This is a genomic window from Sporosarcina sp. P25 (genome assembly GCF_002743235.1).
GTDB classification, from domain to species: Bacteria; Bacillota; Bacilli; order Bacillales_A; family Planococcaceae; genus Sporosarcina; species Sporosarcina ureae_B.
This window is the reverse complement of record NZ_PDYV01000004.1, coordinates 1-57,671: the sequence shown is the minus strand read 5'-3', so window position 1 is coordinate 57,671 and position 57,671 is coordinate 1. Positions and strand designations below refer to the sequence as shown.

At 41.0% G+C, this 57,671-nt stretch carries 53 protein-coding genes and 1 other annotated feature (1 of these 54 running past the window's edge); of the genes, 8 read left to right on the top strand and 45 right to left on the bottom strand.

Going from position 1 to position 57,671, the window contains the following annotated elements; all coding sequences use genetic code 11:
- A protein-coding gene (locus tag CSV70_RS05115; protein WP_099628356.1) for a polysaccharide deacetylase family protein crosses the window boundary here: on the bottom strand, positions 1–1,261 show its 5' portion. 116 nt of this gene lie to the left of the window's left edge; only the first 1,261 of its 1,377 coding nucleotides appear in the window; the start codon lies at positions 1,259–1,261; its stop codon lies beyond the left edge, outside the window.
- 404 nt (positions 1,262–1,665) lie between these two features.
- On the opposite strand from CSV70_RS05115, the gene trhO reads away from it, so the two are divergent.
- Entirely contained in the window at positions 1,666–2,640 is a 975-nt protein-coding gene (gene trhO / locus CSV70_RS05110; RefSeq protein WP_085131174.1) for an oxygen-dependent tRNA uridine(34) hydroxylase TrhO, read from the top strand.
- Between the two features lie 94 nt (positions 2,641–2,734).
- Here the strand turns inward: trhO and pstB (CSV70_RS05105) are convergent, their stop codons facing one another.
- The 6 genes from pstB (CSV70_RS05105) to CSV70_RS05080 form a co-directional block, all read right to left on the bottom strand.
- A complete protein-coding gene (pstB, locus tag CSV70_RS05105) occupies positions 2,735–3,511 on the bottom strand; it encodes a phosphate ABC transporter ATP-binding protein PstB (RefSeq protein ID WP_099628355.1) in 777 nt (258 codons plus the stop codon).
- A gap of 11 nt (positions 3,512–3,522) precedes the next feature.
- Positions 3,523–4,323 carry a phosphate ABC transporter ATP-binding protein PstB gene (gene pstB / locus CSV70_RS05100; protein WP_099628414.1) on the bottom strand — a complete coding sequence of 267 codons (801 nt, stop codon included), beginning with the start codon at positions 4,321–4,323 and terminating at the stop codon, positions 3,523–3,525.
- Between the two features lie 42 nt (positions 4,324–4,365).
- Positions 4,366–5,250: a phosphate ABC transporter permease PstA gene (gene pstA, locus CSV70_RS05095; protein ID WP_085131177.1), complete on the bottom strand. Its 885-nt coding sequence runs from the start codon at positions 5,248–5,250 to the stop codon at positions 4,366–4,368.
- Entirely contained in the window at positions 5,250–6,182 is a 933-nt protein-coding gene (gene pstC / locus CSV70_RS05090; protein ID WP_369802573.1) for a phosphate ABC transporter permease subunit PstC, read from the bottom strand. Before pstC ends, pstA begins: the two co-directional genes overlap by 1 nt.
- 40 nt (positions 6,183–6,222) lie before the next feature.
- Positions 6,223–7,119 (bottom strand): phosphate ABC transporter substrate-binding protein PstS family protein, encoded by an 897-nt coding sequence (locus tag CSV70_RS05085; protein WP_085131179.1) that lies wholly within the window; start codon positions 7,117–7,119, stop codon positions 6,223–6,225.
- 238 nt (positions 7,120–7,357) lie between these two features.
- Positions 7,358–8,062 carry a response regulator transcription factor gene (locus CSV70_RS05080; protein WP_085131180.1) on the bottom strand — a complete coding sequence of 235 codons (705 nt, stop codon included), beginning with the start codon at positions 8,060–8,062 and terminating at the stop codon, positions 7,358–7,360.
- 278 nt (positions 8,063–8,340) lie between these two features.
- On the opposite strand from CSV70_RS05080, the gene CSV70_RS05075 reads away from it, so the two are divergent.
- Entirely contained in the window at positions 8,341–9,369 is a 1,029-nt protein-coding gene (locus CSV70_RS05075) for an NADP-dependent oxidoreductase (RefSeq protein ID WP_233191757.1), read from the top strand.
- Between the two features lie 117 nt (positions 9,370–9,486).
- On the opposite strand, the gene CSV70_RS05070 is transcribed toward CSV70_RS05075, so the two are convergent.
- Both CSV70_RS05070 and CSV70_RS05065 read right to left on the bottom strand, forming a co-directional pair.
- Positions 9,487–10,470 carry an NAD(P)/FAD-dependent oxidoreductase gene (locus tag CSV70_RS05070; protein WP_099626798.1) on the bottom strand — a complete coding sequence of 328 codons (984 nt, stop codon included), beginning with the start codon at positions 10,468–10,470 and terminating at the stop codon, positions 9,487–9,489.
- Positions 10,471–10,580: 110 nt separating this feature from the next.
- Entirely contained in the window at positions 10,581–10,868 is a 288-nt protein-coding gene (locus CSV70_RS05065) for a DUF6509 family protein (protein WP_085131182.1), read from the bottom strand.
- 170 nt (positions 10,869–11,038) lie between these two features.
- Between CSV70_RS05065 and CSV70_RS05060 the strand changes: the two genes are divergently transcribed.
- Positions 11,039–12,730, top strand: coding sequence for a M3 family oligoendopeptidase (locus CSV70_RS05060; RefSeq protein ID WP_099628354.1), 1,692 nt, complete (start codon positions 11,039–11,041; stop codon positions 12,728–12,730).
- Between the two features lie 59 nt (positions 12,731–12,789).
- Here CSV70_RS05060 and CSV70_RS05055 read toward each other — a convergent pair whose 3' ends face one another.
- From CSV70_RS05055 to CSV70_RS05035, 5 genes are all read right to left on the bottom strand, one after another.
- Positions 12,790–14,271 carry a GGDEF domain-containing protein gene (locus CSV70_RS05055; protein WP_099628353.1) on the bottom strand — a complete coding sequence of 494 codons (1,482 nt, stop codon included), beginning with the start codon at positions 14,269–14,271 and terminating at the stop codon, positions 12,790–12,792.
- 181 nt (positions 14,272–14,452) lie between these two features.
- Positions 14,453–16,132 (bottom strand): formate--tetrahydrofolate ligase, encoded by a 1,680-nt coding sequence (locus CSV70_RS05050; protein ID WP_099628352.1) that lies wholly within the window; start codon positions 16,130–16,132, stop codon positions 14,453–14,455.
- 34 nt (positions 16,133–16,166) lie between these two features.
- Positions 16,167–17,150, bottom strand: coding sequence for a zinc-binding dehydrogenase (locus CSV70_RS05045; RefSeq protein ID WP_099628351.1), 984 nt, complete (start codon positions 17,148–17,150; stop codon positions 16,167–16,169).
- A 576-nt stretch (positions 17,151–17,726) separates the two neighbouring features.
- The gene (locus CSV70_RS05040) at positions 17,727–18,215 is read right to left on the bottom strand and encodes a helix-turn-helix domain-containing protein (RefSeq protein ID WP_051210452.1); all 489 of its coding nucleotides are present in this window, start codon (positions 18,213–18,215) and stop codon (positions 17,727–17,729) included.
- A 122-nt stretch (positions 18,216–18,337) separates the two neighbouring features.
- Positions 18,338–18,823 carry a dUTP diphosphatase gene (locus CSV70_RS05035; RefSeq protein WP_099628350.1) on the bottom strand — a complete coding sequence of 162 codons (486 nt, stop codon included), beginning with the start codon at positions 18,821–18,823 and terminating at the stop codon, positions 18,338–18,340.
- Positions 18,824–18,916: 93 nt separating this feature from the next.
- On the opposite strand from CSV70_RS05035, the gene CSV70_RS05030 reads away from it, so the two are divergent.
- Entirely contained in the window at positions 18,917–19,297 is a 381-nt protein-coding gene (locus CSV70_RS05030; protein ID WP_099628349.1) for a sigma-w pathway protein ysdB, read from the top strand.
- A gap of 40 nt (positions 19,298–19,337) precedes the next feature.
- Here the strand turns inward: CSV70_RS05030 and CSV70_RS05025 are convergent, their stop codons facing one another.
- From CSV70_RS05025 to citZ, 20 genes are all read right to left on the bottom strand, one after another.
- On the bottom strand, positions 19,338–19,628 hold the full coding sequence (locus CSV70_RS05025) for a DUF1294 domain-containing protein (RefSeq protein WP_099626790.1): 291 nt from the start codon (positions 19,626–19,628) through the stop codon (positions 19,338–19,340).
- Between the two features lie 78 nt (positions 19,629–19,706).
- On the bottom strand, positions 19,707–20,066 hold the full coding sequence (rplT, locus tag CSV70_RS05020; protein ID WP_085131190.1) for a 50S ribosomal protein L20: 360 nt from the start codon (positions 20,064–20,066) through the stop codon (positions 19,707–19,709).
- A gap of 42 nt (positions 20,067–20,108) precedes the next feature.
- Positions 20,109–20,309, bottom strand: coding sequence for a 50S ribosomal protein L35 (gene rpmI, locus CSV70_RS05015; protein WP_085131191.1), 201 nt, complete (start codon positions 20,307–20,309; stop codon positions 20,109–20,111).
- Positions 20,310–20,341: 32 nt separating this feature from the next.
- Positions 20,342–20,848, bottom strand: a complete 507-nt coding sequence (gene infC, locus CSV70_RS05010; RefSeq protein ID WP_143560400.1) for a translation initiation factor IF-3 — start codon at positions 20,846–20,848, stop codon at positions 20,342–20,344.
- A 591-nt stretch (positions 20,849–21,439) separates the two neighbouring features.
- Positions 21,440–23,374, bottom strand: coding sequence for a threonine--tRNA ligase (gene thrS, locus CSV70_RS05005; protein WP_099626788.1), 1,935 nt, complete (start codon positions 23,372–23,374; stop codon positions 21,440–21,442).
- A gap of 46 nt (positions 23,375–23,420) precedes the next feature.
- Positions 23,421–23,652 (bottom strand) — a binding site (T-box leader).
- Between the two features lie 103 nt (positions 23,653–23,755).
- Positions 23,756–24,697 (bottom strand): primosomal protein DnaI, encoded by a 942-nt coding sequence (dnaI, locus tag CSV70_RS05000; protein ID WP_099628348.1) that lies wholly within the window; start codon positions 24,695–24,697, stop codon positions 23,756–23,758.
- A 1-nt stretch (position 24,698) separates the two neighbouring features.
- A complete protein-coding gene (locus CSV70_RS04995) occupies positions 24,699–26,060 on the bottom strand; it encodes a replication initiation and membrane attachment family protein (protein ID WP_099628347.1) in 1,362 nt (453 codons plus the stop codon).
- A 33-nt stretch (positions 26,061–26,093) separates the two neighbouring features.
- A complete protein-coding gene (gene nrdR, locus CSV70_RS04990; protein WP_085131196.1) occupies positions 26,094–26,561 on the bottom strand; it encodes a transcriptional regulator NrdR in 468 nt (155 codons plus the stop codon).
- A 115-nt stretch (positions 26,562–26,676) separates the two neighbouring features.
- The gene (locus CSV70_RS04985) at positions 26,677–27,699 is read right to left on the bottom strand and encodes a glyceraldehyde-3-phosphate dehydrogenase (protein ID WP_085131197.1); all 1,023 of its coding nucleotides are present in this window, start codon (positions 27,697–27,699) and stop codon (positions 26,677–26,679) included.
- Positions 27,700–27,821: 122 nt separating this feature from the next.
- Positions 27,822–28,421 carry a dephospho-CoA kinase gene (gene coaE, locus CSV70_RS04980; protein WP_099628346.1) on the bottom strand — a complete coding sequence of 200 codons (600 nt, stop codon included), beginning with the start codon at positions 28,419–28,421 and terminating at the stop codon, positions 27,822–27,824.
- A gap of 12 nt (positions 28,422–28,433) precedes the next feature.
- A complete protein-coding gene (mutM, locus tag CSV70_RS04975; protein ID WP_099628345.1) occupies positions 28,434–29,306 on the bottom strand; it encodes a bifunctional DNA-formamidopyrimidine glycosylase/DNA-(apurinic or apyrimidinic site) lyase in 873 nt (290 codons plus the stop codon).
- Positions 29,307–29,315: 9 nt separating this feature from the next.
- Entirely contained in the window at positions 29,316–31,940 is a 2,625-nt protein-coding gene (polA, locus tag CSV70_RS04970) for a DNA polymerase I (protein WP_099628412.1), read from the bottom strand.
- Between the two features lie 98 nt (positions 31,941–32,038).
- Positions 32,039–33,064 (bottom strand): protease modulator HflC, encoded by a 1,026-nt coding sequence (gene hflC / locus CSV70_RS04965; RefSeq protein WP_099628344.1) that lies wholly within the window; start codon positions 33,062–33,064, stop codon positions 32,039–32,041.
- Positions 33,061–34,038, bottom strand: a complete 978-nt coding sequence (hflK, locus tag CSV70_RS04960) for an FtsH protease activity modulator HflK (RefSeq protein WP_085131201.1) — start codon at positions 34,036–34,038, stop codon at positions 33,061–33,063. Before hflK ends, hflC begins: the two co-directional genes overlap by 4 nt.
- 69 nt (positions 34,039–34,107) lie before the next feature.
- A complete protein-coding gene (gene pnpS / locus CSV70_RS04955; protein ID WP_099628343.1) occupies positions 34,108–35,523 on the bottom strand; it encodes a two-component system histidine kinase PnpS in 1,416 nt (471 codons plus the stop codon).
- Positions 35,524–36,225, bottom strand: a complete 702-nt coding sequence (locus CSV70_RS04950; protein ID WP_085131203.1) for a response regulator transcription factor — start codon at positions 36,223–36,225, stop codon at positions 35,524–35,526.
- Positions 36,215–36,700: a MaoC/PaaZ C-terminal domain-containing protein gene (locus CSV70_RS04945; protein ID WP_099628342.1), complete on the bottom strand. Its 486-nt coding sequence runs from the start codon at positions 36,698–36,700 to the stop codon at positions 36,215–36,217. The genes CSV70_RS04950 and CSV70_RS04945 overlap by 11 nt, the downstream gene beginning before the upstream one ends.
- A 149-nt stretch (positions 36,701–36,849) precedes the next feature.
- The gene (gene mdh / locus CSV70_RS04940) at positions 36,850–37,788 is read right to left on the bottom strand and encodes a malate dehydrogenase (protein ID WP_085131205.1); all 939 of its coding nucleotides are present in this window, start codon (positions 37,786–37,788) and stop codon (positions 36,850–36,852) included.
- A 69-nt stretch (positions 37,789–37,857) separates the two neighbouring features.
- Positions 37,858–39,126: an NADP-dependent isocitrate dehydrogenase gene (gene icd, locus CSV70_RS04935; RefSeq protein WP_085131206.1), complete on the bottom strand. Its 1,269-nt coding sequence runs from the start codon at positions 39,124–39,126 to the stop codon at positions 37,858–37,860.
- A gap of 71 nt (positions 39,127–39,197) precedes the next feature.
- On the bottom strand, positions 39,198–40,313 hold the full coding sequence (gene citZ / locus CSV70_RS04930; RefSeq protein WP_099626783.1) for a citrate synthase: 1,116 nt from the start codon (positions 40,311–40,313) through the stop codon (positions 39,198–39,200).
- A 183-nt stretch (positions 40,314–40,496) separates the two neighbouring features.
- On the opposite strand from citZ, the gene CSV70_RS04925 reads away from it, so the two are divergent.
- Positions 40,497–41,462, top strand: coding sequence for an AI-2E family transporter (locus tag CSV70_RS04925; RefSeq protein ID WP_085131208.1), 966 nt, complete (start codon positions 40,497–40,499; stop codon positions 41,460–41,462).
- Here CSV70_RS04925 and CSV70_RS04920 read toward each other — a convergent pair.
- The 8 genes from CSV70_RS04920 to CSV70_RS04885 all read right to left on the bottom strand — a co-directional run bounded on the left by CSV70_RS04920 (position 41,455) and on the right by CSV70_RS04885 (position 51,463).
- Positions 41,455–41,838 (bottom strand): FxsA family protein, encoded by a 384-nt coding sequence (locus CSV70_RS04920; protein ID WP_085131209.1) that lies wholly within the window; start codon positions 41,836–41,838, stop codon positions 41,455–41,457. The genes CSV70_RS04925 and CSV70_RS04920 overlap by 8 nt on opposite strands.
- Positions 41,839–41,893: 55 nt before the next feature.
- Positions 41,894–43,654 carry a pyruvate kinase gene (gene pyk, locus CSV70_RS04915; RefSeq protein ID WP_099626782.1) on the bottom strand — a complete coding sequence of 587 codons (1,761 nt, stop codon included), beginning with the start codon at positions 43,652–43,654 and terminating at the stop codon, positions 41,894–41,896.
- Positions 43,655–43,692: 38 nt separating this feature from the next.
- A complete protein-coding gene (gene pfkA / locus CSV70_RS04910; protein WP_085131211.1) occupies positions 43,693–44,652 on the bottom strand; it encodes a 6-phosphofructokinase in 960 nt (319 codons plus the stop codon).
- A gap of 63 nt (positions 44,653–44,715) precedes the next feature.
- Positions 44,716–45,669: an acetyl-CoA carboxylase carboxyl transferase subunit alpha gene (gene accA, locus CSV70_RS04905; RefSeq protein ID WP_085131212.1), complete on the bottom strand. Its 954-nt coding sequence runs from the start codon at positions 45,667–45,669 to the stop codon at positions 44,716–44,718.
- Positions 45,666–46,538: an acetyl-CoA carboxylase, carboxyltransferase subunit beta gene (accD, locus tag CSV70_RS04900; RefSeq protein ID WP_085131213.1), complete on the bottom strand. Its 873-nt coding sequence runs from the start codon at positions 46,536–46,538 to the stop codon at positions 45,666–45,668. Before accD ends, accA begins: the two co-directional genes overlap by 4 nt.
- Positions 46,535–47,197 (bottom strand): FadR/GntR family transcriptional regulator, encoded by a 663-nt coding sequence (locus CSV70_RS04895; RefSeq protein ID WP_085131214.1) that lies wholly within the window; start codon positions 47,195–47,197, stop codon positions 46,535–46,537. The genes accD and CSV70_RS04895 overlap by 4 nt, the downstream gene beginning before the upstream one ends.
- Positions 47,198–47,433: 236 nt before the next feature.
- Positions 47,434–50,502, bottom strand: a complete 3,069-nt coding sequence (locus tag CSV70_RS04890) for a DNA polymerase III subunit alpha (protein ID WP_099628341.1) — start codon at positions 50,500–50,502, stop codon at positions 47,434–47,436.
- Positions 50,503–50,521: 19 nt separating this feature from the next.
- The gene (locus CSV70_RS04885; RefSeq protein WP_099626780.1) at positions 50,522–51,463 is read right to left on the bottom strand and encodes a DHH family phosphoesterase; all 942 of its coding nucleotides are present in this window, start codon (positions 51,461–51,463) and stop codon (positions 50,522–50,524) included.
- A 120-nt stretch (positions 51,464–51,583) separates the two neighbouring features.
- Between CSV70_RS04885 and CSV70_RS04880 the strand changes: the two genes are divergently transcribed.
- Complete coding sequence (locus CSV70_RS04880; RefSeq protein WP_085131217.1) at positions 51,584–51,913, top strand: YtpI family protein; 330 nt, start codon at positions 51,584–51,586, stop codon at positions 51,911–51,913.
- A gap of 10 nt (positions 51,914–51,923) precedes the next feature.
- On the opposite strand, the gene CSV70_RS04875 is transcribed toward CSV70_RS04880, so the two are convergent.
- Entirely contained in the window at positions 51,924–53,231 is a 1,308-nt protein-coding gene (locus tag CSV70_RS04875) for a DRTGG domain-containing protein (protein WP_085133541.1), read from the bottom strand.
- A gap of 124 nt (positions 53,232–53,355) precedes the next feature.
- Entirely contained in the window at positions 53,356–54,033 is a 678-nt protein-coding gene (locus tag CSV70_RS04870; RefSeq protein WP_099679257.1) for a metal-dependent hydrolase, read from the bottom strand.
- Between the two features lie 106 nt (positions 54,034–54,139).
- Here CSV70_RS04870 and CSV70_RS04865 point away from each other — a divergent pair, with 106 nt between their 5' ends.
- Positions 54,140–55,237 carry a M24 family metallopeptidase gene (locus CSV70_RS04865; RefSeq protein ID WP_085131219.1) on the top strand — a complete coding sequence of 366 codons (1,098 nt, stop codon included), beginning with the start codon at positions 54,140–54,142 and terminating at the stop codon, positions 55,235–55,237.
- Between the two features lie 94 nt (positions 55,238–55,331).
- Here CSV70_RS04865 and ald read toward each other — a convergent pair whose 3' ends face one another.
- Positions 55,332–56,453 (bottom strand): alanine dehydrogenase, encoded by a 1,122-nt coding sequence (gene ald, locus CSV70_RS04860; protein WP_099628339.1) that lies wholly within the window; start codon positions 56,451–56,453, stop codon positions 55,332–55,334.
- 242 nt (positions 56,454–56,695) lie between these two features.
- On the opposite strand from ald, the gene CSV70_RS04855 reads away from it, so the two are divergent.
- Entirely contained in the window at positions 56,696–57,151 is a 456-nt protein-coding gene (locus CSV70_RS04855) for a universal stress protein (protein WP_085131221.1), read from the top strand.
- Positions 57,152–57,671 lie beyond the last annotated feature (520 nt).

Genomic DNA, 57,671 nt, shown 5'->3' with positions numbered 1-57,671 from the left:
TACTGCCTGCACGGGCATCTTCTGCAATATGCTCCAATAACAATTCAGGGTCATTGTGCTCCCAGTCCAATGTATCTACATTCCATAAAACAACAGGTAATTTCGTGCTTTCTCGTACTCGATCATCAACAGCACCATATGGGGGTCTGAAAACAGTTGCCGGCTGTCCGGTTATCGCTTCAATGATATCGGATGTACCCTTGACTTCACCTTGAAGTGCAACATCCGTGATCTCTGTCAAGGAAGGATGATTCCATGAGTGGTTACCTATCTCATGGCCAGCTTCAGCTACTTTCTTAGCGACGCCAGGATATGAATGAACTCTATTGCCGAGCATAAAAAATGTAGCTTTTGCATCGTATTTTTCAAGCGTCTCTAAAATTCTTACCGTATAAATTGGATCAGGACCATCATCAAACGTCAGAGCAATCGTCTTTTCCTTTTTAGTATCATCTGTTGCTACTTGGAATTCCTTTGCTAAGAATGGATTCAATTTGCGTAGTGGAATTTCTACTGTTGCCGGTCCAGCTTGTCTCTTTGTAAATTCACCTGTTCCAAAATAAAGAAATAATGAATCATCTGTCAAGGCGAAGTTGCGGTAGTTTACCCACATAGGCTCAGTAGGTCGCCATACACTTTCCTTAATCACATCGCCTTCTAACAAAGGACTATGATGAATTTCGTCACGCACTACACTCGCCATTCGTTTTAGCTTTTCCAAATTATGATCCACAATATCTTCAATCGTTACTTCTTCCCCTGTTTCAGGATTGATATGAAATGTGTGTATCTCCATTTGACTATCTTGATCAGCATAGTACGTAACAGCTCGCATGACAAAAGAATAATTACCCGAAAGATGCTGAAGCGTTTCAAAAGATACATCTAACTTGGACACTTTATTTTCCGTTTGTTGCTCTTCGGCATATCTTGTTTTCAATTCATCTATATAATCTAACACTTGCTGATTAAAGTCATCATATTCTGTTTGGGGATAACGAATGATAAAAGGATACTTTGAGTCTTTAGGTATCTCGGTAAACATTTTAATACCTGGATAAGGCGATATAATCGATTCAACCGACACTTCTTGTTTCGGCGCGGGTATAATTTCATGTGTTACGGGTTTAGTAGAGCTGGTATCTTTAGTTTTCACTACATTCACTATTAATAGTAGCGTAATAGATATTAGGGTAATGATAGTGATAATTAATGCACTATCGATCCATGTTGATCGACGTCTTTTATTTGTTTCGTTCATGAAAAAACTCCTTTACTACACACTCACCAGCTTTACATATACATTACAGTTTACTAGCAATAGAACTACTATACCCTTTACGTTCAAAAAGTATTCTGTACTCCACTCTTATATTTTACAATCTGCTACCTTTAATTTCAATGGACATGTATGAAGGTTTTTCCATCTCCTAGTATACAACAAATCCATGATGATACAAAGGTGTGTATGTAATGATGTGTTGCTTTAAAAAAAGATTTTTACTTGGAATAGCTTTTTGAATCCTTTTCTCGAAAATGAAATTATGCTATACTATTCTGGGCCCGATTCTTGCAAATTCGGGTTCAAGGGACATACAATCCCTTTGTACACACCGATCTCGGCTGTTGTCTATTGCAAAGATCAAACAGAAGGCGGTAATTTACATGGAAAAGAAAGACTATCGAGTATTATTGTTTTATAAGTATGTAACGATCGAGGAGCCTGAAGAGTTTGCGGCTGCACATTTGGAATTCTGTAAGGAAACTGGATTAAAAGGACGTATTCTTGTCGGTGCAGAAGGCATCAACGGTACTTGTTCAGGAACAATTGAACAAACGGATGCGTATATGGAGCATATGAAAGCTGATCCACGTTTTGCTGATGTATGGTTCAAAATTGATGAAACAGATGGCCACGCATTCAAAAAAATGCACGTTCGCTTCCGTCCGGAGATTGTAAATCTCAGCTTACCTGAAGATGTCAATCCGTTAGAGCTTACAGGTGAATATTTGGAACCAGAAGAGTTCTTACAACAAATGCAAGATGAGAACACTATTGTTTTGGATGCTCGTAATGATTATGAGTATGACCTAGGTCATTTCCGTGGTGCGATACGCCCGGATATTGAAAACTTCCGTGATCTTCCTGAATGGGTAGTTGAAAACAAAGAACAACTTGAAGGCAAGAAAATTCTTGCGTATTGTACGGGTGGGATTCGTTGTGAGAAGTTCACTGGCTGGTTGAAACGTGAAGGATTCGAAGATGTAGCACATTTGCACGGCGGTATCGTTTCTTACGGTAAAGACCCTAAAGCAAAAGGACAGTTATGGGACGGTCAATGCTACGTATTCGATGAGCGTATTGCGGTTCCCATCAACCAAGTGGAGCACGTCATCGTGGGACGCGACCATTTTGACGGCACACCTTGTGAACGCTATGTAAACTGTGCAAATCCCGAGTGTAATGCAAAAATTCTATGCTCAGAAGAGAATGAACATTTCTATATGCGCAGTTGTTCAGACGACTGCCGTACACATCCTCGTAATCGTTATTTTGTAGAACACGATATGACAGTGGATGAATATGACGCACGAATGGCAAAAATTGAAGCATCACGTGCTCGTGAAACCATTTCATAATACGTGAACAGCCAGCATCCTTTTATAGGAAGCTGGCTGTTTGTTTGATTATGTACTGATTTGCAAAATTATTTACATATTTTCCTATACCTGCTCATCCAAACTTTCCTGCTATATAATCTTTCGTTTCGGAAAATAGTGGGTTAGTAAATAGTGTCGCTGTCTGTCCATATTCTTTTACTTCACCATTCAAAAAGAAAGCTGTGAAATCAGATATGCGCGCAGCTTGTTGCATATTATGCGTTACGATGATAATCGTATAGTGCTCTTTTAACGTTTGGATCAGTTCTTCCACTTTGGCAGTAGAGATCGGATCTAGGGCTGAAGTAGGTTCATCCATCAATAAAATCTCCGGCTTAGTCGCTAATGTGCGTGCAATGGTTAGCCGTTGCTGTTGTCCGCCCGAAAGACCTGTAGCAGACTGGTCCAAATGATCTTTTACTTCGTCCCATAAAGCAGCAGCGCGCAGATTTTCTTCTACGATTTCATCCAGTACTTTTTTATTCTTTTCTCCATGAATACGAGGTCCATACGCAATGTTTTCATAAATTGAGAACGGAAAGACTGACGCATGTTGAAATACCATTCCTACTTTCTTTCGCAATTCTACTGGATCAATTGAAGGCTCTGTTATATTTTCATTACCGATCCAAATTGCCCCTTCTGTCTTCACTTTGGGAATCAGATCATTCATACGGTTCATTGTCCGCAAAAAAGTTGATTTTCCACATCCCGATGGCCCTATAAGTGCAGTAATTTTCTTTTCTTCAAACTTCAAATTGATATCTTTTAATGCATGATGGGAATTATAATAGAAGTGTAGATTTTCTGTTTGAATGATTGATCGTTCGATGGTCTCCACTACATTCATTTCAATCTCCCCTATCCAATGCGTCCATTAATATAATGTGCGGTTTGTTCATGATGTGGATTAGTAAAAATTTGTTCAGTGGATCCATGCTCAATGACACGCCCCATGTAAAAATACGCTACTTCATCCGAGACACGTGCTGCTTGTTGCATATTATGTGTGACAATCACGATCGTATAATCTTTTTTTAATTGTGATATCAGTTCTTCTATTTTTGCTGTCGATACGGGATCAAGTGCAGATGCAGGTTCATCTAGTAATAACACGCTTGGTTGCATTGCAAGTGCCCTGGCGATACAAAGACGTTGTTGTTGCCCACCTGAAAGGCGCAAAGCTGATGTATGTAATTGATCTTTTACTTCTTCCCACAATGCTGCTTTTTTTAGATTCTCTTCTACAATTCTTTGTAATTCCCTCTTATCCTTTACTCCGTGGCGCATAGGTCCAGCGGCTACATTCTTAAAAATAGATTTGGCAAAAGGGACAGGTCTTTGAAATACCATTCCAATCTGTTTGCGTACTTCATGTATATTTACATTGGATGAATGCAAGTCTATCCCTTCATAATAGATGTTTCCTTCCGTACGACATGAATCGATGTCATCATTCATTCGATTAATAGAACGCAGGAAAGTAGATTTCCCACATCCCGACGGACCGATTAATGCCGTAACGGATTGTTTTGGGAATGATAGACTGACTTGATCAACAGCACAATGTCCACCATAATAGACCGATAAATCGGTAGTTTGCAATACTGAACTGCGTTGAAAATCAGGACTGTCCGCTAATTTAACTCTATTCGTTTTCATTTTGACAGGCTGTAAAGCGACCGATTGCATACATATCCTCCTTTAATTGGCACCCATTTTTTTAAACATCAAGTTACCGATAAAGCGTGATGTGAAATTAAAGAATAAAATCGAGATGATCAATAATGCCGCCGCTCCGTCAGAGATCGCTGCTGCGTCTGGCATAATTCCCTCGCCGTTAATTTTCCAAATGTGAACCGCCATTGTTTCAGCTGGCCTAAATGGATTTAAAGGAGATGTTGGTGACAACGGATTCCAATTGGTGAAATCTATGATCGGTGTGCTCATTCCTGCTGTGTAAATCAAAGCAGCCGCCTCGCCGAATACTCTTCCTGATGCTAAAATGACACCCGTCACAATACCAGGTAGTGCCGCTGGAAGTATGATTGTCGTAATCGTTTCCCATTTTGAAAAACCAAGCGCCCATCCTGCTTCACGTTGTGATTTCGGCACGTTATGAATTGATTGTTCCACAACTCGTACGAGTAAAGGTAGATTGAATAGTGAAAGTGCGAAGGCACCTGACAAAATCGAAAAACCCCAGCCCATATACAAAACGAAAAAGAGGAATCCAAACAATCCAACCACTATAGAAGGTAATGAAGATAGCACTTCAATCAGGACGCGAATACAACGAATGATCCAATGATCTTTTGCATATTCAGCTAAATAAATACCCGCACCAATCGCAATCGGCACTGAAATCATCAGTGTCAAAACGAGTAAATAAAAGGAATTAAATAGTTGAGGTCCCACTCCTCCTCCTTCTTTGAAAATCTGAGGAGGTGACGTGATGAATTGCCAGCTTAGCTGAGGAATACCTTTGACAAAGACAAATCCAAGCAAGCCTGCCAAAACCGTAATGATGATGCCTACAATGACATATAGCCCAGCCGTGGCGAGCCGGTCTTTACTTTTAGCTGACATTACTTACTTTTCCCCTTTCCAATCATTCGTACTGTAATCGTGAAGAATAGCGACATCAGTAAAAGTATGAGCGCGAGTGACCAGAGCGCATTATTTTCAGTTTGTCCCATCACCGTATACCCCATGCCCATTGTTAAAATACTAGTAACTGTGGAGGCTGGTTCGAATAAAGAGTGCGGAATGACAGAAGCATTCCCAATAACCATCTGTACTGCGAGAGCTTCACCGAATGCTCGTGCCATTCCGAAAATAATCGCCATCAGTAAGCCAGGTTTCGCAGTTTTCAATACCACTTTACAAATCATTTGCCATCTTGTGGAACCTAGCGCCAATGATGCTTCACGCAATGAACGTGGCACAGACTGAATAGCGTCCAGTGCTAAACTTGTGACTGTCGGTAAGATCATGACGGATAACACAATAGTGCCCGCTGCAATACCAAATCCGCTACCTGGAAATAGATCGCGTAAAAAAGGTACGACGACACTTAATCCGATAAACCCATAGACGACTGAAGGTATACCTACTAACAACTCGATCACAGGCTGCATAATTCTTTTTCCCGCATTTGGTGCAATCTCGCTCATGAAAATGGCTGCGCCAATTGCAAGCGGTCCGGCAATTAAAGCGGATATTCCTGTAACCGCCAATGAACCGACTATAAATGGCAAAGCTCCAATAATAGGTTTACCCAGGGAATTTACTTCCGCTGGGTTCCAAGTCGTACCAGTTAAAAAGTCTTTAACACTACCATCATTTGTAATGAACGTAGACAAACCTTTTGAAAAAACTAAAAACAGAATGGCTATAGTGATGGCTGCAGTCAAAGCCACTGAAAGGAAGGTAAGCCATTTTCCGAACCGTTCCATTCGCATTTTACTACTTTTTCTATACAATGGATGTTCTGTCTCTTTGACCATCTTCGCCATCATGTACGCTCCTTTCGAGATAGGAGGAATTTATAAGTTTCTATCATTTTCCTTTAACAGTTCCTTCCGCATCACGTTCTACTTGCATTCCCGTTACCGGTAAGTAGTCCATTTCAGGAAGTATAGTTTGCTGCACTTCATCCGAAAGTATATACTCGATCAAGTCCTTTGCAAGACCTGTTGCTTCACCATTAGTATACATATGCTGGTAAGCCCAAATTTCCCACTTATTCGATTCGACATTTTCTTGGTTTGGTGTCACACCATTAACCCGTAGAGCTGTAGTCGTTTCATCGAAGTAAGAAAATGCTAAGTAGCTGATTGCTCCTGGTGTTTCACTGACAATTTTTCGTACCGTACCCGAAGAGTCTTGTTCTTGAGCCTCGAGTGGTTGTTTTCCTTGCAATACTAATGCTTCAAAAGTAGCGCGTGTTCCAGATCCTTTTGCACGGTTGATGACAATAATTTCTTGATCCATCCCGCCAAGTTCTTTCCAGTTTGTGATTTCTCCTGTAAAGATTCCAATCAATTCTTCAGTCGTAACATCTTCTACACCCGTTTCTGGGTGACTTACCGGACCCATTCCAACAACCGCAACTTTATGGTCAACTAAGTTACCCGCGTCCACGCCTTCTTTTTCTTCCGCGAATATATCCGAGTTTCCAATGTCTACTGCACCTTCGCTGATTTTACTTAACCCAGTACCGCTCCCTCCACCTTGGACATTGATAACCGAGCCTGGATTTTTTAACGTATACTGCTGTGCTGCAGCTTCAACTAAAGGTTGTAGTGCACTTGATCCTACTGCCGTGATGGGTTCAGTTTGTTGTTTAGCTTCTCCCTTTTCACTATCACTTGCTTTCGTACTACTACAAGCCGCGACCACCCACGTACAAAGTAAAACAAATGCCAATACGGTTATTCGATTACGTTTCCTCATCATTGCGCCCCCTAGGATATTTCGTTTTAGTAGTGACTTTCTACTGCTTCTTTACTATAAGCAATGAATATTAAAGGCTGATGAAAGAAACGTAAAGGTTGTGTAAAGGTTCTGTATAGATAGATAATTTAGTGGATCTCTGTAATATGAAAGGAATACTAATGCTTAAACATTAATAAAAGGCCAACGACACAACCCTTTATGGTTTGTCTTTAGCCTTCGTATGTATCAAAAATATTCAGTTTGTCACTTCTTCGAATTTATAACCAAATCCTCTGACAGTCTTAATATAGACTGGACTTTTTGTATCCGGTTCAATTTTTTCCCTCAGGTGACTAATATGAACATCTACGATACGAGAATCTCCAGTGTAGTCATAATTCCATATCGCATTTAGCAACTGCTCACGGTGTAGTACTTTACCTGAATGTCGCATTAAGTATAAAAGCAGCTCAAATTCTTTAGGAGTCAATTCCAAGGGGCTTCCATCCAAAAAGGCTTCAATTCGATCTGGATAAACTAGTAAACGTCCATTACTTAGTTCCGTTCCCAGTTCTTTTACTTGTGCAGAATTCTGTAACTCTATTCTGCGCAAGATAGCTTTTACACGCGCAAGTACCTCTCGTGGGCTAAATGGTTTTGTTAAATAATCATCTGCTCCAAGTTCCAGCCCAAGGACTTTATCGAATTCATCCCCTTTCGCTGTCAACATTAAAATGGGTGTATGAATTTTTTCTTGGCGAAGTTTTTTGCATACATCCATGCCATCCATGCCGGGCAGCATAATATCGAGCAATAGTAAATCCGGTTCTTCAGAAAGCGTCATTGCAATGGCTGTATTACCATCTCGGGCTATATACACAGTGTATCCTGCCTGCTCCAAGTTGTATTGCAAAAGAGTAGCTATTGACTGTTCATCTTCCACAACCAAAATCTTTTTCATTTGGTTAGCTCCTTTACCGCTAGATCATTAATTTTTCTGAAAGTCTACGTCTCTACTCTACTTTGACGTCAAGAAAATGTCCACTCAAATCTTTTTTGTTGTAAATACAGTATGAGGTTCATTCAAATTAAATGACTTGGCCTGATACTATATGTACAGCCGAATTTTCATGTCAGTGCAATTAATTGACATCGGTACTTCATGCTAGTAACCTTGTACTTAAGCTTACTTTTAGTTAGTTGATAAGTTGAAATATTGATTACACAGGAGGAATTTTTATGACACTAGCAATGCAAAGAGAAATTCATTTAGCTAACCGACCAAAAGGCTTGCCTACTATGGAAGCTTTCAATTTTGTGGAAAAACCTATGCCTGAGCTGAAAGACCATGAAGTTCTGATTCGTACGCTATATGTATCAGTTGACCCGTACATGCGAGGAAGAATGATAGATGCGAAATCTTATATCCCTCCATTTAAACTGGATGAAGTGATTACTGGAGGAGTCGTTGGTGAAGTAACAAAATCTACTTCCGATTCATTCAAACCAGGAGATTTCGTTGTAGGAAATTTGAATTGGGCAGAATATACGGCAGCTTCCGAGAAAGAAGTACGTAAAGTCGATCCAAATATCGCCCCGATCACTACACATCTAGGCATCCTTGGTATGACAGGGCTCACTGCATACTTCGGTTTACTCGATATCGGTAAACCGCAAGAAGGTGAAACTGTCGTCGTTTCTGGCGCTGCCGGAGCAGTTGGTTCAGTAGTAGGCCAAATCGCCAAAATGAAAGGTGCCAAAGTGATCGGAATTGCAGGTTCTCAAGAAAAAATCGAGTATTTAAAAAATGAACTCGGATTTGATGAGGCTGTCAATTATAAATTAGACAGCTTTAAAGAAGACTTAGCTAAAGTTGCCACTGACGGTGTAGATGTCTACTTTGACAATGTCGGCGGCGAAGTGACGGATGCAGTCTTTACATTACTAAATAAACATGCGCGAATTGCGTTATGCGGTGCTATTTCCTCTTACAATAAAGAACAACAAGACATCGGTCCTCGTCTTCAATCTACAATGATCAAAACAAGCGCTTTGATGAAAGGCTTTACAATAGGAGATTATGCGGCAGACTTCGCTACTGCATCCACTGATTTAGGTAAATGGCTATCAGAAGGCAAGTTGAAGTATGAAGAAACGATTGTCGAAGGCTTTGACAATATTCCAGATGCGTTTCTTGGGTTATTCGATGGAACCAATTTAGGAAAACAACTGGTCAAAGTCGCTGATTATGAAACAACAAAGCACTAAACAGAATGCAATGAAAAAAGGCTATCTCGAGTAATTCCCGGGATAGCCTTTTATATTACTTGCATAGAAAACACCTTGTACAGTGAAAAAATCTCCATACAAGGTGCATAGTTTTTATTAACCGAATACGCTCGTACTGTGCAATGGTTGCACTTTTGCTTTCGGATCGAGGAACGCTTTCGCGTGGCTGATGGCAACCGGCGCTTCGCCCATACCTACTGCAATCAATTTCACTTTGCCATCGTATGTTGTGACGTCACCCGCTGCATATATGCCTTCGATATTCGTCTCCATGCGAGAGTTCACTTTAATCGAATTACGATCCATATCTAAGCCCCAGTCTTTCAAAGGACCGAGTGAGGAAATGTTGCCGTAATTGACTACTACATGATCAAATGTTAGTTCTTTCACGCTGCCGTCTTTTTCCTTTAAAATGACTTTATCTAATGTATCTCCGTCGCCATGTAACTCACTTACAGCATGTGAAGTTAAAACAGTAATACTAGATTCGCGCAATTGATTGACACTGGTTTCATGCGCAGTGAAACGTTCTCTACGGTGAACAAGCGTTACCTCGCTTGCGATATCTTCAAGCATCAATGCCCAGTCTAGTGCAGAGTCTCCCCCGCCACAAACACAGATATTCTGATCTTTAAACATAGACAAGTCCTTAATACCGTAGTGCAATGTTTTGCCTTCAAAAATCGGTTCTTCTTTCAAACCGATTTTACGCGGTTGAAAAGCACCAATTCCCGCAGTTAACAAAATAGTCCGTGTCAAATGCTGTCCTTTGTCAGTTGTTAAAACAAAGTGGTCATCCTTCTTTTCTATGGACAATGCCGCTTCTCCTAAACAAATTTCAGGTTTTGCATAGTGCGCTTGCGTCACTAAGTTTGCCACTAAATCTTTCGCCAAGATTTTAGGGAATCCGCCTACATCATAAATGTATTTATCAGGATATAGCTCGATTAATTGGCCGCCAAGCTGTGGCAAACTATCGATAATTTTGACAGACATCTCACGCATACCCGCGTAGAACGAAGAGAATAATCCAGTTGGGCCTCCGCCGATAATCGTAATATCCACTATTTCATGATTCATTTAAAACACTCCTATAATTAATTCTTTAATGAGAAGCTATTGGGGTGTACCACTTATGTTTCTCTAGTCTATTATCCCCTATACGAAAGAGAAAAACATCTATTTTGTATTCAGATTTCAGGAAAATGTTCTGTGCAGAATTGCTCTGCTGATGCTTGTTCTTCTTCGTCCCACTCCACGTCAAATGGGCTTTCCGTTGCCAATTCATAAAATTGGTACGTAAGCATCTTTCGTTGGCCATCCTTCACAGAATATAGCATACGTAAGCCAGTACCCTCTTCTTTGAACAGTTCATCTTCTTCATCTAGCTTAACTGTCAATAGAAATTCGTAGCGCTGACCGTCGATAATACCTGTTGGATCTACCAGTTCTTGTACTTTACCATTTACTATTTGCATTCAATTTCTCCTTCTTCCCGCTCACTTAGAGTTTACTCTCTCTATCCTACATCATTTCATAAGATTGTGGCAATTTATGAACGTCACTTTCGATAAATAGTTTGCTTTTCTTTACTGGTTGCTAGAAAATGAAGGGATAGTTACATTATATAGAAACGAGGAGGAGTGCAATGCTTACTTTTGAAGAGTATGAGTATACTCGCCCGGATATCGAAAAACTGCAAACAGAATTCAAGACTGCACTTGAACAGTTTAAACAAGCAAACTCATTTGAAGATCAAGCCGCAATAATGGAGCATATAAACATGTTGACGAGTGATTACAGTACAGCAGAAAACATCATGTATATCCGTTCTTCGATTGATACGAATGATAAATTTTATCAAGATGAACGGGATTATTTTGATGAGATTGGTCCTCAATTTCAAGCTTTGCAAAGCGATTATTACCAAGCTGTAATCTCTACGCCTTTTCGAGCACAATTAGAAGATAAATGGGGCCCACAGCTATTTAAGCTTGCGGAAAATGCCATTCGTTCGTATTCAGATGAAGTCTTGCCTCTTTTACAGCAAGAAAACAAATTAGTTTCCGAATACTCCAACCTCGTCGCTTCAGCACAAATCGAGTTTCAAGGTAAAACGCTGACATTGGCACAACTTGGACCATTTAAAGAGTCACTTGATCGCTCGGTTAGAAAAGATGCTATGAATGCCACTGCTGACTTTTACGCGTCAAATGAAGTTCATTTTGATAGAATTTTTGATCGTCTCGTTGCAGTACGTCATGAAATCGCTACAACACTCGGATTTAAAAACTTTACAGAACTAGGATATATTCGTATGGACCGGATCGGCTATGATGTACATATGATGGAACACTTCCGAAATCAGATTCGGACACATGTAGTGCCATTAGCTGAGAAGATTCGAGGTATGCAAAGGCGACGAATAGGGATTTCTGAAATGAAGTTCTATGATGAACCATTGCATTACCCCGAGGGAAACCCTCAACCTAAAGGTTCCCCTGAATGGATTTTGGAAAATGGGCAAAAAATGTATCAAGAGCTATCGCGTGAAACCGGACGTTTTTTTGATTATATGAAACGTAAAAATTTATTGGATTTGGTGGCAAAAAAAGGCAAAGAGGCTGGCGGCTATTGTACATTTATAGATAATTATGATTCTCCGTTCATTTTCTCTAACTTTAATGGAACTTCAGGTGATATTGACGTGTTGACGCATGAAGCAGGCCATGCATTCCAAGTATATTCAAGCCGTTCGATTGGCATCCCCGAATACATTTGGCCAACGACTGAAGCTGCAGAAATTCATTCCATGAGTATGGAGTTTTTCACTTGGTTTTGGATGGATCGCTTTTTTGGTAGCGATGCAGAACGTTATCGTTATGCACATTTACTTGAAAGTGTATTGTTTTTACCATATGGAGTTGCGGTAGATGAGTTTCAGCAACGCATCTATGACCATCCTGACATGACACCAAGTGAACGTAAAGCGGTATGGAAAGATCTTGAAACCATTTATTTACCTAATCGGGATTATGATGGACATCCCTATTTAGAACAAGGTGGTTTTTGGCAGAGACAAGGTCATATCTATGAAGTGCCGTTTTATTACATTGATTATGCTTTGGCACAAATCTGTGCGCTCCAATTTTGGCAACGATCCTTAGATGACTTCGATGGTGCATGGACGGATTATTTGGCACTGTGTCAATTAGGTGGAAGTAAATCATTTTTAGAGCTTGTTGCAACGGCACACTTGAAGTCACCATTTGAAGATGGGACGGTTGAGTCAATCATGGATTTCGTTAGTGATTGGCTAGTTGAACATAAGATCTTTTGATTATAAGCAATACAAAAGGATGTACAGAATGTCGTTTGACGACTTTCTGTACATCCTTTTTAGGACTCAACCGCGTGGTATAAAGAATATTGATCTTTGCCTTTTTTCTTCGAATCGTATAAAGCGAGATCGGCTTTATGATAAAGTGTATGAATAGTATCTGTCTTTTCCGCTATTGCAATTCCAATACTGATAGATAAATGAATATGATCATTTTCCAAATAGCTGAATGACTCTCTCATTGCTTCAAGCATACTGTTCGCCCGTTCTGTGACTTCATCGATAGTCATGCGTGAAAACAGAACCACAAACTCATCACCGCCGATTCGAGCGGCCAACTGATCTTTTCCGCTTTCTTTATCAATAATTTTTGCGGCTCGGACTAATAATTTATCGCCTTCTCCATGCCCTAAAGAATCATTTACGGATTTGAAATTATCTAAATCAATAATCATGAACTGTAATGGACCTCTTTTTTGATGAAGCCATTTTACTGCGGCATCTTCAAATGCCGCCCTGTTCTTTAATCCTGTCAATACATCATGGAATGCAAGATGAACAGGTTTTGCGATCATTTTAGCAAGAACAATGGACAAGATAATTGTGATGATAGAGATCGCTACCGTTTGGAATAGAAATTGATTACGGTACGAAGTTAGAACTCTTGAAAAAGGCACATCATGATACGCAATTTCGACTACCCTATTAGTAGATAATCCAGGTACTGTATCCGCTTTATATGGTATGTATCTATAGGTTATGAGTTTGCCTTCTTCTTTAACAGTTGTTTCTTTAATTTCAAAGTTTTTATAGGATGCTTCGAAAACCGCTCTTCTGGAAGGATTGATTTTCTCTTCTTTGCCTATCTCTCGCTCCCCTAACAATAAACCTAAATAATTATATACATTCACTGACTTAATCTGTTCGTTTTCACTTTCTAATCTACTCATCGTATCTAAAAAGTTGAATTCCTTAAAGACCAGTTTGTCTTCCAGGTAATACCCCAACTCAATTATGTAATTCTTATCCGGCGTTGGCATATAACTGAATTTCTTAAATTCTCCTGTTTCCTGTTGAATATCAAGTGCATCGTGAGAAAATATGCCAAGTTCCCTTCGTTCCGTTAATAAAGAGCTGAATCTCGCGCAACATTCATTAAAATTCAATCCTATATCGGGTGTATAACTGCTTGCAATCACTTCGTTGTTTTTATCAATAATAAAGATATCCATACCGCTTTCTGCTCTCAAAGCTTGAAAATCCCATTTTAAAAAATTAGGTTGTTTTTCGTATTTTTCGAGTAAGCTGTATGAGTATTCTTTCATGTTTTCTGCGCGTTCAATATCTAGTAGATTATATACTTTATCGATTGTGACAAGACTTGTTATGATTTCATCTTCCGCCATTTGAATTTGTATTTCTAAACCCATTTCCACGTTCTTTTTCAGTCGAATATAATCTGCTATGACAATAATCAATGACAAAAGCAACGTGAAAGAAATCAGGATACCCGTTAACTTTATACGAAAATTCTTATCCACTTCATGGCACCCCTTCACGCTTTCATCCAGTAAAACATCTGACAATAGTATAGCATAGATCTAGGCCATTAGAACCGTACGATATGATATTTTTTACTTTACTTACTTTTTTTACTTTATTTATAAAAAAGCAAAAAGCCGTATAGGCTCTTTGCTTTTCATTTCACAACTATAGTAAAAATCACATTAACCCTTTCGCATTACCAGCCGAATCGACATCCATATTGAGCGCTGCTGGTTTTTTTGGTAAACCAGGCATCGTCATAATATCGCCTGTCAAACAAACTAAGAATCCAGCACCAAGTTTCGGTAAAATATTGCGGATGGTGATCGTAAAGTCTGTTGGACGTCCTAACTTTTTGGGATCATCAGAAAACGAGTACTGCGTCTTCGCCATACAGACTGGCAACAGATCCCAGCCATTCTTTTTGATTTCCGCTAAATCTTTCTTTGCCTGATCGGTAAATAAAACGCCTGTGCCACCATATACTTTTTGAACAATCGCTGTGAGTTTTTCTTCTACTGATTGCTCTACTTCATAAATTGGCGCGAAATTATTTGGCTCTTCCATCACTTTTAAGACTTCTTTCGCCAATGCTTCTCCGCCTGCTCCACCGTCTTGCCATACATCCGTTAAAGCCATTTTTACGTCATGGTCCTGACACCACTTCTGGACTATCTGCAATTCACTATCAGAGTCCCCTACAAAATGATTAAGCGCGACGACAGGTTGCACGCCGAACGATAGAATCGTCTCAATATGCTTTTCCAAATTAACTAAACCTTTTTCTACAGCTTGACTATTCTCCGCTTTTAATTCCTGCTTCGCTACTCCGCCATGCATTTTAAGCGCACGAATCGTTGTCACAAGAACGACTGCATCCGGCTGGAATTTACCGATGCGCGCTTTAATATCCATAAACTTTTCTGCACCTAAATCTGATCCAAACCCTGCTTCTGTCACGACATAGTCAGCCAGATTACGCGCTGTATTTGTTGCGATCAACGAGTTACAGCCATGCGCAATATTTGCAAATGGTCCACCGTGAATTAGAGCGGGTGTGCCTTCGATCGTTTGAACGAGATTTGGTTTGAATGCATCTTTAAGCAGAAGCGTCAACGCACCCTCTACGCCTAAATCACGCACAGTCACAGCTTCTTTTTCATACGTATAGCCAATCACAATTTCGGACAAGCGCTCTTTCAAGTCTTGTAAGCTAGTCGCCAGACAGAATACAGCCATAATTTCGGACGCTACTGTAATATCAAAACCGTCTTCCCGTGGCACGCCTTGTGATGGCCCACCTAACCCAATCGTCACATGACGAAGCGCACGGTCATTCATATCCATGACGCGTTTCCATGTAATACGACGAGGATCGATGTGTAACATATTTCCCTGGTGCAAATGGTTATCAATCATCGCGCTCAACGCATTATTAACCGTTGTAATGGCATGAAGGTCTCCAGTGAAGTGCAAATTGATGTCTTCCATAGGCAGTACTTGAGAGAAGCCGCCACCCGTCGCTCCACCTTTGACACCCATTACCGGCCCTAACGACGGTTCACGCAATGCAATCATTGTTTTCTTACCTAAACGGGAAAGTGCATCACCAAGACCTACTGTCACTGTCGATTTCCCTTCTCCTGCTGGTGTTGGACTCGTAGCAGTTACAAGTACGACTTTCGCTTGTGAAGTATTTTTTGGAATGAGGTCTACATTGATCTTCGCTTTGTATTTACCATATCGCTCTAACGCATCCAATGGAATTCCTGCTTTGTCTGCTATGTTTTCAATTGGTTGCATAGTTGCTTTTGATGCGATTTCCAAATCTGTCAGAGTCTTAACTTCTTTCGTCACTACTTCCACTGCCTCTCTATACCGGTTATGTTGTTTATTTCGAAATAGCTAAAACGATTTTACCAAATTGTACACTGTCATCCAGCATAGTAAATGCCTCACTTGTTTTTTCAAGAGGAATCACTGAATCAATAACAGGATGGAGTTGATGCTCTTCAACTAACGCTAACATATCCCGTAATTCTTCCCGACTTCCCATCGTAGTGCCTAGTAACGAATACTGACCATAAAAGAAATCACGTAAGTTCAGTTCGACGGTATCTTCTGTAGTGGCACCAAATACTACGATCCGACCGCCTTTTTTAAGAATTTCAAGAGAACGATTGAATGTTGCCCTTCCCACACTCTCAATCACAAGATCCACACGTTCATCTTTTAGTTCTGTAGGCCAATCGCTATTCGTATCGATTGCTATATCCGCACCGATGTTCATTGCGTGATTTCTTTTCTCTTCACTTCTAGACGTCACGATAACACGCGCTCCCATTTTCTTTGCAAATTGAATCATATAGGTCGCGACTCCACTTCCTGCTCCAGGAATAAAGACGGTTTGCCCTTCTTCTATTTGGCCCCTCGTCACTAGTGCCCGATAACCTGTAAGTCCCGCTAGAGCGATAACTGCAGATTCATTCCATGTGAGATGTGTCGGCTTTTTCTCTAACTGTTCTGAGGATATGCAAATCTTCTCAGCAAATGTACCATGATTCGGCATACCTAGAATATCAAATTCAGCTGGAGGCGCGTCGCTTTCTTCGAACCAGCGAAGGGAAGGATTAATTATGACTTCGTCGCCTATGTTCCAACCAGTTACACCTTCTCCGATTGATTCAATCGTGCCTGCGCCGTCTGACCCTAGTACCAGTGGTTCTTTAGCGTCTCCACGTCGTTTGGGTATAGCCGTATCACGTCGATTTAATCCTGCTGTTTTCAATGCGACAATTACTTCACCGTTTCCAGCTGAGGGATCGGCGATATCTGTATAGTGCAGCTCACCATTTTCATGAACGAATGCTTTCAATCAACTCATCCTCCTTAGGTTTATCTACGATTCTATCATAACGTATTTCATTCTATTTTCCTACATTTCATGCTATTTGATTATTCATTATTTTGTATTAGAGGAAGTCACTGACATGGTGTTGGGTAGGGGATTTCCGTTCCGAGCGGACGCTTTCCTGCGGGAGTCGCCGCTCGGAACGGAAATCCCTGCACAGTAAATAGTAGTTACTTTTTGTTAAGCATTAAAGTCAGGATAGTAAATAGTACTGATCTGGATCTACACTTAAGCCAAGAATAAGTTCAAAGACTACAACAATAACCACTCTACTGCCAGTAAATGATCTACATCTATTTATGCAGGATTCAATCGGAAGTTAGGGTGACTCAGGGAGGATCAAGCCCGACAGGTGAGACATTCAGAAGGAGCTTTCGACTTGGCGAGCTCACCGCACGGTCCGTGGGAAAGCGTCCGCCGACTGGAGCTTCCATCCCCCTCGTACTCTCAAACTTATTCATTATACTTACCCTATTTAGATTTTAAGCTTCAGATTATACAAAAATAACCCTAGAAGTATAATCACTTCTAGGGCCATTTTTATAGTGTGCGTCTTTTATATTTAGCTAATTCAAGTAATTCTAGTACATCTTTCTTAGGAAGACGGATCGCTAACTCCATTAGTTCTTTCTCAGCCGATCGACGTCCTTTTCCGCTTCGGTACTTCTCTTTATTCACTGCGTCGATTTCTGCATATAGCTCATCAATTTCTGTTGGCCATTTACCAGAGGATTCGACATTCATCGTTTCACGAAGACGATCATAAAGTGATTCTACTGTATTACCTGTCGCTTTGAAATACGGAGTAAATGTTACTTCACCCATAATCAGCTCGTCGGTAGAAACAGAAAAACGCTCGGAAATTTTAGCGATCCATGCAGCAGATGGTGCGTTCTTACCACGCTCCCAATCTTTAATTCGACTAGCTGATGTGCCAATTGCCGCTCCAAATGCCATCATCGATAGTCCTCGACGTTCTCTCAGTGCCTTTAAACGCAATCCAAAATCATCCTTACTCCATTCGTTCAACGAAATACCCCCTGTATGACCTGTATTGTATTAATTTTATTATCAAAACAGTCTTTTTGTCAATTTATTTATTTATGAAATTTTTACTAAAGTTAAAATTGCGATGAAGCCACTGATACCAATTAGTAGCCGCTTCTTTGACGTGCGTAGTTTTCTTCATTTTTATCAATATATGCTTGAATAATTTGATCTTCAGTAAAACCGAGCGTATTCGCAAGTGCTCCGTAATTCACCCAGATCTCTTTATAATCTTCAAATGTTAATGAATCCAAGAATGTATAAATAGATTGACCCGTTTGAATAAACTGTTGTGTAAGATTTTGCTCTTTAACATCACGTGTTGGCCATTCTTCCAATCCGTCAAAGTTTTTTTCAATTCCTAAAGATAATAAGAAGTGGATAGAATCCACATACTCTTCTAAAATGACATGATCTGCTGAAGGACCTTTTGTGCTCCAGAATTTAAAACAACGTGTTTCGTTAGCCAACTCGGAAAGTTCGACTAATAATGCCAAACCTCTTTCAGTAAATGTTTCCTTCGTTTGATGATTTTTTTGAATATATGTATCGAGCGCTCTTTGCATTTCAAATAGTTGATGTAATTTCAATTAAATTCCCTCCACCATTTCGCTATAAAGTGAAACCTTTTCCCCTACTCATCCGTATAGTACAGTACTATATCGTTTGCAGGAGCTGATTTCATGGTTTTATTGATCCGCGTCTTCATTATAGCATTGGTTATTTATTTATTTTATGCCGGCATTCGCTATTTGACAGATGCTAAGCGAAAGCTGGACGAAGCGTATGAAAAAGAACACTATTATTTTTATGATGACGTGAAAAATATCCGTAAAAATTTCTTTATTACGTATAAAGGTGCGATGTTTGAAGGTGAGAAATATCTAGGCACCACAACTGATTCCTTTGATGTAGTTTCCATTTTCATTTGGGTGAAAAATGAAGCGAATTTACAAGGTATGACGAAAGAAGATTTTCTTTTTCTCGAATCTGAAGTTCGGACGAATTATCCTCATGCTGAAATCAACTGGAAGAACCCAATTGAACAATTAATGAAATCTTGATGAAACGGAAATAGCCGAAAAAGCTATTTCCTTTTTTATATTAAAATGTAATAGCTGTTGGTACTTTTACACCATATACCGCTAGTAATAGCACGATGTCGATCATCATCAAAAGTAGAAATCCAATACGGAAATGGGTCTTTCTTGTTTTGTGATGAAAGAATTGCATACCAAAGTACGCACCCACTCCACCACCAAGCAGTGCCAATAACCATAAATTTCTTTCAGGCACACGTTGCTGTTTCTTTTTAGCTTGTCGTTTATCGTATCCCATTGCCCCAAATGCCCAGAGTGATAGGATGACCATATAAATCAATAGAGTTTGTGCCATTTCAGCCATTCCTCCATACGAAAAAATCCACTTTCATTTCCATATAAGAATGAAAACGAAAGTGGATTTTGGTTCATCTTATTTTGCTACAGATTTTTTTGCTGTCTCTGCAAGTTGTGCAAATGCTGATGCATCTGTCACTGCAAGTTCTGCAAGCATCTTACGGTTAACATCGATGCCAGCTACTTTCAAGCCGTGCATTAATGTGCTGTATGAAATACCATTCACACGAGCAGCCGCGTTGATACGTGTAATCCATAGTCTACGGAAGTCACGTTTTTTGTTACGACGATCACGGTAAGCATAGTTATAAGATTTCATTACCTGTTGGTTTGCTACCTTATAAAGTCTATGTTTTGAACCGAAATAACCTTTTGCTAATTTCAATACTTTTTTATGACGCTTGCGCGTTACTGTTCCACCTTTTACGCGTGGCATAGTGCATTACCTCCTGCTTATCCTATAAGTGTGTGTTCGATCTTACTTCATGTTTGTTAGCATTTCGCGAATACGCTTGTAATCGCCTGAAGAAACTAGTGAAGACTTACGTAAGTGACGCTTAGCCTTCGTAGATTTGTTAGCAAATAGGTGACTTGTGTAAGCACGGCCACGTTTTAATTTACCAGATCCAGTTCTTTTGAAACGTTTCGCGGAACCGCGGTGAGTTTTCATTTTTGGCATGTTCTGTTCCTCCTAAATTGTTCGTGTTACTGTTACTGTTTCTCGGCAAGTGGGGCAAGTATTAAGAACATGCTCCGACCTTCCATTTTGGGTTTAACTTCAACAGTTGCTACTTCTTTGCAAGCTTCTGCAAAGCGATCAAGTACTCGTTGGCCAATTTCTTTATGCGTAATCGCACGACCGCGGAAACGAATCGAAGCTTTCACCTTATCCCCATTTTCAAGGAACTTGATTCCGTTACGAAGTTTCGTTTGGAAATCATGCTCATCAATTGTAGGGCTAAGTCGAACTTCTTTTACGTTGATGATCTTTTGGTTCTTACGTACTTCACGCTCTTTCTTTTGCTGTTCGAACTTGAACTTTCCATGGTCCATAACACGAGCTACTGGGGGCTTCGCTTGTGGAGCAACAAGAACTAAGTCCAGGTTTGCTTGAGCAGCAATTTCTAAAGCTTCATTACGTGTTTTGATACCGAGTTGTTCGCCGTTGTGATCGATTAATCGCAACTCACGTGCTCTGATACCATCATTTACGTACATGTCTTTGCTAATAGTAATCCACCTCCGAATATTGTCTCGTGAATACACGTTTTGGTATATCGGAAATTCCGATTTAAAGTCCCATAGGTCTATCCATTTTACAAAATAAAAAAAGTAGACAAATATGATTTGTCTACCCGCGTAAGTATACTATGCTCGTACGCATAGTTATAAACTTATTGTGCTAACCTGGCAACAACTTCATTGCGTCGATCAGGTGAGAAGCGGGTAGCCTCTTCTTATACCACAAACTGTATTCAGTTAACCTTATTAATAATAACATCTTTAGTATCAAGTGTCAATAACTCTGCAAATCTCATTGTCGGATGCACAGGTTATGTTTGAATTAATTCAACTTTTAAAGTATAGCGTATTATAAATGGGATTGCAACTACTTTTTTCAGCATTTTTGAAAAGCCAAATGAAAACAGCTTTAAATCCACTTTGACGCATGTTTTTGGCTTCTCCCATGAAACTAGCCAGGAAGATCTTCCTGGCTGTCTCTTTGCTACGCTGACTGTTTGTATGAAGCCTTTAGAAGTGGGAAGACTCGATTTTAAAAAACGGATCTACGTTACTTACTTCTTTCTATTAGTCTTTCTTCACGTCTTTTTTAATTAACTCAAGGAACGCGTCGAATGACATGCTTTCAGAATTTTGTTCACCGTATTTACGAACATTGACTTCGCCGGCTTCCATTTCACGATCTCCTAGAACAAGCATATAAGGAACCTTTTGTACTTGTGCTTCACGGATCTTATAACCAATCTTCTCGTCTCGGCTGTCCACATCTACTCGGAACCCAGCCATTATCAGTTTCTCTTTTACGTCCTCTGCATAATCAAAGTGAACGTCGGGTGATACTGGGATAAGTTCTACCTGAATTGGTGCTAACCATGTTGGGAAAGCTCCTTTGTATTCTTCAATTAAGAAGGCAACAAATCGTTCCATTGTTGACACAACGCCTCTATGGATTACGACTGGACGATGTTGCTTGCCGTCTTCTCCGATATACGTAAGGTCGAAGCGCTCAGGTAATAAGAAGTCCAGTTGTGCAGTGGAAAGTGTTTCTTCCATTCCAATCGCTGTTTTTACTTGTACATCCAATTTTGGACCGTAGAATGCTGCCTCGCCTTCTTCTTCTGTATACGGAAGCCCCATCTCATCCATCGCTTCTTTTAACATAGCTTGTGCGCGTTCCCACATTTCATCGTCATCAAAGTATTTCGTTGTATCTTCAGGATCGCGATATGATAGACGGAATGAATAATCTTTAATATTGAAGTCTTTGTACACTTCGATGATCAACATGACGACACGTTTAAACTCTTCTTTAATCTGATCAGGCCGCACGAAGATATGCGCATCGTTCAATGTCATTCCACGTACGCGCTGAAGACCGGAAAGCGCTCCGGACATTTCATAGCGGTGCATAGTGCCGAGTTCTGCCAAACGAAGAGGCAAGTTACGGTACGAATGAATCCCATTTTTGTAAATCATCATGTGATGAGGGCAGTTCATTGGACGTAAAACCAGATCTTCGTTGTCCATGCTCATTGTTGGGAACATGCCATCTTGATAGTGATCCCAGTGACCTGACGTTTTGTAGAGCTCTACACTTCCAAGTACCGGAGTATAGACGTGCTGATAGCCTAGTCTTTCTTCTTTATCCACAATATAACGCTCTACTACGCGTCGAATTGTAGCGCCTTTTGGCAACCAGAGTGGAAGACCTTGTCCAACTTTTTGTGAATTCGTAAAGAGATTCAGTTCTTTACCGATTTTACGGTGATCTCGTTCTTTCGCTTCTTCGAGCATACGCAAGTGTTCTTTTAGCTCGTCTTTTTTGAAGAAAGCTGTTCCGTAAATACGTTGAAGCATTTTGTTATCAGAGTTCCCTCTCCAATAAGCGCCGGCAATGCTTAACAATTTAAATTCTTTTAGTTTACCTGTAGACGGGACGTGGATACCACGGCATAAGTCGAAAAATTCACCTTGTTCATAGATTGACACTTGTTGATCTTCAGGAATCGCTTCAAGAAGTTCCAATTTGTATTCATCGTCAATTTCTTTAAAGCGCTTTTCGGCTTCTGCACGCGATACATCGTGACGAATGATCGGCAAGTTTTCGCCAATGATGCGTTTCATTTCTTTTTCTAATTCAGGTAGATCTTCTGCTGTGATGGGTGTAGGTGAATCGATATCATAATAGAACCCATTTTCGATAGTAGGACCTATTCCAAGTTTCGCATCCGGGAATTTGCGTTTGACGGCTTGTGCTAAAAGGTGAGCCGTACTATGGCGCAGAATTTCCAATGCTTCATCTGAAGTTGGAGTAATGATACTAATATCTCCATCTGCATGGATTGGTGATTTCAAATCGATCAGCTGATCTCCGATTTTCCCTGCCAATGCGCTTTTACGCAATCCAGGACTGATGGAGCCTGCAATTTCTTCTGTAGTAACACCGTCTTCAAATTCTTTTACTGCTCCATCTGGAAATGTTAAATGAATATTTTCTGGCATGTGTATGACTCCCTTTCTTTTTTTGAACGCAAAAAAGCCTCATCCCTAAAGGGACGAGGCTTGAGCTCGTGGTTCCACCCTTCTTCCTTCCATTCGCAAAAACGCGAAAAGACCGAAGCTTTCGATCGGCTAACGGGCCGTTACCGTCATCAGCTACTCAATTTCACTGATGCTGCTCGGAGGTGGTAAATTTATCTTCTGCCTACAAGGGTTTCAGCCATGCCCCTGTTCTCTGGAAAGGTGAAAAAATAAATTATTGTCCTCTTCGATGCATTGTAATATGTTATGAATGTTGAACTGTGTAATAGTATAGAAAAGTCTGAGCGTAATTGCAAGTATAATTTAGTAATTCTTTCAACAAAACCATTTTATAATGAAAGATTAATCTCGCCAGTTCTCCCCGCCCAGTTTGAATGGCTGGCTGACCATGCGGATTCTCTCCATAATTCGTGCAGCTTTAATCGGCTCTTTTTCCCCGCGCTGACTCGTTGTCAGATGATGTTCTAATTCATTATAATCAAAATTGGATGTGAAGAATACAGGTAACTTTTCCGCCATACGGTACTGCAAAATCGTGCCTAGCACTTCATCGCGTGTCCACGTTGACATCGTTTCTGCTCCTATATCATCCAGCATCAAGACAGGAGCCCTTTTTACAAACTCAATTTTTTCGTCCAATGTTTGGTTTTGGATAGATTGCTTCATTTCACGCAGAAACTCCGGCACATATACTACAACAGTCTGTATACGTCTAGTTGCCAGTTCATTCGCCAACGCACCTAAAATGAATGATTTTCCAATACCGAAGTTACCGAATAAATAGAAGCCTCTTTCAGGGACTTTACCGGTAGATTCAATTTGATTCAAGAAGTCTTTCGCGGCGCGCATTACGATCACGCGACTATCTTCAGAGAGGAAGTTCACGTCAGACAGGCGCGCTTCCATCACTTCTTTAGGCATGTACATACTGTTCACCATTTTCGAGATGTTTCTACGTTCATCTTCCAACTGCTTAGTTGGACAGACTACGTAATCAATATCAATAAGGCGCTGTGAGATGACTAATTTCGGCTCAAAGCCTTTCATGACATTAATACATCCATCGAGATTCGGACAGCGCTCACATGCGTGAGAAGCCGTTGTGAATTCATATAATTTACCTAGACTGCGGTTGACCACTTCTGTATTGACTTCATCGGAATGATCGCTAATAAATTTTTGTACAGCCGGGTCTTCCATCACTTCCGTTCGAAGCTCGTCGTATTTCTGGGCTAATGAAGGAGCATTCACTACGCGTTTCATCGCATCCCCAATTCGTTCCATGTTATTTCACCTCTGATTCTTGAATCCCCAATTCTTTCAATAACTTCTGGCGTTCTTCTTCCACATTGAAGTCATCAGGCTTTTCGGATTTCTTATTCTTTTTATCGCGCTTGGAAAACCATTCTGGAACTTTTTCTTCCCGGGTTGGCTTTCGACTTCTCGGTGTCGACTGCTTCCCTTCTTTAAGCCATTTCATGTATTGATCATGTTCTTCCCTTGATAACTTCAAAGCTGTTTTAGCATCATTTACTTGTTTATTCGCCCAATGGGAAGCAATGCGTTCCACAAAACTACTAGTGATTTTTCCATCATTACGTAGCATGACATATTGTAGCAAGACATTGACGACACCCACTGGGAATTTATGCAGATTGATTAATCGTTCAGCAAGCTGAATATCTACAAGGAATGGTTCTTTTTTACTTACTTTACGTAACATCTCTTTTGGTGGTGTATGTTCCAAATAAAATAGCAATTCTTCGTCACGACTCATATTTTCTTTAGGCTCTTCGTCGACTACCGGTTGTGTAAACACCGACTGTAATTTTGGTGGTTGCTTTGATGTATTCATCTTATAAAACTCCGCAGCCGCCTTACGAACTTTTTCTTCTGTCAGCTGATGGTTTTCGTCCATTGCAATCATCACGACTTTTTGCATATCAAGCGGACTGAGTGAATACAAGAAAGCTAGCATCGCGATCATTTCTTGAGAAATAGAGCGCAAAGAAGCTTTAGGAATCATTTGATCGGATAGTCCGTTATAAAATAAATCAAAATTAAAATTCAATACGTAAAACGGTATGCCAGGAGGCTCACTTTTCCCTTGAAATTGCATACCTGCAGTCAATTCCATCGCCTGATCGCCTCTTGCTGGTTTATAGACATCTAAAAACGTCCGTGATATATCTTGATACTCATCTTTTGCAATAGGTTTCTCTAAAAACCGGTCACGCAACTGACGATAGGGCTGCTCTCCGATTTTACTGAATAAAAATGTAGACAAAAGCGGATCGTTGAAGAAAGAAGATGCATCGAGCGGCGGTAATAGCTCGTATAGGAAAGACCGCTTATCTATTTCTTGTTTTTTCTTATACGTACGTAATAATCCAATAGCTTCCAATGAAATCCTCGCTTCAAAAATGGATTGAAGTGGGAAAGAAGACATATTCATCAAATAATAGTGGGTATGTTCTTGCGGTTCCTTGCTTTCCGCATCTGTCCAAAGAGTCATAAACAGACTGATCGCCTCGGGACCGATAAGTGGCTGATAAAATAGCGTTAGCATCTGCCGATCATACGCAGAAAAAGGATGTGCTAACTTTACTTCGAAGGAATCGACAGGCTGCAACTCGGTATAAAGCATTTAAACAATCGCCTCCCCTTCTAGATCAACAACTTACTCTTGTTCATCTTTCCTGTTTTGCAATTGTTGCAACTCGTCTATAAAGATGGTGATGTCTTTGTAGTGGCGGTAGACAGACGCAAATCGTACATATGCCACTTCATCCACATCCACTAATCGTTCCATCACCATTTCTCCTACTTGTTCGGAATCTATTTCGACATTTCCTGAGCTTCTTAGTTCTTTTTCGATAGAAGCCACGATATCTTTTAATTGTTCGATCGGTACCGCACGTTTTTCACAAGCACGAATTAATCCTCTCAGCAACTTTTCACTGCTGAATTCTTCTCGCGTCTTATCTTTCTTTACGACAACTAACGGAGAATGCTCTACTTTTTCAAAAGTCGTGAAACGAAAACTACATTTTTCGCATTCACGTCTTCGTCGAATGGAGCGGTTTTCTTCCGCAGGCCGTGAATCTATTACACGTGTACCGTTGTAGTGACAAGCTGGACATAACATAGTTAGTTCCTCCGCATTTCATTAGTACTTTTCATTATAACAGAAACTATCCATACAACAACAAACGGACACAGAAAAGCACTTCATCCCATAAGATGAAGTGCCAATTCGTTCATTAAGAAGTTACTTTGTCCGTTAATGCAGAAGCGACTTTTTTCGCCAATTGCACAACACGTGCTGAATAACCCCATTCATTATCATACCAAGCAAGCACTTTGATTTTACGATCGCCCATGACGATAGTAGAAAGGCCGTCAAGTGTTGCGGATTCTGTTGTCGTATTGAAATCGATCGATACAAGAGGCTCTGTAGTAAAGCGAAGAATGCCTTTCATCGGGCCTTCTGCTGCTTTACGGAACGCGTTGTTCACTTCTTCAACCGTTACATCTTTTTCTACGTCCACTACCAAGTCCACAAGGGATACATTCGGTGTCGGAATACGCAATGCCAAACCATGAATCTTTCCTTCAAGCTCAGGGAGTACAAGAGACAAAGCTTTTGCAGCACCTGTTGAAGTAGGAATGATGGACTCTCCGCAAGAACGCGCGCGACGCAAGTCTTTATGGGGATTGTCCAGGTTCTTCTGATCATTCGTATATGCATGGACAGTTGTCATTAAGCCATTTACAATACCGAATTCATCATTCAATACTTTTGCAACTGGCGCTAAACAATTTGTCGTACAACTAGCATTAGAAATTACACTTTGTTTAGTAACGTCTAATTTGTCGTCATTCACGCCGATCACAACGGTTACGTCTTCATTTTTACCTGGTGCTGTTAAAATTACTTTCTTTGCACCGGATTCCAAATGAAGTGCTGCTTTGTCACGTGAGTTGAATACACCTGTTGATTCTATAACGATATCTACACCAAGTTCTTTCCAAGGTAATTTCGAAGGGTCACGCTCAGAAATTAACTGTACACGTTTGCCGTCGATAATGATCGCGTTTTCTTCCGCTACGATTTCACCATCGAAAACTCCGTGTGTTGAGTCATATTTCAAGAGATGTGCAATCGTTTCAGCTGGATATGTCGCATTGACAGCAACTAGATTCACATCATCTTCTTTAATAATCTGGCGGAATACCATCCGTCCAATACGGCCGAGTCCGTTAATTGCAATTTTTGTAGTCATTAAAGGGATCCTCCTGCATGTATGTTATACTTTATATCTTTAATCGTTCATTAGTATAACACATTTTATCATTATGCCAACACTATTACACAATAAATTTACAAATTAATTCCCTCTATCATTTATCTCGGCACAGCTTGCCAGTTTTCAAGGATTGCATCCAACTGCTTTTCGGTTTCTTCCAATGTATCGTTGTTATAAATAACCGCGTCAGCGCCCTGTTCTTTGATATTCAGATCTAACTGGGACGCGATTCTGGCAGCCGCTTCTTGTTCTGTCCATTCATTGCGAGCCATCAGTCTCTGCTTTTGAATTTGCTTCGTGACCGACACGACGACGATCTTCTCCACATACTCCTGAAGTTTACTTTCAAAAAGTAATGGGATGTCCATAATGACGGTTTGATAGCCTTGTGTAACGTAGTCTTCTCTCTGACTGATCATTCGTCCTCTAATTGCAGGATGCATCAATTCATTTAACTGTCGCCGTTTCACTTCATCGCCAAAAATAATGGCGCCAAGCTGTTCGCGATTTAGTGTACCATCTTCACGTACTACTTCTTCACCGAATGTCTGTTGAATTTTATCAAGTAATGGGCTGCCTGGCTCAACAACTTCCCTCGCGATTACATCCGCATCGACAATAGGGTAACCTTTTTCACGCAACATGTTGGCTACCGTACTTTTCCCGCTTGCAATACTTCCCGTCAATCCGATAATCATGTGCACCACTCCTTATTTTTGGCATGCTGGACAATAGACAGATGTTCTGCCTGCAATCTGCTTACTTTTAGTCGGTGTATCGCATGCTACACATGTTTTTTTACCGTACATATGCAGTCGATCCTGCATCGTTCCCGCGTTGCCGTTCACTGAACGATAATCAGATATTGTACTGCCTCCTGCGTCGATACTTTCTTGCAAAACACGTACAATCTCATCAAACAATAAAATTTTACGCTTCTTGCTAATTCGTTCTGCTGTACGACCCGGATGTATTTTCATATGAAACAGTGCTTCTGTAGCGTAAATATTGCCGCATCCTGAAATGACTTTTCCATCCATGATCACTTCTTTGATAGGTTTTCTTTTATACTTCGGAGTTTCTGCCATCGATAAAAAATGGTCTAGCGCTTCATCGGAAAAAGGTTCGGGTGCCATTTCTAATAAAGGGGGAAAATCTCCTTCCGCCTGTAGTAGACGCATTTCGCCGAATCTTCGTATATCCGAGTAGACGAGTAATCCGCCATCTTCCATTTCTAAAAAGACATGTGCATGTTTCCGAAACTTCTCTTCTGTAATTTCATCAGGAGAGTTTACGACAAACCATGCACCCGTCATGCCAAGATGGCTGACGAGTAAGTATGGTTCATTTCCTTTCAATAAATGAAAATAAATATATTTACTGCGACGTACAATTTTCTCGATTTGCATGTGCTCCATACCGTGAAGAAAGTCGTCCACAGATTTTCCTTTAATAATCGTTTCTTTTCCAGCAGTTTTAGAAATAACCACGGTATCCGATACAGAAAGTCGTTTAACCGTCCGCCCTTCCACGAGCGGTGCAAGATCGCGCACCACTCCTTCTACTTCCGGTAATTCTGGCATATATATCACTCACTTTGTTTCGTACCAAGACTTGCCATAATTCCAATCGACTTTCAACGGAACGTCGAGTTGAATCGTTTGTTCCATGACTTCCGGCACGATTTCTTTTAATTTCTCCAGCTCTTCCATTGGCGCTTCAAAGATCAATTCATCATGCACTTGTAGTAACATACGCGCTTGCATATTTTCTTTTTCAAGTCTGGCATCCATATCGATCATCGCTTGTTTAATGATGTCTGCCGCCGTTCCTTGAATCGGTGTATTCATCGCTGTACGTTCCGCGAAACCTCGCAAGTTGAAATTCGAACTCGTGATATCCGGCAAATAACGTCTACGTTTTAATAGTGTCGTGACATAGCCTTTTAGCTTGGCATCCGTAATACTGTCATCCATATACTGTTTGACGCCTGGGAAGCTTGCTAAATACGTATCGATGAATGTCGCTGCTTCTTTCCGGTTAATATTTAAACTCTGTGATAATCCATAATCACTGATGCCGTAGACGATACCAAAGTTGACAGCTTTTGCTGCGCGTCGCATATTGCTATCGACGTCCTCTTCCTTGACACCAAACACGTCCATTGCCGTTTTAGTATGAATGTCCGCACCTTGGCGGAATGCTTCAATTAATTTTTCATCTTGCGAAATATGTGCAAGTACACGCAACTCAATCTGTGAATAGTCGGCCGCAAACATAATCCATTCTGTTTCAGATGGAACGAAAGCTGCGCGTATTTTGCGCCCTTCTTCCAAACGAATCGGGATATTTTGCAAGTTCGGATTGATCGAGCTCAATCTCCCAGTCTGTGTTAAAGCCTGCTGGAATCTTGTATGAATCTTTCCATCTTCATGAATTTCTTTTGTCAGCCCTTCAATATAGGTTGAGTTTAATTTACCGAGCTGTCTGTATAGTAAAATATGTTGAATGATTTCATGTTCGCTTTCGAGCTTCTCTAGCACATCCGCAGCTGTCGAGTAGCCCGTCTTCGTTTTCTTGATAGGCGTCAAACCGATTTTTTCAAATAAAATGACACCAAGCTGTTTAGGCGAATTAATATTGAATTTCTCGCCAGCCATTTCATAAATCGTCTTCTCAATTATCGCCAGACGTTCAGATAATTGCTCACCAATCGTTCTCAGCACACCTACGTCCGTTTTCACACCCGTTACTTCCATTTTCCCAAGTATCTTCGCTAACGGTAATTCCAGGTCATGGAATAAATCTTGCTGTTCATTGTCCGCTAATTGTTTTGTGACGACTGGATATAACTCCCACACCGCATGCGCTTTTCTCGCAGTATGGTTGGCAAGTTGTTCCAATTGCGGCACAGTTCGTTTAGCCCCTTTACCGTAGACCACTTCATCACTTTCCACACCATGATAGCCAAACGACCGTGCAATTTCGGAGACTTCATTTGTCGAGAAGGAGGGATTGACGATGTACGCCGCCAGCATGAGATCGAATTCTGCACCATTTAGTTCCATTCCAAGTCGTGCAATCGCTGCATACGCTGATTTAGAATCCGAAACATATTTACATGTTGTCTGGTCTGCCATCCAGTTTCTAAAGAGATCAGATGAAGTCGCTAATTCAGTAGAAATGAAATACGTATCGGTGTCATTCGATAAACCAATACCTAAAATATCTTGAGATAAATAATTATCCCCATCGATCTCGACGTGCAAAGACATCGTGTCCGTCAGCATTTCTGAAGTAATCTCTTCCACGGTATGAACATTGATTTCTTCAAGTGGTTGAACCTCGACCAATACATCCATCTTTTCAAGCAATGATTTAAATTGTAATTCTTTATATAGTTGTATAACTTCTTCTTCATTTCGTCCGATAAAATCCATATCATCCAATGACACCGTAATCGGTGCGTGAACTTCAATCGTCGCGAGTTCTTTACTCATGAATGCTTGGTCTTTATTATTCACGAGGTTCTCTTTCATTTTCTTAGCGGTGATTTGCTCTATCGATTCATAGACATTTTCTACAGAGCCGTATTCCTTCAACAATTTGATGGCAGTTTTTTCGCCAATCCCAGGTACGCCTGGAATATTATCGGACGCGTCGCCCATCAAACCTTTCATGTCGATGATCTGCAATGGTGCAAGTCCATATTTTTCCTCGATATGCGCGGGTGTGTATTTTTCAAGATCGGTGATGCCTTTTCTTGTAATACATACCGTCGTCTGATCATTCGCCAGTTGCGTTAAATCTTTATCTCCTGAAATGATAACGACTTCCGCTTCTGCATCACTGCACTCTCTGCTTAATGTTCCGATAATGTCATCCGCTTCATATAAATCAAGTTCATACTGCGTGATGCCGAAAGCTTCAATTAGTTTACGAATATACGGGAACTGTTCCGAAAGCTCGGGTGGTGTTTTTTGACGTCCACCTTTGTATTCTGTATACGTACTATGACGGAATGTGGTTTTACCTGCATCCCATGCTACGATTACGTGCGTTGGTTTTTCATTCGCTAAGATGGTCTCTAACATCATCGTAAAGCCGTATACCGCGTTGGTATGCACACCTTTTTCATTCGTTAATAAAGGTAAAGCAAAAAATGCACGATAGGCTAAGCTATTTCCATCCAATAAGACGACTTTCTTTTTCGTCAAAATCCATCCCACTCCTTCATGTTCGTCACTATAAAAAAACGTCATTTTCATCTAGTTTACCACGTTTGGCAACTCGAATGAAAATGACGCACTTATAATTACTCGATATTGCCGGTTAATAGCTTGGCATATGGAGAATCTGCTGGAAGGATGATCATCGTTTCGTCATTCACGACTTTCGTATAGGACTGAAGTGTTCTATACAGTTTGTAGAATTCAGGATCTTTTGCATATACATCGTTGTAGATTTTTGCAGCTTCGGCTTCACCTTGCGCAGTGACGATCGCTGCTTCTTTTTTCGCTTTCGCCAACATTTCCTGAACTTCACGATCTGTTTCCGCTTCAATCTTCTGCTTCGCTGCATCACCCTCTGAAAGATACGATTGTGCAGTCGAATCACGCTCTGAAATCATTCGTGTATAAATAGATTGTTCGTTTTCTTCAGGTAAATCAATACGTTTCATCCGGACATCTACCACTTTGATACCATAATTCCCATCGTCCAAAAACTTATTGACTTTGGCCGTCACATCATCATTCAAGCTTCCGCGAGAAGAATCTTCATCATTGACAACATTGACGTAATCGAGACGTCCCATTTCATTACGGACTACAGAATAAATGAATTCTTCCATTCTAGCTTCCGCATTGACAATATTACGCGCGTTGGAAATCATTTTAGCGGGATCTGTAATATGCCATATTGCATAGTTATCAATGATGATCCGTTTCTTGTCTTTTGTATTGATTTCCGCTTCTGACACGTTAGACGTCATTCGATTTTTCGGCAACGTACTGACACTTTGAATGAATGGTATTTTCATATTCATACCAGGCTTTTCGATAATTCGTGTAATCTCACCGAACTGACGGACGACTCGGTACTCATTTTCTTTGACGATAAATAAGTTGGATAACAGAATGACAAGAATCGCAAAAACTACTGTTAGCGAGATAATGAGTTTTGTGTACTTTTTCATATCTAACGCTTTTTTCGGTCGCATCTGCGTCACTTTAGGATCTGATTCCGGTGCCGATTTCTGTGCAGTTCTTTTTTGATCGGTTTCCCCCATCTTCTTGAGGGCCTCTTCTATCTTCTTGAAAGGGTTTTGTTCGTTACTCATGAAGCTTTCCCTCCTTTTTCAGCTGACTTATCCTTTTCTTCCGTTACTGGCGGCTGATCTTTTTGCAGCTGTTGGAGCGGTAAATACTTCATCGTTTCTCCGCTGTCGTTCATGATATAAAGATTTGCTTTAGGTAACACTTGCTCTAGTGTCTCAATGATCAAGCGCTCGCGAGTGATATCTTTACTTTTTGCATATTCATTATACAAATCACTGAATACCGCTACGTCACCACGCGCTTGTTCGATACGTGCCGTCTTTTTTCCTTGCGCTTGGGATTTGATTGCGTCACGTTCACCAATCGCTTCTTTTGTCCTTTGGTTTTCGTACTTTTTCGCTTCGTTAATTTTCGTGTTTTTCGTTTCACGCGCATCTGTTACAGCAGTAAATGCTGCACGGACTTCTGCGTTTGGTAATTCCACGTCTTGCAACTTCACGCCTTGTACTGCTATACCAATATCATATTTTTCTACTAAACTAGTTAATAATTCACGGGTCTTTGCTTCGATTTCCGCTTTTCCATCCGTTAGTGCCGCATCGATTGTGGAACTACCGATGACTGAACGAATAGAGGCAGATGCCGCATCCCTCAAGATTTCAATAGGGTCTTCTGCATTGAATAGATACTTCTTCGGATCCACAATCCGCCACTGCACTGTCAGATCGGTCAGAACGATGTATTCATCCCCTGTAATCATCTTCGTTTCCTTATCCACGATTTCACCTGACTTGTCTTGCTTGTAACCGAAATGAATACTGTACGTTTCCTTTGATACGATTTCTGTCTTCTGAATCGGCCAAGGCAATTTAAAATGTAGACCTGATTCCGTCACAGGTGCGCCAGCTTGACCGAATGAAATGACGACAGCTTGTTCAGATTCGTCTACTGTGTACCACGTAGTAAAGACGATCAATAAAAGTAATAACCCGGTGATAAACAAACCTAGAGTCACCAGAATTCTTTTTGTGCTCATTTCTGTTCCCCCTTTTCTATGTATGACTACTGTACGGAACAGTAGTCGAGTAAGTTTCATTTTTCTATACTACATTTGTTCATCGGTAGGTAGTTGAACACGGAAAACAGTGCCGACACCCACTTCACTGTCCACTGTGACAGTCCCTTGATGCGCTTCAGCGATGTGTTTCACAATCGCAAGACCAAGTCCTGTACCACCTGATTCCCTGCTTCTCGCACGATCTACGCGGTAAAAACGTTCAAATAGACGCGGCAGCTCTGAAGGCATGATGCCAATCCCTTGATCGCGGACTGTGATTAACACATTTTCTTCTATTTCTTCTACAGAAACTGTTACAATCGTTTTCTCTTGCGAGTAAGCGATGGCATTATTCAATAAGTTCACCATGACTTGCACTAAACGATCATGATCTGCAGGGATGATGAATTGGTCTGGCATATGCAAATCAATTCGCATATCTTTTTCCTGCACTTTTGCTTGAACGATTTTGACGGATTGCTCCACTACTTCTACCACATCAACAGGGGTTCGCGTAATTTCAAAACTGCCACGTTCCATGCTGGACAATCGCAATAAATCTTCAATCAATAATTGCAGACGATTACTTTCTTTATACATAATCTCTAGGAAATCTCGCTTCATCACAGGATCTTCCACTACACCGTCAAGCAACATTTCTGAAAAACCTTTAATCGACGTAACAGGTGTTTTTAATTCATGGGACACATTCGCCACGAAATCTTTACGTACTTGCTCTAGACGAACCAGCTCTGTCACGTCATGCATGATAATAACGATTCCAAGCCAGTTACCATTTTCACCGATGACAGGTGCTCCGTATACTTCTAAATAACAAACGCCTTCTTTAAGTAAAACTTTGGATTGAAATGAACGTACTTCCTCCGTTAAAAATATCGTTTCTATTTCTCTTTCAATATCTGATGGCAAACCAATATCTTTAAATGTTTTTCCCATTAACTCTTCACCATTGCGATGGAATGTTTCTTCAAACACACGGTTGACTAAGTTGACTGCCCCTTGTCTACCAAACATCAATAGACTGCTACCAATGCTACTGACTAATGTATTTAAACGCTCTTGTTCCATTGCGCGTAGTGCAGCGTTTCCTTGTAATTTCTGCGCGACTTCATTGATGGAACTCATCAGTTGGTGATTGGTTGCAGTGTCTTCATTATGCGCTCGTACCAAATAATTGCCTTGCGCTAATTGATGGATAACACCTGTAAAGTGATCAATTGGCCGGACATATTGCTGAAGGATTTTTGCCATAACAAACATCGTAATAACAAATACTAAAACGAGTGTAAACAGTAAGTAGACCCAATAGGTTTGTTGTATAGTCGCGTCCACATTTTCTCCAAACAAATGAAAAAATTGTCCTAAGATAATTCCTAGCACAATTAATAAAATGGATAAAATGATGGCTGATGCAGTTAAAATTCTTGTGTAATAATACTTCATCTAGTTTTGCTCCCCGAACTTGTAACCGACGCCTCTCATCGTTTTAATATAGCGCGGTTTCCTCGTATTTTCTTCGATTTTATCGCGCAGATGGCTAACATGTACATCCACAATTCTAGAATCTCCCGCAAACTCGTAATTCCAGACCGCTTGTAACAACTGATCTCGAGAGAACACCCGATTCGGATGCTTCATGAAATAAACAAGCAACTCAAATTCTTTCGGTGTGAATTCTAGCGGCTTTTCATCCAAATACACTTCCAAGCGTTCCGGATACACTGTCAGCTGCCCTGCAACCAATTTCTTTTCCTTCATAGGGTTGCGCTCACCTGTACGCCTAAGAACTGCACGAACTCTTGCCGCCACTTCACGAGGACTAAAAGGCTTGGTCATATAATCATCGGCACCCATTTCTAGCCCTACGATTTTATCCATCTCTTCTCCTTTAGCAGTCAACATGATGATCGGCGTTTCAATATTCTCTTTTCTCAGCATACGGCAAACTTCTATTCCGTCTATTTTAGGCAACATTAAATCTAGAAGAATCAAATCAGGGTGTTCATCTAATACTTTTTCCACGGCTTCTTCTCCATCATTCGCGAGTACGGTTATATAACCCGCTTGTTGCAATGTGAATTCAAGTAGTTTTTGTATTGACTGTTCATCTTCCACAATCAAAATCTTTTGCTGTTTAATTCCCATCCGCGGATTCCTTTGTTTGCATGAGTTTGGCAGGAAGCTTTTGTGGAGCGATGACCACTACTTCTCCACTCATAATTCGTTCGCCTTCTTGATCGGTTGCATCTACTTGGATGGTTACTTGGTTTGACTGCACTTCAAGTTTTGTAACTTCGAGAACGAATTCAACTATCGAGTAATGATAGACTGGTTTAGGAAAATGTAGTTGTTGATTGATTATATGTGCTCCTGGTCCCGGCATATGTTTCGAAATAGCGGCTGTCACGATACCCGTCAACATAATGGGTGGAACGATCGGCTGTCCGTATATCGTCTCCGCTGCATAATCATGTTGTAAATATAACGGATTGGCATCGTTCGTCAATCCTAGGTATAGCATCAAATCTTTATCTTCTATTTTCTCGGTCAAGTGTAACCTCTCGCCTATTTCTAACTCTGCTATATCTTTCCCTATCAATTTCCGTCTACTTTTCAACAAACAAACCCCTCCTATATTTCTAAAGTCATCCATAAAAAAGCTGAAAATTACTTCAATAATTAAATTATAACAATCCACCCATGAAAAATCGAGTTAACAAGAAAAAAGATCGGACCGCTAGATAGCTGTCCGATCTTCAACCTATAAATTTACGCTAGAACACTCATGACTGTACGTACAGAATCAGCGGACTTTTGAAGCGCCATTTTCTCATCGTCAGTTAATTCAAGTTCTATGATCTTTTCAATACCGTCCGCGCCTAACACCGTAGGAACACCTAAATAAATACCATTCATTCCGTATTCGCCTTCTAGAAATGCAATAGATGGTAATACACGTTTTTGGTCTTTCAAAATCGCTTCTGTCATTTCCACCAATGCAGCAGCCGGCGCATAATATGCGGAACCATTGCCTAATAGATTGACGATTTCAGCGCCACCTTTACGTGTACGTTCTACAATTTCTTCCAGACGACCTGTAGAGATCAAGTTTTCTAGAGGTACACCGCCAGCAGTCGAATAACGAACTAGAGGCACCATATCGTCTCCATGGCCACCTAAAACGAATCCGGTTACATCTTTCACTGATAGATTCAATTCTTGTGCGACAAACGTCCGGAAACGAGCTGTATCCAGTACACCCGATTGACCGATTACACGTTCTTTAGGGAATCCGGATGCTTTGTATACAGTATACGTCATGGCATCCACTGGATTCGTTAGAACGATAATCTTCGTATCAGGAGAATACTTTACAATTTCAGCTGTTACTGACTTCATGACTTTTTGATTTGTCTGTACTAAGTCGTCACGGCTCATTCCAGGTTTACGCGCAATACCCGCAGTAATGACCACTACATCCGAATCTTTTGTATCCTCGTAATTGGATGTACCGATGATGTTGGCATCAAACCCTTGAACCGGACCAGCTTCCAACATGTCCAATGCTTTGCCTTTCGTTGGATTTTCCATTGCTGGAATATCCACGATGACGACATCACATAATTCTTTTTGAGCTAAAAGGAATGCAGTTGTTGCTCCAGTAAAACCAGATCCGATAACCGATACTTTTTTACGCTTCAATGACATGTAAAACTCTCCTTTTTCAGAACAAGATAGTAGAAAGAGGGGGATTCTCATCCCCCTCTTTTGTCATGCTTATAGGTTTTTGATTAGTGCGTCAGCAAATCCAGAAGTGCTTACTTCTTCTGCATTGTCCATTAGACGTGCGAAGTCGTATGTCACTACTTTAGATGCGATAGACTTTTCGATAGAAGCAGTGATTAGATCAGCCGCCTCGTTCCAACCAATATGTTGAAGCATCATAACACCTGAAAGCAATACAGATGAAGGGTTAACTTTATCCAATCCTGCATATTTCGGTGCTGTACCATGAGTTGCTTCAAAGATCGCATGTCCAGACTCGTAGTTAATGTTCGCTCCTGGTGCGATTCCGATTCCGCCTACTTGTGCAGCAAGCGCGTCAGAAACGTAGTCACCGTTCAAGTTCATTGTAGCTACTACGTCAAACTCTTTTGGACGTGTTAGGATTTGTTGCAAGAAGATATCAGCAATTGCATCTTTTACGATGATTTTGCCTGCAGCTTCTGCATCAGATTGTGCTTTATTAGCAGCATCTGTTCCGTCAGCGTCTTTAATACGGTCATATTCTCTCCATGTGAATACTTTGTCGCCGAATTCTTCTTCAGCCAACTCGTATGCCCAGTTCGCGAATGCGCCTTCTGTGAACTTCATGATGTTTCCTTTGTGTACAATCGTCAAAGATTTACGACCTTCTTCAATCGTATAGTTCAATGCTGAACGAACAAGACGCTTTGTACCTTCTTCAGAAATTGGTTTGATACCAAGTCCGGAAGTTTCAGGGAAACGAATATTTTTAACACCTAACTCGGTTTGAAGGAAGTTAATTAATTTTTTCACTTCGTCAGAACCTTCTTGGTACTCAATACCTGCATAGATGTCCTCTGTGTTTTCACGGAAAATAACCATGTCACAATCCTCAGGACGTTTCACGGGTGATGGTACTCCTTGGAAATAACGAACCGGACGCAAGCAAGTGTATAGATCAAGTTCTTGACGTAGTGCTACGTTCAATGAACGGAATCCTCCACCGATTGGTGTAGTAAGTGGTCCTTTAATCGCAATTAGATATTCTTTAATTGTGTCAAGAGTTTCTTTTGGAAGCCAGTCACCAGTTTCGTTGAATGCCTTTTCTCCTGCAAGAACTTCTAACCAATTAATCTTCTTTTTTCCGTCATAAGCTTTTTCAACAGCTGCTTCAATAACACGTGAAGCTGCATGCCAAATATCCGGACCTGTGCCGTCACCTATAATGAAAGGAATCGTTGCGTGATCTGGGACGTTTAAAACACCGTTAGTTACTGTAATCTTTCCTTCGTTAGCCATTATTGATATCCTCCTGAGTTCAAAATCAGTGGGCCGGTATACGAGATACCGCCCCACGAATTTACTATTTTTTATCGTTCATTGATTGGAACATACTTTTGCATGCCTGGTCCAACGTACTCTGCACGTGGGCGGATCAAGCGGTTGTTTTCGTATTGCTCCAGGATATGTGCAATCCATCCTGAAAAACGAGAAACAGCAAAAATAGGTGTGAAAATATCATGATCGATGTCTAATGAATGATATACCGAAGCCGAGTAGAAATCAACATTTGGAGGCAATTTCTTTTCTCCAGTGACAATTGCTTCGATCTTTTCCGACATATTGTACCACTTTTCCTCACCGCGAAGAGTAGTCAATCGCTTAGACATTTCACGTAAATGCTTCGCACGTGGATCACCTTGACGGTATACACGGTGTCCGAAGCCCATGATTTTTTCTTTGTTAGCTAGCTTTTCACGAATATATGGCTCGACCTTATCTTCATCGCCGATTTCCATTAGCATATTCATAACCGCTTCGTTTGCACCGCCATGTAATGGACCTTTAAGAGCCCCGATTGCAGCAGTAACGCCGGAATACATATCAGATAGAGTAGCTACACATACGCGCGCTGTGAACGTGGATGCGTTCAGTTCGTGGTCTGCATGTAGTACAAGTGCTTTATTGAATGCTTCTTCAGCGATATCAGCAGGCTCTTCCCCAGAAAGCATGTAAAGGAAGTTTGCCGCATAGCTTAAACCTTTTTTAGGTGCTACTGGCTCTTGTCCTTTTCTGATACGTGCGAATGCAGTAACTACCGTTGCAACTTTAGCCTGAAGCTTAACTGCTTTATTGTAGTTTTCTTCTGGTGACATATCTTCCGCTTTTTCATCGTATAATCCTAGAAGTGAGACGGCTGTACGAAGTGCTGCCATTGGATGCACTTTGTCGATTGGATACGTTTTGAAGTGATCTAGAACCCCTTGTGGAACTTCTGCGTTATCTTCTAACTGCTGTTTCAATTCAGCTAGTTCCTTTTCGTTTGGCAAACGTTTGTGCCAAAGTAAATAAACTACTTCTTCAAAACTAGCATTTTCTGCTAAATCATCAATGCCATATCCTACGTATGTAAGAGTGTCATCGATAATGGAACTGATTTGAGTTTGTGCTGCCACGATACCTTCCAAACCTTTTGTTGCTGTCATGATATTCGCTCCTTCTTCCCAGTTTGGTCATCTCCTGAAGCGGAGTGCAGAACGATGACCATCTGCTAAATTATATTTTTATCTAAAACGCTTACAAAGACCATTATAAGCAACTTTAACGGTTTTGTGAATGGTTAAGATGTTTTTTATTTATTATTACCCGAAAGGAATGGACAAATCCGCATGATTTCCGTCGACTCCAAGCGTTTCCAAACCTATGTCCGTCAATGGTTACCGGCTGTATTAATCGTCATTTCTCTCATCGTGATTCCACCCGTAGGATTTGCGATAGTTTTCGCTTTCTTCACTGCTCCGCTCATGAATTCTTTAATTGCCCTTACAAAACTGCCGGCTTTTTTAGCTGCTTTACTCATAATGGGGGTGCTTGCCTCTTTAGTATACACCTTCCTATTCCTATCAATCAATGGATTGATTTCTGTCATTTGGACGATGGAAGATCAATTAGGGGTAATTATCGAAATGATGGATAGTCAAGGATGGAACCTACACGCGGCGGCAGAACAATTTATCCAATTAAGTCATGAAGCGATGGAAGGAATCATTAGTTTACTACAAAGAATGTTCCAGCAGATTTTTAGTACTTTTTTATTTATTATCGCGTACTTCTTCGCATTACGAGAAAGTGCTACCAATCGTTTTTGGTTTTTAGTGTACTTTCCTAAAAACTTCAGACAGGTAGCACGTAGGATTTTCGATAGGTCAAGCCGTTTGATGGGACATTTCTTTTCCGTTCAGATCCGATTATTTTTCATGACGTTTATTCTAATGGCCGCCGGTTTTTGGCTGTTGGATTTCGAGTCCTTCTTAACTAAAGCATTTCTGATTTCATTGGTCGATAGTATTCCATTCCTTGGGATCGGTCTGGTGTTTTTACCGATGATTGCCTTTTCCTTCTATATTGATGACATGCATTCGGCTATTGGCTTATTAGTTCTGTACATCATTTTATTAGTGTGTAGGCAAATGATTGAATCCATTCTTTGGGCACATGCATTTAAATTACGCACTGTCCATTCATTTGTCATTACCGCTTGTGCTGTTTATTTATTCGGATTATACGGTATCATGTTTTTACCATTCTTCTTATTTATCGCGTTGAAAGTTAAAGAACATCCTACATTTACATAACACGGATTTGACCGTTGCGTATTTTATTGTAGATCCACTTGACGATAAATGGGTACAGTATTTTGCGCGGGCCACTGAACAATAATACGAATCCAATAATGTCCGTAATAAAACCAGGTATTAGCAATAATAAACCACCTAGTAAAATACACACACTGTCTACTAATGCTTTACCTGGAGTTTCTCTATTGGCCATACGGACTTGTAAATCGCGCCATGCACGAAGCCCTTGTTTCTTTGCTAAATAAGCGCCACCAACTCCCGTTACGACAATAATCAAAATCGTAGGCAGGATACCGAGTGTTTTGCCTGAAACCATTAATAAAGCCAGCTCAGTTGTCGGTACAATAATAAATAATGCTACTAACCATTTCATATAGTGACCTCCAAAAAAGACCGCTTTCTCTTAACGAGAAGCGGTCTGTATATTTTTACAATACTTTTGCGTGACCGTTGTAGATGACGCCACTCGCTGCGTCCATTGTGATGTCACTGCCATTTTTAATAACAGATGTAATATTTTCCACACCTACGATAACAGGTATACCAAGACTCAAACCAACTACCGCGGCATGACTAGTCAAACCGCCCGTTTCTGTAATGATACCTGCACATCGTTCGAGCGCCGCAAACATATCACGGTCTGTAGAATGCGTAACCATGATGTCGCCTTCTTTAATTTGTGTCAATGCTTCTTGTGAATTCTTGATGATTTTCGCTTTACCGAAAGCAACGGTTTTGCCGATGCCTTGTCCACGACCAATTAAATCACCAATCACATGTAATTTCATCAAGTTCGTTGTACCCGCTTCACCAACCGGTACCCCCGCTGTGATTATGACTACATCCCCATGCGTTACATATTGGTTTTTTACACTCTCTTCGACTGATTCCTGAAGGATCCCGTCAATGTCGAGCGCTTTCTTTCCAATGATTGGATACACTCCCCAAACTAGTGTTAGTTTATTGGAAATAACTTCAGAACGTGTAACCGCAATAATGGGAACACCAGGACGGTATTTCGCGATCATCGTCGCGGTATGACCACTTTCAGTTGGTGCTAAAATCGCTTTTACATTCAAGTTTAGTGCTGTATAAGCCGCTGCTTGTCCAATTGCCTCTGTCAGATTCCCTTCTTTTTCTCTCGTTCTTGTGGAAACGACAGAATGGAAGTCCATGGATTCTTCAGTAGATAAAGCAATTTTGCACATTACTTTTACAGATTCGACCGGATATAATCCAGCCGCCGTTTCACCCGAAAGCATGATAGCATCTGAACCGTCCAAAATGGCATTGGCAACATCGCTTGCCTCCGCACGTGTAGGACGTGGGTTTCTTTGCATAGAATCCAACATTTGAGTGGCGGTAATAACCGGCTTACCATATTGGTTGCATTTACGAATCATCATTTTTTGTACTAAAGGAACTTCTTCAGCTGGAATTTCTACTCCTAGATCTCCACGAGCAACCATCAGACCATCAGATAATTGCAGGATTGCATCGAGGTTGTCGACACCTTCCTGGTTTTCAATCTTCGGTACGATATGGATATGTCCACCATTATTATTTTCAAGTAGTTCACGGATTTGAATGACGTCAGATGCACGACGTACAAACGAAGCCGCGATAAAATCGACGCCTTGTTCAATACCGAACAAGATATCTTCTTTGTCTTTATCCGTAATTCCCGGTAATTGAACGGAAACATTCGGAACGTTGACACCTTTATTATCTTTTAAAGGACCGGCGTTGATCACTTTTGTGTGGATCAAACCTTTTTCCGTATCTTTGCCTGTTACTTCAAGTTCAATTAACCCATCATCTAAAAGGACAAACGAACCACGGTCGACATCATGAATTAACTTTTCGTACGTAACAGAAAATGTTTCAGCAGTACCGAGTACTTCTTGCATCGAAATGTCTACTGCTTGTCCACGTACCAATTCGATTTGACCATCTTTCATTTTATGCGTCCGAATTTCAGGACCTTTAGTGTCAAGTAAAATTCCTACTACTTTTTCTTTTTCAGCTGCCGCTTTGCGGATTCTTTCGATACGTACTTTATGCTCTTCTTGGGTGCCATGGGAGAAGTTCAGGCGTGCTACGTTCATCCCTGCGTCAATCAGCTTTAAAAGTCCATCATATGATTCACTTGCCGGGCCGATTGTACACACAATTTTTGTCTTTCTCACTACTTATCGCTCCTCTGCGTCATGTCGACTCTGACTAATTAGATAGATAATGTTTCTGCCAAATCCACTAATGACAAGTCCAACTTTTCTCGTTTAATAAAGACTTCTTCTAAATTATAGTCTACCACTTTATGATTTCTCATACCAACAGCAGAACTTTTCTTTCCTGACAATAATATTTCAACAGCTCTTGCGCCGTATTGACTGGCTATTACTCGATCACGTGCCGATGGCGAGCCACCCCGTTGTATATGTCCTAAAATGGATACACGAGTTTCGACGCCCGCTTCTTTTTTCAAGATTTCTGCCAGTTGCGTAGCGGACATCATACCTTCAGCTAGTACGATAATACTGTGTTTTTTACCGCGATCTGTACTGTTCTTGAGGCGATTAACAATCGAGTGTACGTCAAATGGCTTCTCAGGTAGGATAATCGATTCTGCCCCTCCACCAAGACCTGCCCATAATGCTAAATCACCTGCGTCACGGCCCATTACTTCAATAATAAAAGAACGTTCATGCGATGTGGCAGTATCTCGGATTTTATCGATTGCTTCGACTACAGTATTCAATGCCGTATCAAACCCGATCGTGAATTCTGTACCGGTAATATCGTTATCAATTGTAGCAGGTACACACGCGCAAGGAACACCCAATTTAACGAGTTCATTGGCCCCCTTGAATGACCCATCTCCACCAATGACAACTAATCCCTCAATCGCGTGAAGCTTGATTTGCTCCAACGCTTTGGCACGACCTTCTTCCGTCATGAACTCCGGACATCTTGCAGATCGCAATATCGTTCCGCCACGCTGAATGATATCTCCGACTGAACCCAGTTGAAATTGTTCGATTTTACCGTCAATCAATCCTTGATAGCCATTGAATACACCGGAAACTTCTACTCCTTCAAAAAGGGCTTTCCTGACCACGGAACGAATTGCCGCATTCATTCCTGGCGCGTCGCCACCACTCGTTAAGACCGCAATTTTTTTCATGTCGATCCCATCCTTTAATCATGACTTGTATGTACGAGCAAAAGATGCGGTTGCCCGCATCTTTTATTCCGAAAAGACGCCAATATTCCGGAATTTATTGTATCGATTATCTATCAATTCATCTGCTGTCAATTCGCATAATGTCTTCAATGATCTTCGTAGCGTAGAACGGATTTCTAAAGACTGTTTGTTTGCATCTCGATGTGCTCCGCCAAGTACTTCGGGAATGATCTCATCAATAATATTCATCTCTTTCAAATCGGGTGCAGTGATTTTCATCGCTTCCGCCGCTTGTTTAGCAAGTGAAGGATCTTTCCACAAAATAGACGCTGCACCTTCAGGTGAAATAACAGAGTACGTGGAGTTTTCGAGCATATGGATATGGTTTGCTACACCTAGAGCGAGCGCACCTCCACTACCTCCCTCTCCAATAACGATGGAGATTACAGGGACTTTCAAACCAGCCATTTCAACCAAGTTACGTGCAATTGCTTCACTCTGTCCACGTTCTTCTGCCGCTTTACCAGGATATGCACCTTTTGTATCGATGAAACAAATAATAGGACGATGGAATTTTTCTGCTTGCTTCATTAGGCGAAGCGCTTTGCGATATCCTTCAGGATGTGGCATACCAAAGTTTCTTTTAACATTTTCTTTGGTGTCTTTTCCACGCTGATGTCCAATGATGGTTATAGGCATTTCTTCAAATGAAGCGATTCCACCGATTATGGCTTCATCATCTCCAAAGTTGCGATCTCCATGAAATTCGATAAAATCTTCGAACAAACGAGTAATATAATCCATTGTCGTCGGTCTTTCAGGGTGTCGCGCAACTTGTACACGATCCCAAGGCTCCATACTTTCATAGATATCTGTTTCCAATTTAGCTAGACGATTTTTCAAATTGACGATTTCAGAGGAAAGATCTACGTCATTAACTGCAGTATACTCTTCTAGTTCATTAATTTTTTCACGTAGTTTTACGATAGGTTCTTCAAATGCAAGTGTCTTACTCATACAAGTACAGCCCCCTTTCGTGCGTGAAGCTTCAAGATTTTACTCATTTCTTCTGGCATATCATTACGATGGACTACTGCGTCTAATTGTCCGTGACTCAATAAGAACTCGGCTGTCTGGAAATCTTCAGGCAGTTTTTCACGTACGGTTTGTTCAATTACCCGACGCCCTGCAAATCCGATCAAAGCTTTTGGCTCGGCTAAGTTAATATCACCAACTGAGGCAAAACTCGCAGATACGCCACCTGTTGTTGGGTACGTCATGATGGAAATATACAATAAACCTTTATTTGCATGTCTTTCAAGCGCAACACTTACTTTAGCCATCTGCATCAGACTGATTACGCCTTCTTGCATACGGGCGCCGCCACTTGCGGAAAAGATCATCATTGGAATCCCTAATTCAGTAGCTTTCTCTACAGCTCTAGTGATTTTTTCGCCAACAACCGATCCCATTGATCCCATACGGAAATGTGCATCCATGACCGCAACAGCTACTTGTGTACCTTGAATTTTTCCGACACCCGTTAGCACAGCTTCATTTAAACCTGTTGCTTTTGCATCGGCTTCTACTTTTTCTGTGTAAGAAGGGAAATCTAGCGGATTCTCTGTTTTCAAATGATCGTCCATTGATTCAAAGCTACCCTCATCAAATAAGTGATCGATCCGTTCTTGTGCCGTCATCTTATAATGATGCTGGCAAGAAGGGCAAACTTTACCATTCTTCAACAAGTCTTTTGTCAAAATCACGTGCTTGCACTCCGGACATTTCGTCATAATTCCTTCTGGCACATCTGCTTTACTCTTGGCAGAAGGCATTGTATGTTGGTCAACTTTTGGTTTCTTTTTGAATAATTCTTTGATACTCATTCTATTTCCCTTCTTTCTCCCTCAACTTGATTCATCCATTTTTCATAACAAATTAAGGCTTTTTCCTTATTACCTGCCATCATTTCATCCAGCAGTTCATGCACTATAGCTATTTCCTCATCAGCCTCAATAGCTATATCAAAAGAAACACCGCTATACTGTTTCAGTAAAAACCAAATTTTCAAGGAGAGTCGATTTTCAGTAGCGACAATGGTTTCGCGCACCATATCTTCACGCAAAAACACGGATTCTCCTTCTCTCAACTTACTTTGCATACCTACCCAAACAGGCAGCATGCGCAGTTCTTCATTTTCTGTGACCGTTGTAATAGCGGCCCGCTCATGGATCATCCTAGTTTCAACTACATCTTGGATGGACCGTGCTTGCTGCATAATAAACGTCGAGAGAACTTCCACTAATTGATGTTTTTTGAAATCGGATAGGAACGTCCCTTCACCACGCCTCGTCTCAATGAGGCCTAGCAATTCCATACTTCTTAACGCCTCGCGTACTGCTGTTCTACTTACTTGTAGCTTTTCTGCTAGGTGACGTTCAGATGGTAACCTATCGCCATATTCGATTTTTTGTTCGCTAATCAGTGATTGCAGTTCTCCGATAATATCCAAAAAACGCTTGGATGATGATTGTGAATTTTGCATGAGGAGAACTCCTTTTTCATACCTTCAACAGAGTGGTCTGACCACCCTGCATACAAGCATACAAAAAAGTCGGCACCACGTAAAGCAATTTCGTGAAATTACAAGTGTTTTTATTTCGTCATTTTTCTTACCGACTGAACGCTCGCTTAGTAAAAAGTCGAAGTATGGTCAATCGTGACGTGGATTGCGTCATGATTGACCAGAGTGGACTGTACTAGTATTTTCTTAACGTTTTTTTATTCTCCCGAAAGATTGAGCGGCAATACTTGTTCTACTATAAGTTGTACGGATTGATTTCGGAAATCAATGCTTCCTGAAATTTGAACAAATGCTCCCTCTTTTAAGTGGACGCTAATCTGCGTGTATTGTTTCGGAAATATAGTACAAGAAATTTCATCAGTCTCATCTTGTAACGTAAGAAATGCCATCGCTTCACCTTTTTTGGTACGAATCCTCCTGATCGACAAAATAATTCCCATACACTGCACTTTGGTTCCTTGCTGTAAAGAAAATAGAGAAGATATGGTCGCTATTTGACTGGGTGTATTTCGCTTCAATTGTTCAACAGGATGCTCAGACAAATAAAAACCTAAAGTATCATGTTCAAAACCGAGCATAGTCATTTGATCCATTGTGCCGCCCGGTGTATATTTCGGTTGCGAATTAAATTGAAACTGATCGCTTAATGCATCATCTCCTATGAAGAGCGCATGGGAATGTGCAGCATCTATTGAAGCGAGGAGCACTGAACGCTTCTGCTTAAAATCGTCAAGTGCACCTGCTTTAATTAATGGAATTATAGCTTTTTCTGTGAAATGATCAGCTCCAAGCGAGATCGCCATGTCAAACATGGAAGACCAGCTCCCCTTTTCACGCGCTGCAGCTAATTGCTGGTAAAAAGCGAACGTGACTCCTTTTATAGCGCCTAAGCCAAGACGAACCGCATGTCCTTCGACTGTATGTGAATAGCGGCTTTTCGTGACAGACGGAGGTAGTATCGGAATACCTTTTGCTTTCATTTCACGAATTACTTCTGTCATTTTATCTTTACTTCCAGTTAAAGAAGATAAAAAAGCTGCATAAAAATACGTCGGTTCATTTGCTTTGAAAAATGCCAGCCGATAGGAAATCAATGAATAAGCCACCGCATGGCTTTTGGGAAATCCGTAATCCGCGAATTTAACGATCAAATTATAGACATTGTTTGCCTTCACTTGATCAAATCCTTTTTTACGCGCTCCCGCAGTAAAGTGCTGTCTTTCTTCTTCCAATACTTGCTGATTCTTCTTACTGATTGCGCGTCTCAGAAGATCGGCTTCCGCCATGGTGAAGCCTGCAATATCCACAGCGATTTTCATGATTTGTTCTTGATAAATAATAATCCCGAATGTTTCAGCTAGAATCGGTTCGACCTCGGGTATGTCATATACAGTCGGTTCGTGTCCATTTTTCCGACGGCTATAAAGTGGTATAAACTCCATAGGACCCGGACGATACAAGGCGTTGACTGAGTATATATCTTTAAAGTTATCTGGCTGTATCGTTCGCAAGGCGCGGCGCATGCCAGGTGATTCAAACTGGAAGATGCCTGTTGTATCCCCTGCTTTGAATAATGTATATGTCGCTTGATCATGGAGTGGTATCTGTTCGAAGTCAATAACCTGCTTTTTATTATATTGAATCATGGCACGGATTCTATCGAGTAGAGTTAAGTTCCGCAACCCAAGGAAGTCCATTTTCAGTAAACCGACTTCTTCTACGTCCTTCATCGCCCATTGCGTCAGGAACACTTCGTCAGATCCCATTTGCAGTGGAACGTAATGAACAAGTGGTTTCGCGGCAAGAACAACACCAGCAGCATGAGTGGATGCATTTCTCGGTAAATCTTCTAAACGTTCTGCTGCTTGTTGCCACATTTCTCTTCGTGGCTCCACTTGAATCCAGTCACGTAATTTCTTGGACTGCCTGATCGTCTCTTTAAACGATTGTCCACTATTCAATTCATTGGACATGAAACGAACTTCTTCAGGTGTAAAATCCAATACTCTGGCCACATTTCGTGCAACGGCTTTCGTTGAAAGTGTACCGAAAGTGATAATCTGTGCGACATATTGTTTGCCGTACGTATCCGCCACATAATTTACGACTTCCGTTCTGCGATGATCTGCGAAATCGATATCTATATCGGGCATGGTCACTCGTTCCGGATTCAAGAAGCGTTCGAATAACAATCCGTATTTAATAGGATCTACTTCTGTGATACCAAGTGCAAATGCAACTAAAGAGCCAGCTGAAGATCCACGTCCCGGACCAACCAAAATTCCTTCCGTTTTTGCGTAACGTACATAGTCTTCTACAATTAGGAAATAATCTGTAAAGCCCATTTGTTCGATAATCATTAATTCATAACGCAGTCGTTCTTCATATTCTGAAGATAGTGTCTGAAAACGTTGTTGCAATCCTAACCGACAATGTTCTTCCAGCAAATCAATGGGTAGTGTGCCTTCTACCACAGGAAACTTTGGAAGTAAAAAATCTTCTTTCTGGATCGCTACATCACAGGAATTCATAATGTGTTCCGTTGTCTGTAACCATTCTGGATACTCTTTGAACCAATTAGAAAGTTCTTGTTGTTCAGGCAAAAATGCTTGTCGATAACGATTAGGCGGTTTTTTTGAATCATTTAATTTATAGCCTTTACGAATGGCTGTTGCGACTTCATAAGCTGGAAAATCTTCTTTATGTAGAAAGCGTGTTTCGTGACAAGCAGCTATTGACAACTGACTTTCTTCACTCAACTGAATGATCGCTTCTTCATCAGTATGTGCTCTTCCACCCGGTCGGCTAATTCCAATAAATGTTGACGCGCTAGAAACGTTCTCCGTCAGGTTCTGCAGTACGTGTAGATTACGCGCGTTCGCCCATGATGAGTCCGTCATCGCACAGATGATGATGCATCCTTCCCTATAGGCTTGGAGCCAATTCAGCGGTAAGTTTTCTTCTTGACGTGTCGAAATAGCGCTGCTCATTTTCATTAGATTGGAAAAACCTATTTCGTTTTGTGCATATATGTATACAAGCACTTCATGATCTTCGATTTCTAACATAACGGATAAGCCAATTATCGGTCGGATGCCGTATTTAGTTAACATTTTACTAAACGATCGAACACCGTATAATTTGCTATTGACGATAGCAGCAGAAGAAGCCCCTCTTTTTTGCAAAAGAGGAGCCAGTTCATCTAACTTTACGATTCCACGCAATAGATCTGCGCCAGTTATAATTTGCGGATACATCAGGTTCATTTCAATCCCTCAGCTCTGCTTAATAGTTTCTGCAAAGTTCTTGCAGTTTAACGATGATTTCATCTACTTCTGTCCATGAATATGCGGAAGCGCCTGACGCTAATGGATGACCGCCACCATTGTGCTGCATCGCTAATGTATTGATAACAGGACCTTTCGAACGTATGCGGACACGGATTTGGTTCTGTTCTTCAATAAAGATGATCCACGCGCAAATTCCTTTCACTTCTCCAAGTGACCCAACTAGCTGAGACGTCTCCGATACAGTTACATCGAACTGCTTCAAGATTTCTTGAGTTAATTTAATATAAGCCGCGCCATTTTCATCAATCGTAAAGTTTTGGTAGATATATCCTTGCAAATGCAAGATTTTACGGTCCATCTCATACATGCCCGCGAACAATTTCGTTCGATCAAAAGGTTGCTTGATTAACGAGCTAGCTACTTCAAAAGTCTTTTCAGTTGTGCTCGGGAACATAAAACGGCCTGTATCCCCAACAATTCCTGCGAATAAAAAGCGTGCCGCTTCCGGGGAGATTTCCCACCCGTATGATGCTTGCCCTTCTTCATATAATGTATAAATCATTTCTGAACAAGAACTTGCTTCTGTATTCACCCAACGCTCATCGCCGTACGGGTCTTCATTCGGGTGATGATCGATTTTCAATAACCATGCACCTTTGTCATAAGATGATCCATCAATTCGACCCGTGTTCGCCGTATCCGTAACGATGACAAGCGCACCTTCGTAGTCTGATTCTGTCACGGTATTCGGTTCACCTAAATAACTCAACAGCTCATCATGCATACCGGCTGCGAGTACTTGCTTTTGCGGATAATTCTTTTCAATAAGTGCTTTCAACCCCATTTGTGACCCGTATGCATCTGGATCAGGTCGGACGTGACGATGAATGATAATTTTTTCGTATTTCTCAATTGTGTCAATGATTTGTCGTTTCATCTATATTCCCCCAGGTTTCTGTACAAGTATTCGCATTTCCCATTAAAAGCCGCTACAATATATAATGAACCTTAACGCGTAGGTAGAAGGTTATTTTGTATGTAATGGAGGCTTTTTTTGATGGAAATGGTTAATTTTATTTTTGTTTTTGGTATCGTCGCTTGCGGCGTATTCTATTTCGTTTTCAAAACACGCCAATTCCGCACGAACCATATGTTTCCCATCCGTAAAAAGATGTATGCAAGTTTGGCAGGCACAGCACTTGGCGGCCTATTGATCTTCTTTGGAATCAATCAATTGCTCATTTTTGATGGCACACTAACCTATATCGTGTCAGCTATATTCATTTTATTCGGCGGATATGTTGCCATATTTAACTTTAACGCCCAGAAACATTATAAGCAGTTTGTTGCGGAAGAACGTAATCTAAACAAAGCTGATGTCAATTGACATCAGTTTTTTATTTCTCAAAGAGCTGGAAAGTCCCCATAGCCTTCGCTACAATACCATCGTTTGATGTTAATTCGATTTCCAGTTTGATGAATCGTCGACTTGAATGAATAATTTTTGGCTCTACTGTTACCGTTGCGCCCAGCTGAACTTGTTTGATGAAATAAATTGTCACATTCTCGGGCACGCTTTCGCCACGTTTTTGAAGCTTAATCGTACGGCTGCCTGCTTCTGTCAAGATCGTCAGCATCGCTCCGTAAGATAATGAACCAAATTGATTGGTCATCTGCGGCACAACGGAAAACTCTATTTTTTCAGGCGAATTGGCAATGGCTTTCATTTGATTCTTGACGATGTCGTCAATTGTTTCCCCTTGTTGCGGTTGACGTTGTGTCATTTGCAATGCCTTCAAGACATCTTGACGACTGATGATTCCTTCAAGAACGCCAGCATCATTCACGACAGGCATTAAATCAATACCTTCCCAAATCATACTGTGTCCTGCTGACGCAACACTCATTTTCCCATTTACAGTAATCGGTTCAGGTGTCATCACTTTCCCAATCGTTTCTTCGTCTGGGTTGCTGACGACATCGCGCGAAGTAATAATCCCGACTAATGTTCCGTCGGATTTTACAACAGGGTAGGCTGAGTGCGATGTTTGGTGATTCACTTCGTAAAATTGATCGACTGAATCCTCAGGCGATAATGTCACCGTACTGGCAAGTGGTGTCAAAATATCCTCCACTAACAAAATCTCTTTTTCAATCAACTGATCATAAATCGCTCGGTTCAGCATAGTCGCAACTGTGAACGTATCATAACTTGTGGAAATAACCGGCAAATTCATTTCGTCTGCCAGTTGCTTCACTTCATCCGTCGCATCGAAGCCCCCCGTTACGAGGACAGCTGCCCCTGCTTTAATCGCAATTTCATGCGCTTTCAAACGGTTTCCTACAATCAACAGACTGCCCGCATCGATATAGCGAATCATATCCTCGAGCTGCATGGCTCCTACTACAAATTTCGTTAATGTTTTATGTAATCCATCACGGCCACCCAGCACAACACCGTCTACGATGTTGATGACTTCTGCAAATGTTAGACGTTCAATGTTTTCTTTTTTCTTTTTTTCAATTCGGATTGTACCTACACGTTCAATTGTATTGACCAGTTTCTGGTTTTCCGCTTCTTTTATTGCACGGTAAGCGGTTCCATCACTGACTTCTAATACTTTCGCAACTTGGCGAACGGAGATCTTTTCTCCCACTGCCAAGCTTTCGATATAACGCAAAATCTGCTCGTGTTTAGTTGACATGATTTCACCTTTTTCTTCGACCTGATGTAAGGTTTCGGCTTTTTGATAATCATACCATAAATTCATCCAAAAAACGGTCTAAGACACGAACAATGCGCCTTAGACCGTAATTATTTTTTATGTTTTACAGTTCGATGAATTCCCCGGGTTCCATTATTTTCACTTCATGATTCTTGACGAGTGATTTGAAATCTTCAGGATCTACTTCAATTGGCGGGAATGTATTGAAGTGGACCGGAACGGTTAGCTTCGGTTTTAGCAATTCGACTGCTTTTGCAGCATCTTTAGGACCCATTGTGAAGTTATCGCCAATAGGTAAGAATGCCACATCAATTCCTTCTTCCCCATACAGTTTCATATCACTAAACAGTGAAGTATCTCCTGCATGATAGATGACTTGATCTTCTATCGTCAATAGTAAACCAGCGGGCATACCTGTATAAATAATTTCATTGTCTTCCGTTGTATAGGAAGAGCTATGGAATGCCTGTGTATATTTCACAGTGCCGAAATCAAACTCTTTTGCTCCGCCGATGTTCATTCCATGCGTATTCAATCCTTGGAGTCCAAGGTATACGGCCAACTCATTCGGGGCCACGACTAAGATATCTTCTCTTTTGGCAATATCCAGCGTGTCGCCTACATGGTCATTATGTCCGTGTGTCAATAAAATCACGTCAGGCTTTTCATCATCCGCTTGTAGATCCGTTAATTTATTACCTGTAATGAAAGGATCGATTAAAATCGTCTTTCCTTTTGTCTCAATTTTTACGATCGAATGACCATGGTATGAGATTTTCACAACGATCACACTCCTCTTTCTAATGAACTACTCTATCTATACCTTCTACAAAACAGCTTAAAACCCTCTTTTTTGTTATACTAACCATTACAGAGGAGGTTTTATTTTGACGAACATTCAAAAAGTACAAAATTTCTTAGAGAAACATGATATTGAAGCAGCACTCATAACGAACCCGGATAATATATTTTATCTGACTGATTTCCGTAGCGATCCTCATGAACGCTTACTAGGTGTAGTCGTTTTTAAAGAAGCGGATCCATTTGTACTTTGTCCTGCGATGGAAGTTCCGGATGTAAAAGCAATCGGTTGGCAGTATGACGCTATCGGCTATAAGGATACGGATAATGCGTTCGAATTTTTAGAGCAAGCCATCAATGAACGAATCTCCACATTCTCGTTACTCGCAATCGAAAAAGAACATGTAACGGTTGATCGTTACGAAATTTTGCAAGAGCGTTTTCCAACTCTACAGTTTGCCAAGTTAGATGATGAACTAGCCAATAATCGTCTAATCAAAGATGATGTGGAACTTCAACACTTACGTAAAGCAGCTGAATTGGCAGATTATGCGATAGAAGTAGGTTGCAATGAAATCGCGGAAGGTAAAACCGAGCTGGAAATAGTCCAAGCTGTAGAGCAAGCCGTGAAACAAAAAGGTGCAGAGAAGATGTCATTTGATACAATTATCGTTTCGGGCACGAAAACTGCTTCTCCGCATGGTATTCCAGGCGAGAAAAGAATTGAAAAAGGTGATTTCATCTTATTTGACTTAGGCGTTGTGTATAAAGGATACTGCTCTGACATCACGCGTACGATTGCATTTGGCGAGCCTACAGAGGAGAAGCGTAAGATTTATGAGACGGTCAAGAAAGCACAGCAAGCAGCGATTGACGTAGTACGTCCGGGTACATTGGCTAGAGAAGTCGATCTTGCCGCTCGATCCATAATTGAAGAAGCGGGTTATGGTGAGTTATTCCCGCATCGGATTGGCCATGGTCTTGGTATTTCTGTCCATGAGTTCCCTTCTTTAACGGGTACGAATGATATGCCACTTCAGGAAGGCATGGTATTTACAATTGAACCGGGTATTTATGATCCGACCATCACAGGCGTACGGATTGAAGATGATTTGTATGTGACAAACGATGGCGTCGAAGTGTTAACAAAGTTCCCTAAGGATTTGCTAGTTGTCGGGGAGTAAAAAGGGAAAAGAAAAAACTGAAGACAGATTCCCATTCAGGGAGTTGTCTTCAGTATTAGGTTGCTACATTATGTAGTGGCCTATTTTCAATCGTTTAAATAGTTTCTAGTACATCTTCAACATTCACGTATTCCAGTTCTTGTGCTTCTGCTACTGCCTGGTACGTAATGTGCCCAGCTAGTGTGTTGATCCCTTTGCGCAGCGCTTCGTTGTCTGCACATGCCTTTTTGACACCTTTGTTAGCTATTTGAAGAGCATAAGGGATCGTGACGTTTGTCAGTGCCATGGTAGATGTTTGTGGAACTGCACCTGGCATGTTCGCTACTGCGTAATGAATGACACCATGTTTTGTGTATGTTGGCTCATCGTGCGTAGTGACACGGTCAGATGTTTCAAAAATTCCACCTTGATCAATGGCGATATCAATCACTACAGAGCCTGGGCTCATGGATTTCACCATTTCTTCTGTTACGAGAGTTGGCGCTTTTGCACCTGGAATCAGAACACAACCGATTACCAAGTCTGCGTCTTTTACTGCTTTAGCGATGTTAAATGGATTGGATACTAATGTTTGAATATGCTCTCCGAAGATTTCATCTAGCTGACGTACACGCTCAACCGACAAATCCAAGATCGTTACATGCGCACCAATCCCGATTGCAACACGCGCAGCATTCGTACCTGCTTGTCCGCCACCAATGATCGTGATTTTCCCACGCGATACACCTGGTACTCCAGCAAGCAAAATCCCTTTGCCGCCTTTTGTCTTTTCCAAATACTGTGCACCGATTTGCGTTGCCATCCGGCCTGCCACTTCACTCATTGGTGCTAGTAGAGGCAACCCACCACTAGGTAATTGAACTGTTTCATAAGCTATTGCTGTTACTTTTTTGTCGAGTAATGCTTGTGTTAGTTTTAACTCGGGTGCTAAATGAAGATACGTAAATAGAATTAATCCTTCACGGAAATACTGATATTCGGATTCTGCGGGTTCTTTAACTTTCAGTACCATATCCGCTTCCCACGCTTCAGCCGCTGTGTCGACAATTGTCGCGCCCGCATCTTTATACTCTTCATCTTGGAAACTTGAGCCGATTCCAGCACCTTTTTCGATTACTACTTCATGACCAGCTGTTAGTAAAGTTAGAACACTTGCAGGGGCTATTGCCACTCGGTTTTCATTATTTTTAATCTCTTTCGGAACACCTATACGCATGCAAAATCCTCCTAGAATTGTAATTTCTTTAAATTTCCTATTTTCTGATCTCTTTGTCGATTAATAACTATTTAATCTTATCAGAAAATAGATGATTTTACCTCTTTTTTTCAACGTTTTCCATATAAACTTCATTTTCTAAATTTTGATAAAATATTTCGACAAAAAAAGAAGGACTCTCATAAACTATGGAGAATAAGAATACTGTAGAAAGATTTTATTTTTAAGGATGGAGTGATAAAATGGCACTTACTTACAAAGACATCATCGTAGCCGTGGATGGTTCAGATGAGGCAAAATGGGCTTTCAAGAAAGCGATCGCAATTGCAGATCGTAACGATGCAACTCTTCACTTGATCAATATCATTGATACGCGTTCTTACGCGGCGGTTGAAGCGTACGATCGTTCCATCGCAGAACGTGCACAGAAATACGCTGAAGAATTGTTAACTGATTACCGTAAAGAAGCGGTTGAAGCAGGTGTAGCGAATGTGGAGATTCACGTAGAATATGGTTCTCCTAAGACGTTGATTCCACGTGATATCGCGAAGAAGCTTCATGCAGATTTAATCATCTGTGGTGCTACAGGGTTAAACCGTGTAGAACGTTTCTTAATCGGAAGTGTTTCTGAGAATATCGTTCGTTCTGCGAAGTGTGATGTACTTGTTGTACGTACTCCAGAACATCTACAAGGCTAATGCAACTAAAGGCTGTCCAAGAAGTCGTTCATTCGATTTCTTGTGGCAGTTTTTTTGTTCTCGCGTATGTTGCTAGAGAAATAGTATGAGGGGCAGGCACCGTTGACCGACATTCCAGGCGGACGCTTTCCCATGGGCGTGGCTTGAGCCGCTTCCTACGCTTCGCTTCGTCCAGGGTCTCAAGACTCACGCTGATCCATCGGGAGTCGCCGCCTGGAATGTCGATCAACTAGTTTACGTCTCGTATAATAGTAACGTGTATAGATTCCCACTCCAACCAAATGAACGTTCCTTCAAAGTTAGCTTAGCATAGAGACATTCGCAAGCGTCTTAGTGATTGCAGTGAAAATACGCTAATACGATCTAATAAAAGTCCCGACTGTCAGGTAAAATGTACCCTATAAGATAGACACTTTGAAAAAAGTCTATCCTATAGGGTACTTTTGTTTATAATGAATAAAAAGATGTGGGAGCGGATGAATGTGACTGAACGATTGTTTACCTTAAAAGAACAAGCACG

What these genes read in the sequence shown, in the direction of transcription:
- accA (WP_085131212.1), bottom strand. Translation starts at nt 45,669, where the DNA reads ATGAGTAAGACACTTGCATTTGAAGAACCTATCGTAAAACTACGTGAA.
- CSV70_RS04880 (WP_085131217.1), top strand. Translation starts at nt 51,584, where the DNA reads ATGGAAATGGTTAATTTTATTTTTGTTTTTGGTATCGTCGCTTGCGGC.
- rplT (WP_085131190.1), bottom strand. Translation starts at nt 20,066, where the DNA reads ATGCCACGCGTAAAAGGTGGAACAGTAACGCGCAAGCGTCATAAAAAA.
- dnaI (WP_099628348.1), bottom strand. Translation starts at nt 24,697, where the DNA reads ATGGAACGAATTGGGGATGCGATGAAACGCGTAGTGAATGCTCCTTCA.
- infC (WP_143560400.1), bottom strand. Translation starts at nt 20,848, where the DNA reads ATGTACGTAAATGATGGTATCAGAGCACGTGAGTTGCGATTAATCGAT.
- coaE (WP_099628346.1), bottom strand. Translation starts at nt 28,421, where the DNA reads ATGATTATCGGATTGACGGGAAGTATTGCAAGCGGGAAAAGTACGGTA.
- CSV70_RS04855 (WP_085131221.1), top strand. Translation starts at nt 56,696, where the DNA reads ATGGCACTTACTTACAAAGACATCATCGTAGCCGTGGATGGTTCAGAT.
- CSV70_RS04995 (WP_099628347.1), bottom strand. Translation starts at nt 26,060, where the DNA reads ATGCTTTATACCGAGTTGCAGCCTGTCGATTCCTTCGAAGTAAAGTTA.
- CSV70_RS05030 (WP_099628349.1), top strand. Translation starts at nt 18,917, where the DNA reads ATGGTTTTATTGATCCGCGTCTTCATTATAGCATTGGTTATTTATTTA.
- CSV70_RS04875 (WP_085133541.1), bottom strand. Translation starts at nt 53,231, where the DNA reads ATGTCAACTAAACACGAGCAGATTTTGCGTTATATCGAAAGCTTGGCA.
- CSV70_RS04985 (WP_085131197.1), bottom strand. Translation starts at nt 27,699, where the DNA reads ATGACTACAAAAATTGCAATTAACGGACTCGGCCGTATTGGACGGATG.
- CSV70_RS05060 (WP_099628354.1), top strand. Translation starts at nt 11,039, where the DNA reads ATGCTTACTTTTGAAGAGTATGAGTATACTCGCCCGGATATCGAAAAA.
- CSV70_RS04925 (WP_085131208.1), top strand. Translation starts at nt 40,497, where the DNA reads ATGATTTCCGTCGACTCCAAGCGTTTCCAAACCTATGTCCGTCAATGG.
- mdh (WP_085131205.1), bottom strand. Translation starts at nt 37,788, where the DNA reads ATGTCATTGAAGCGTAAAAAAGTATCGGTTATCGGATCTGGTTTTACT.
- pfkA (WP_085131211.1), bottom strand. Translation starts at nt 44,652, where the DNA reads ATGAAAAAAATTGCGGTCTTAACGAGTGGTGGCGACGCGCCAGGAATG.
- hflK (WP_085131201.1), bottom strand. Translation starts at nt 34,038, where the DNA reads ATGAGCACAAAAAGAATTCTGGTGACTCTAGGTTTGTTTATCACCGGG.
- pstB (WP_099628414.1), bottom strand. Translation starts at nt 4,323, where the DNA reads ATGAAAACGAATAGAGTTAAATTAGCGGACAGTCCTGATTTTCAACGC.
- pnpS (WP_099628343.1), bottom strand. Translation starts at nt 35,523, where the DNA reads ATGAAGTATTATTACACAAGAATTTTAACTGCATCAGCCATCATTTTA.
- pstB (WP_099628355.1), bottom strand. Translation starts at nt 3,511, where the DNA reads ATGAATGTAGTGGAGACCATCGAACGATCAATCATTCAAACAGAAAAT.
- icd (WP_085131206.1), bottom strand. Translation starts at nt 39,126, where the DNA reads ATGGCTAACGAAGGAAAGATTACAGTAACTAACGGTGTTTTAAACGTC.
- CSV70_RS05080 (WP_085131180.1), bottom strand. Translation starts at nt 8,062, where the DNA reads ATGAAAAAGATTTTGGTTGTGGAAGATGAACAGTCAATAGCTACTCTT.
- pstA (WP_085131177.1), bottom strand. Translation starts at nt 5,250, where the DNA reads ATGTCAGCTAAAAGTAAAGACCGGCTCGCCACGGCTGGGCTATATGTC.
- CSV70_RS05075 (WP_233191757.1), top strand. Translation starts at nt 8,341, where the DNA reads ATGACACTAGCAATGCAAAGAGAAATTCATTTAGCTAACCGACCAAAA.
- pstC (WP_369802573.1), bottom strand. Translation starts at nt 6,182, where the DNA reads ATGATGGCGAAGATGGTCAAAGAGACAGAACATCCATTGTATAGAAAA.
- CSV70_RS04950 (WP_085131203.1), bottom strand. Translation starts at nt 36,225, where the DNA reads ATGGGAATTAAACAGCAAAAGATTTTGATTGTGGAAGATGAACAGTCA.
- nrdR (WP_085131196.1), bottom strand. Translation starts at nt 26,561, where the DNA reads ATGTTATGTCCAGCTTGTCACTACAACGGTACACGTGTAATAGATTCA.
- citZ (WP_099626783.1), bottom strand. Translation starts at nt 40,313, where the DNA reads ATGACAGCAACAAAAGGTTTGGAAGGTATCGTGGCAGCACAAACTCAA.
- CSV70_RS04885 (WP_099626780.1), bottom strand. Translation starts at nt 51,463, where the DNA reads ATGAAACGACAAATCATTGACACAATTGAGAAATACGAAAAAATTATC.
- CSV70_RS05085 (WP_085131179.1), bottom strand. Translation starts at nt 7,119, where the DNA reads ATGAGGAAACGTAATCGAATAACCGTATTGGCATTTGTTTTACTTTGT.
- ald (WP_099628339.1), bottom strand. Translation starts at nt 56,453, where the DNA reads ATGCGTATAGGTGTTCCGAAAGAGATTAAAAATAATGAAAACCGAGTG.
- hflC (WP_099628344.1), bottom strand. Translation starts at nt 33,064, where the DNA reads ATGAGTAACGAACAAAACCCTTTCAAGAAGATAGAAGAGGCCCTCAAG.
- thrS (WP_099626788.1), bottom strand. Translation starts at nt 23,374, where the DNA reads ATGCCAGAAAATATTCATTTAACATTTCCAGATGGAGCAGTAAAAGAA.
- CSV70_RS04920 (WP_085131209.1), bottom strand. Translation starts at nt 41,838, where the DNA reads ATGAAATGGTTAGTAGCATTATTTATTATTGTACCGACAACTGAGCTG.
- mutM (WP_099628345.1), bottom strand. Translation starts at nt 29,306, where the DNA reads ATGCCAGAATTACCGGAAGTAGAAGGAGTGGTGCGCGATCTTGCACCG.
- CSV70_RS04895 (WP_085131214.1), bottom strand. Translation starts at nt 47,197, where the DNA reads ATGCAAAATTCACAATCATCATCCAAGCGTTTTTTGGATATTATCGGA.
- CSV70_RS04890 (WP_099628341.1), bottom strand. Translation starts at nt 50,502, where the DNA reads ATGAACCTGATGTATCCGCAAATTATAACTGGCGCAGATCTATTGCGT.
- CSV70_RS05070 (WP_099626798.1), bottom strand. Translation starts at nt 10,470, where the DNA reads ATGAATCATGAAATAGTGGATATTACGATTATCGGCGGAGGCCCAACT.
- accD (WP_085131213.1), bottom strand. Translation starts at nt 46,538, where the DNA reads ATGAGTATCAAAGAATTATTCAAAAAGAAACCAAAAGTTGACCAACAT.
- CSV70_RS05065 (WP_085131182.1), bottom strand. Translation starts at nt 10,868, where the DNA reads ATGCAAATAGTAAATGGTAAAGTACAAGAACTGGTAGATCCAACAGGT.
- rpmI (WP_085131191.1), bottom strand. Translation starts at nt 20,309, where the DNA reads ATGCCAAAAATGAAAACTCACCGCGGTTCCGCGAAACGTTTCAAAAGA.
- CSV70_RS05025 (WP_099626790.1), bottom strand. Translation starts at nt 19,628, where the DNA reads ATGGCACAAACTCTATTGATTTATATGGTCATCCTATCACTCTGGGCA.
- trhO (WP_085131174.1), top strand. Translation starts at nt 1,666, where the DNA reads ATGGAAAAGAAAGACTATCGAGTATTATTGTTTTATAAGTATGTAACG.